At 71.8% G+C, this 49,806-nt stretch carries 42 protein-coding genes; 13 read left to right on the top strand and 29 right to left on the bottom strand.

Going from position 1 to position 49,806, the window contains the following annotated elements:
* Window positions 1-50: 50 nt before the first annotated feature.
* On the top strand, window positions 51-461 hold the full coding sequence (locus IE321_RS23115) for a ferritin family protein (protein WP_229916512.1): 411 nt from the start codon (window positions 51-53) through the stop codon (window positions 459-461).
* A gap of 40 nt (window positions 462-501) precedes the next feature.
* Here IE321_RS23115 and IE321_RS23120 read toward each other — a convergent pair whose 3' ends face one another.
* Window positions 502-2,001, bottom strand: coding sequence for a S1 RNA-binding domain-containing protein (locus IE321_RS23120; protein ID WP_190224372.1), 1,500 nt, complete (start codon window positions 1,999-2,001; stop codon window positions 502-504).
* Between the two features lie 220 nt (window positions 2,002-2,221).
* Complete coding sequence (locus IE321_RS23125; RefSeq protein ID WP_190224373.1) at window positions 2,222-3,286, bottom strand: hypothetical protein; 1,065 nt, start codon at window positions 3,284-3,286, stop codon at window positions 2,222-2,224.
* A gap of 492 nt (window positions 3,287-3,778) precedes the next feature.
* Between IE321_RS23125 and IE321_RS23130 the strand changes: the two genes are divergently transcribed.
* Together IE321_RS23130 and IE321_RS42180 are read left to right on the top strand one after the other, a co-directional pair.
* Window positions 3,779-4,213, top strand: a complete 435-nt coding sequence (locus IE321_RS23130; protein WP_190224374.1) for a DUF6892 domain-containing protein — start codon at window positions 3,779-3,781, stop codon at window positions 4,211-4,213.
* 39 nt (window positions 4,214-4,252) lie between these two features.
* Complete coding sequence (locus IE321_RS42180) at window positions 4,253-4,729, top strand: hypothetical protein (protein ID WP_229916510.1); 477 nt, start codon at window positions 4,253-4,255, stop codon at window positions 4,727-4,729.
* A gap of 275 nt (window positions 4,730-5,004) precedes the next feature.
* Here IE321_RS42180 and IE321_RS23140 read toward each other — a convergent pair whose 3' ends face one another.
* Together IE321_RS23140 and IE321_RS42885 are read right to left on the bottom strand one after the other, a co-directional pair.
* Window positions 5,005-5,610 carry a GOLPH3/VPS74 family protein gene (locus IE321_RS23140; RefSeq protein ID WP_190224375.1) on the bottom strand — a complete coding sequence of 202 codons (606 nt, stop codon included), beginning with the start codon at window positions 5,608-5,610 and terminating at the stop codon, window positions 5,005-5,007.
* 209 nt (window positions 5,611-5,819) lie between these two features.
* Entirely contained in the window at window positions 5,820-8,720 is a 2,901-nt protein-coding gene (locus IE321_RS42885; RefSeq protein ID WP_190224376.1) for an ATP-binding protein, read from the bottom strand.
* A 657-nt stretch (window positions 8,721-9,377) separates the two neighbouring features.
* On the opposite strand from IE321_RS42885, the gene IE321_RS23150 reads away from it, so the two are divergent.
* Window positions 9,378-10,988 carry a S8 family peptidase gene (locus tag IE321_RS23150; protein ID WP_190224377.1) on the top strand — a complete coding sequence of 537 codons (1,611 nt, stop codon included), beginning with the start codon at window positions 9,378-9,380 and terminating at the stop codon, window positions 10,986-10,988.
* A 147-nt stretch (window positions 10,989-11,135) separates the two neighbouring features.
* Here IE321_RS23150 and IE321_RS23155 read toward each other — a convergent pair whose 3' ends face one another.
* Complete coding sequence (locus IE321_RS23155; protein WP_190224378.1) at window positions 11,136-12,305, bottom strand: LolA family protein; 1,170 nt, start codon at window positions 12,303-12,305, stop codon at window positions 11,136-11,138.
* 177 nt (window positions 12,306-12,482) lie between these two features.
* Window positions 12,483-13,493 (bottom strand): polyprenyl synthetase family protein, encoded by a 1,011-nt coding sequence (locus tag IE321_RS23160; RefSeq protein ID WP_043227758.1) that lies wholly within the window; start codon window positions 13,491-13,493, stop codon window positions 12,483-12,485.
* Window positions 13,494-13,711: 218 nt separating this feature from the next.
* Here IE321_RS23160 and IE321_RS23165 point away from each other — a divergent pair, with 218 nt between their 5' ends.
* Window positions 13,712-15,217 carry a peptide MFS transporter gene (locus IE321_RS23165; protein ID WP_190224379.1) on the top strand — a complete coding sequence of 502 codons (1,506 nt, stop codon included), beginning with the start codon at window positions 13,712-13,714 and terminating at the stop codon, window positions 15,215-15,217.
* A 9-nt stretch (window positions 15,218-15,226) separates the two neighbouring features.
* Window positions 15,227-17,227, top strand: coding sequence for a CocE/NonD family hydrolase (locus tag IE321_RS23170; RefSeq protein ID WP_190224380.1), 2,001 nt, complete (start codon window positions 15,227-15,229; stop codon window positions 17,225-17,227).
* A gap of 31 nt (window positions 17,228-17,258) precedes the next feature.
* On the opposite strand, the gene IE321_RS23175 is transcribed toward IE321_RS23170, so the two are convergent.
* On the bottom strand, window positions 17,259-18,611 hold the full coding sequence (locus tag IE321_RS23175) for a COG1470 family protein (RefSeq protein WP_190224381.1): 1,353 nt from the start codon (window positions 18,609-18,611) through the stop codon (window positions 17,259-17,261).
* A gap of 288 nt (window positions 18,612-18,899) precedes the next feature.
* Between IE321_RS23175 and fahA the strand changes: the two genes are divergently transcribed.
* A complete protein-coding gene (gene fahA / locus IE321_RS23180) occupies window positions 18,900-20,126 on the top strand; it encodes a fumarylacetoacetase (protein WP_190224382.1) in 1,227 nt (408 codons plus the stop codon).
* Window positions 20,127-20,158: 32 nt separating this feature from the next.
* Here fahA and IE321_RS23185 read toward each other — a convergent pair whose 3' ends face one another.
* The 16 genes from IE321_RS23185 to IE321_RS23260 all read right to left on the bottom strand — a co-directional run bounded on the left by IE321_RS23185 (window position 20,159) and on the right by IE321_RS23260 (window position 38,339).
* Window positions 20,159-20,983: a dioxygenase family protein gene (locus tag IE321_RS23185; protein ID WP_043227765.1), complete on the bottom strand. Its 825-nt coding sequence runs from the start codon at window positions 20,981-20,983 to the stop codon at window positions 20,159-20,161.
* Between the two features lie 40 nt (window positions 20,984-21,023).
* On the bottom strand, window positions 21,024-21,941 hold the full coding sequence (locus IE321_RS23190) for a helix-turn-helix domain-containing protein (protein ID WP_043227831.1): 918 nt from the start codon (window positions 21,939-21,941) through the stop codon (window positions 21,024-21,026).
* A 636-nt stretch (window positions 21,942-22,577) separates the two neighbouring features.
* Window positions 22,578-24,227 (bottom strand): NADH-quinone oxidoreductase subunit NuoN, encoded by a 1,650-nt coding sequence (nuoN, locus tag IE321_RS23195; RefSeq protein ID WP_190224383.1) that lies wholly within the window; start codon window positions 24,225-24,227, stop codon window positions 22,578-22,580.
* Window positions 24,224-25,810: an NADH-quinone oxidoreductase subunit M gene (locus IE321_RS23200; protein WP_190224384.1), complete on the bottom strand. Its 1,587-nt coding sequence runs from the start codon at window positions 25,808-25,810 to the stop codon at window positions 24,224-24,226. The genes nuoN and IE321_RS23200 overlap by 4 nt, the downstream gene beginning before the upstream one ends.
* Window positions 25,811-25,814: 4 nt before the next feature.
* Window positions 25,815-27,707: an NADH-quinone oxidoreductase subunit L gene (gene nuoL / locus IE321_RS23205; protein WP_190224385.1), complete on the bottom strand. Its 1,893-nt coding sequence runs from the start codon at window positions 27,705-27,707 to the stop codon at window positions 25,815-25,817.
* An 11-nt stretch (window positions 27,708-27,718) separates the two neighbouring features.
* Window positions 27,719-28,018, bottom strand: a complete 300-nt coding sequence (nuoK, locus tag IE321_RS23210; RefSeq protein WP_043227770.1) for an NADH-quinone oxidoreductase subunit NuoK — start codon at window positions 28,016-28,018, stop codon at window positions 27,719-27,721.
* Window positions 28,015-28,839, bottom strand: coding sequence for an NADH-quinone oxidoreductase subunit J (locus IE321_RS23215; RefSeq protein ID WP_043227771.1), 825 nt, complete (start codon window positions 28,837-28,839; stop codon window positions 28,015-28,017). Before IE321_RS23215 ends, nuoK begins: the two co-directional genes overlap by 4 nt.
* Window positions 28,836-29,453, bottom strand: a complete 618-nt coding sequence (gene nuoI, locus IE321_RS23220) for an NADH-quinone oxidoreductase subunit NuoI (protein WP_267885954.1) — start codon at window positions 29,451-29,453, stop codon at window positions 28,836-28,838. The genes IE321_RS23215 and nuoI overlap by 4 nt, the downstream gene beginning before the upstream one ends.
* Entirely contained in the window at window positions 29,446-30,768 is a 1,323-nt protein-coding gene (nuoH, locus tag IE321_RS23225; RefSeq protein ID WP_226651465.1) for an NADH-quinone oxidoreductase subunit NuoH, read from the bottom strand. Before nuoH ends, nuoI begins: the two co-directional genes overlap by 8 nt.
* Before the next feature lie 29 nt (window positions 30,769-30,797).
* Window positions 30,798-33,281: an NADH-quinone oxidoreductase subunit G gene (locus tag IE321_RS23230; RefSeq protein ID WP_190224386.1), complete on the bottom strand. Its 2,484-nt coding sequence runs from the start codon at window positions 33,279-33,281 to the stop codon at window positions 30,798-30,800.
* Window positions 33,278-34,627, bottom strand: coding sequence for an NADH-quinone oxidoreductase subunit NuoF (gene nuoF, locus IE321_RS23235; protein WP_190224400.1), 1,350 nt, complete (start codon window positions 34,625-34,627; stop codon window positions 33,278-33,280). The genes IE321_RS23230 and nuoF overlap by 4 nt, the downstream gene beginning before the upstream one ends.
* Entirely contained in the window at window positions 34,627-35,367 is a 741-nt protein-coding gene (nuoE, locus tag IE321_RS23240) for an NADH-quinone oxidoreductase subunit NuoE (protein WP_190224387.1), read from the bottom strand. The genes nuoF and nuoE overlap by 1 nt, the downstream gene beginning before the upstream one ends.
* Window positions 35,364-36,683 (bottom strand): NADH-quinone oxidoreductase subunit D, encoded by a 1,320-nt coding sequence (locus IE321_RS23245; RefSeq protein WP_190224388.1) that lies wholly within the window; start codon window positions 36,681-36,683, stop codon window positions 35,364-35,366. Before IE321_RS23245 ends, nuoE begins: the two co-directional genes overlap by 4 nt.
* Entirely contained in the window at window positions 36,680-37,411 is a 732-nt protein-coding gene (locus IE321_RS23250; protein ID WP_190224389.1) for an NADH-quinone oxidoreductase subunit C, read from the bottom strand. Before IE321_RS23250 ends, IE321_RS23245 begins: the two co-directional genes overlap by 4 nt.
* Entirely contained in the window at window positions 37,408-37,962 is a 555-nt protein-coding gene (locus IE321_RS23255) for a NuoB/complex I 20 kDa subunit family protein (protein WP_043227783.1), read from the bottom strand. The genes IE321_RS23250 and IE321_RS23255 overlap by 4 nt, the downstream gene beginning before the upstream one ends.
* A 17-nt stretch (window positions 37,963-37,979) precedes the next feature.
* The gene (locus tag IE321_RS23260) at window positions 37,980-38,339 is read right to left on the bottom strand and encodes an NADH-quinone oxidoreductase subunit A (RefSeq protein ID WP_030494815.1); all 360 of its coding nucleotides are present in this window, start codon (window positions 38,337-38,339) and stop codon (window positions 37,980-37,982) included.
* A 690-nt stretch (window positions 38,340-39,029) separates the two neighbouring features.
* Between IE321_RS23260 and IE321_RS23265 the strand changes: the two genes are divergently transcribed.
* Complete coding sequence (locus tag IE321_RS23265; protein WP_190224390.1) at window positions 39,030-39,923, top strand: C40 family peptidase; 894 nt, start codon at window positions 39,030-39,032, stop codon at window positions 39,921-39,923.
* Window positions 39,924-40,001: 78 nt separating this feature from the next.
* Here the strand turns inward: IE321_RS23265 and IE321_RS23270 are convergent, their stop codons facing one another.
* Both IE321_RS23270 and IE321_RS23275 read right to left on the bottom strand, forming a co-directional pair.
* A complete protein-coding gene (locus IE321_RS23270) occupies window positions 40,002-41,288 on the bottom strand; it encodes a geranylgeranyl reductase family protein (RefSeq protein ID WP_190224391.1) in 1,287 nt (428 codons plus the stop codon).
* Between the two features lie 623 nt (window positions 41,289-41,911).
* A complete protein-coding gene (locus IE321_RS23275; RefSeq protein WP_190224392.1) occupies window positions 41,912-42,607 on the bottom strand; it encodes a demethylmenaquinone methyltransferase in 696 nt (231 codons plus the stop codon).
* 282 nt (window positions 42,608-42,889) lie between these two features.
* Here IE321_RS23275 and IE321_RS23280 point away from each other — a divergent pair, with 282 nt between their 5' ends.
* Both IE321_RS23280 and IE321_RS23285 read left to right on the top strand, forming a co-directional pair.
* A complete protein-coding gene (locus IE321_RS23280; RefSeq protein WP_190224393.1) occupies window positions 42,890-43,447 on the top strand; it encodes a SigE family RNA polymerase sigma factor in 558 nt (185 codons plus the stop codon).
* Window positions 43,448-43,455: 8 nt separating this feature from the next.
* Complete coding sequence (locus IE321_RS23285) at window positions 43,456-44,190, top strand: hypothetical protein (RefSeq protein WP_190224394.1); 735 nt, start codon at window positions 43,456-43,458, stop codon at window positions 44,188-44,190.
* Here the strand turns inward: IE321_RS23285 and IE321_RS23290 are convergent.
* The 3 genes from IE321_RS23290 to IE321_RS23300 all read right to left on the bottom strand — a co-directional run bounded on the left by IE321_RS23290 (window position 44,175) and on the right by IE321_RS23300 (window position 47,037).
* Window positions 44,175-44,765 (bottom strand): imidazolonepropionase-like domain-containing protein, encoded by a 591-nt coding sequence (locus tag IE321_RS23290; protein ID WP_043227788.1) that lies wholly within the window; start codon window positions 44,763-44,765, stop codon window positions 44,175-44,177. The two genes, IE321_RS23285 and IE321_RS23290, sit on opposite strands and share 16 nt — an antisense overlap.
* 8 nt (window positions 44,766-44,773) lie before the next feature.
* On the bottom strand, window positions 44,774-45,973 hold the full coding sequence (gene mqnC / locus IE321_RS23295) for a cyclic dehypoxanthinyl futalosine synthase (protein WP_043227790.1): 1,200 nt from the start codon (window positions 45,971-45,973) through the stop codon (window positions 44,774-44,776).
* A 197-nt stretch (window positions 45,974-46,170) separates the two neighbouring features.
* Window positions 46,171-47,037 carry a menaquinone biosynthetic enzyme MqnA/MqnD family protein gene (locus tag IE321_RS23300; protein WP_043227791.1) on the bottom strand — a complete coding sequence of 289 codons (867 nt, stop codon included), beginning with the start codon at window positions 47,035-47,037 and terminating at the stop codon, window positions 46,171-46,173.
* Between the two features lie 283 nt (window positions 47,038-47,320).
* Between IE321_RS23300 and IE321_RS23305 the strand changes: the two genes are divergently transcribed.
* The gene (locus IE321_RS23305) at window positions 47,321-47,524 is read left to right on the top strand and encodes a cold-shock protein (RefSeq protein ID WP_043227793.1); all 204 of its coding nucleotides are present in this window, start codon (window positions 47,321-47,323) and stop codon (window positions 47,522-47,524) included.
* 125 nt (window positions 47,525-47,649) lie between these two features.
* Here IE321_RS23305 and IE321_RS23310 read toward each other — a convergent pair whose 3' ends face one another.
* On the bottom strand, window positions 47,650-48,513 hold the full coding sequence (locus IE321_RS23310; RefSeq protein ID WP_190224395.1) for a M23 family metallopeptidase: 864 nt from the start codon (window positions 48,511-48,513) through the stop codon (window positions 47,650-47,652).
* A 127-nt stretch (window positions 48,514-48,640) separates the two neighbouring features.
* On the opposite strand from IE321_RS23310, the gene IE321_RS23315 reads away from it, so the two are divergent.
* Together IE321_RS23315 and IE321_RS23320 are read left to right on the top strand one after the other, a co-directional pair.
* On the top strand, window positions 48,641-49,054 hold the full coding sequence (locus tag IE321_RS23315; RefSeq protein WP_190224396.1) for a DnaJ family domain-containing protein: 414 nt from the start codon (window positions 48,641-48,643) through the stop codon (window positions 49,052-49,054).
* Window positions 49,051-49,563 carry a mycothiol transferase gene (locus IE321_RS23320; protein WP_190224397.1) on the top strand — a complete coding sequence of 171 codons (513 nt, stop codon included), beginning with the start codon at window positions 49,051-49,053 and terminating at the stop codon, window positions 49,561-49,563. The genes IE321_RS23315 and IE321_RS23320 overlap by 4 nt, the downstream gene beginning before the upstream one ends.
* Window positions 49,564-49,806 lie beyond the last annotated feature (243 nt).

Genomic DNA, 49,806 nt, shown 5'->3' on the forward strand with positions numbered 1-49,806 from the left:
GGGGAGGCACGCTCGAAGTAGCATCCTGCGAGGTTTTCCGGACGTGGCTGTTGCAGAACAATCTGGATCTTCCTGAGGAGGATGTCGACGACGACGTGGCATGCTGCGGCTTCGACGGGTTCCCGGATGAGGGAAGTTTCTTTCTGGGCGTCCGGGCGATGGAGAAGCTCTACGCGAACCGCTCCGTGCCCGGTGGATTCGACCCGCCGGACCAGCCGGACCATCCGTTCTGGCGCAATGAGTGGATCCCGTTCCTGTCGGACCAGGACGGCTGGAGTGGCAAGTTCATCGATGTGCGGGACGGGCGTGTCGGCCGCTGGTTCGTGGGTGAGGTCACGGTCACCGGCGAGTACGCGTCGATGGCCCGGTACTTCGACTCCGTGGCGGAGACGCTGACGAGGATCGCCGAGGGAAAGTCCCCGGTCTGTGAGGTCGCCGAAGGCCGGCTCGTCTGGTCGTGAGGCGGTTCCCCACCGCAGGGTCGTGCGGGACCCGGGCTGGTCAAGGCTCTTCGTGCCGCAGGGCCTGCAGGTGGGAGAGCGCGATGCGTCGTCGGCTGGGGTCGACGTCGAGGATCCTCACCAGGAGAGGGTCACCGACCCGGACCAGGGTTTCGGGGTGGTCGACGGTGTCCTCGCACAGTTCGGTGGTGGGCACGAGTCCCTCGAAGCCGTCCTCGCGGTCCTCGACGCGGACGAAGACGCCGATCGGTACGACTTTCGTGACGGTGCCGGTCACGACCTCGCCGACCCGGTGCGCGAGGGGGACCATGGGGTCCGCCTGCAACGCCTTCAACGACAGGGACACCCTCTCCCGCATCATGTCGACGTCGAGGACCTCGGTCAGGATCTCCTGTCCGACGGTGACGACATCGGAAGGGTGGTCGAAGTGGCGCCACGACAGCTCGGGAACGTTGATCATCGCGGTGAAGCCGCCGATGTCCACGAAGGTCACGCCGAAGGTGGCGATCTCCGTCACCGTGCCGGTGCGGATCTGCCCCCGGCGGAGAGTCTTCATGAAGGCCCAGTTCCGGTCACTCGGCGTCGGTTCGGTTCGCCACCGGGCACGCAGGACGCCGTCGCTGTCGGGCAGGACCGCGGTGAACAGCGGGTGGCGTTCGTCGGCGGCCAAGGACAGGGCCGCGGCGGCACGGGCCCCCGCCACCCGGGTGGCGAGTTCCCGGTACTCGGACTCGTGGACCAGCGCGCTGGAGATGGCCCCGTTCCGGTCCTCCCAAACGAACTCCACCGGCCCCTCGTCGGGAAGCGAGGCGAGGACCGCCCCGACGTCCGGGGACAGGTCGGGCCAGACGGTCAACTGCGCGCGTGGGGCGAGCCGGGCGCGTACGGCGTCGAGGGTGTCCTCGGTGAGGCGGTGCCGGCGGGAGACGTTGTGGAGGTATCCCTCCTCCAGTATCGCGGCGTCCCCCATGGCGACGGACCGATGAAGAAGGTCCCAGAAGTCCTCGTCGGCGGGCCGCTGCACGTCGGGCTCGTCGAAGCCCGCGTCGTACGGCGACGCGTCCAGCCGCTCCGGGAAGAGGCCGAGCGCCCGGGTGCGGGCGACGGCACCTTCGCAGGGCCTGTCGCTGCTGACATAGACGTACTGGTCCCAGCCGACCTGCACGACGAACGTGTCCTCCCTCGCCAGCCGGCACCAGGCGCCGTTGCCGCGGAGCATGATCCTGACCAGCTCCAGACCGACGGAGAGGGGCACCTCCGCCCCGTCGTGGAACCCGCTGAGATCGGGTGGGAACAGCCCGGCAAGGCCGTGGCCATCGACCTCCGGCTCTTGACCGAAGCACGCAAGGTCGGAGATTCCCGGCTCCCGAATGGCCAGATGACCGATGCCGCTGTCCTCGGCGAACGCGGCAATCGCCTGCAGATACGCAGCCTCGACCGGCCCGTGGTCGCTGGTCGTGTCCTCCTCGCCGATGTAGCTGCCGTGCTCGTCGCGCTCGGCAGGGTCGTACTTGGTGACCCGGTAAACGAAAAGCGACATGCTTCCCTCTGGTAGTGGATGAGGTGAACGCGACGAAAGACCGCTCCCCGTACGGACGCGGACTCGCCGCTCGCGCGGCGCCGCGGCACGGTGCGCGGCACGTGGTCGGTGGTGGCCGGCGGTCGGCCGCCGTGCTCGCCCTCGCGAGAGGAGGGTTCGCGCCCTTCCCGCGTGGACTCACGGATGCTCTCCCGCCCGCCACCCTGCGGGAGACGGCAGCTCAGCCGGCGCGCGCGGTCCACTCCGGCGGCGTCCACAGCCGGGCATGGGCGCCGCCGACCTCGATCAGCGTGCCGGTACGTCGATCCTGACGCGCCGGGCGGAAGCCGTCGATCGCGAACACCCGCTGTCCGCTGGTGATGTCGACGCCGTGCAGACCGGCCTCGTCGGCGATCAGCAGATGCTTTCCGTCGGTGAAGAAGCCGACAGGGCCGACGGGCCAGGGGAACGTCGCGACCGCCTCGATCGATCGGACGGCCGGCGAGCGCGGTTCGATCGAAGTGGGGTCGAGGACGTGGACGGTACCGCTGCCGGCCTCGTCCCGGTCGTACACCGCGATCCGCCCGTCGTCGATCCACACCGCCGGCCAGTTCCACTCCGACACCTCGGGATACACCGCGTAGCTGGGCCCGTCCTCGGACTCGTACGGGTTGTCGCGCAGCCAGGCGGTCAGGCTCCACACCGCCGGCATCCCCCACGGCTGCCACACCCAACCGCCGTCGTGGACACGGGTCCCGTCAGGGCTCAGGGACAGCGCGCCGTGGAAGTAGTCGAGGTAGTGCTCCGCGTCCTCCTTGTCTCCATCCGGGCTGTCCCGCGCCGTGAGCACCTTGCCGGACGCGAGGTCGGTGACGTCCAACCGGTTCCAGTCCGTGCGATGGATCACCACCGGCCGGCCACCGTGCTCGGCGAACGCCAACGCGAACGGGACGGTCTCACAGCAGTAGTCCCCGCCGTCCAACTTCAACGCCGTCGCACCGGTGCTGAGATCGACGACGGTGCCGTACCGACCGCGGTCCTGGACCACCGCCGCCCAACGGCCACATCGAGAGACATGAAGCCGCAGTCGAACGCCGCCACCGTACTCGGACGCCGGCCTCTCCTCCCGATACCGGGCCACGTCCCGCACCTCGCCGGTCGTCGGTGTCCACCGCGCGAGCCGCCCGTCCCCGGACAGCACCAGCCACGCCGACCCCGCGTCACCGAGACCCGTCGGCACGGCGGCCACATCGACGACCGGCCGCAGCGCGTCGGGTACTGCCACGTCCACCGTGATCGTCGCCATACTGATCCCCCTAGGTGCGCCCGTGTGACCTCCCGCGACAACGGGAACGGCAGGTGAAACGGCATCGGGTCGGCCACGTCGGTGAGTGCCGCGATGCCGGTCACGGCGGTGAGGTCAGCACGGATCTGGTCCATGTCGGGCTCATTCTCGCGCAGGTCCGCCGCGGTGTCGTCCAGCGAGAAGCCCCTCCGGTCGTCATGGCCGGACCTCGCCGGGCGGGTAAATCCCCCTCGTCATAGGTGAGTTCATGACGGCGTGTCACCCGGCCATGATCCACCACTCAAGGACGCGGTCACGGCATCCAGATGGGCGTCTGGCGGCGAAGCACCGGCAAGGCCCTGCCTTGCACAGGATCGTGCGGGAGGGGCGACGCGCTCGCTGCCCTGCGACCGGCCTCGGCCACTGGGTGCGCCGTCATGGTGGGCCGGCGCCTGAACGGCGGGCGCCGGTCGTGCCGTCGGCGGTGTCAGAGCCGCGTGATAGGTCTGCCGCATGGCCGCATTCAGGGACTTCAACCTCAAGCTTGTCGTGATCGACGTGCTCATGTACCGGCAGGATCTCCTCACGCCTGCCTTCGATCTCGATGCCCGCATGCGGGAGCGGGGCATCGACATACCCGCGGTGTACGTGCTGGAGAACGACATCGACGACGAGGTCCTGGACGAGTCGCGCACCTTCTTCGAGGAACTGGTGATCGGCGATGAGCTCCTGGCCGGGGTCGACACGCTCTGCTTCGACGCCGGCCAGGAGATCTACCGGCAGTGCGCCCCGGCGTGGGACGGCGAGGACGACCTCTTCGACATCCGCTCCCTGGACGACCTGGCGCTGTTGCCGAACCTGAAGCGCGTCACCGCCGTGGACGACGGCACGCTGGTCGCACCGGGCAAGTGGGAGACCTTCGCGGCCCGCGGTATCGAGGCGAGCTGAGGGGCGGGCGTGGGAGCGACCGAGGGGCGAGGAGAAGTCATGCGGTGTGCGTACTGCGGGCGCGAGGTCGTGTGCCGGCAGCCGGCGTTGGGCGGGCCGCCCTGCGTGGGGCAGATCCACGTGCACAGCAACGAGGAGGCGTGCTTCCCCGAGCAGGGAACGGCGAGTTCGCGCGCCTGGCCGCCCGGCGGGTGCGGCTGCAGGCCCCGGGACCTGAAGGCGCGCGTGACCGACCTGCCTCCTCCGCCCCCACCGCCGAGGGCCGGTACGGAACGACTGACCGAGGTCGGCAAGGCGTTCCTCGGCCTCGCACCGGGCGCGGGGGCGAAGGTCGTCGAGCTGGCGGACGGCGCGGGCGTGTGCGTCGTACAGACCGGGCGCGGCGGCGGCAAGGCGTACGTCGCACCCGACCGGACCGTCCTGTTCGTCTCCTCCGCCATGGACTTCGACACCGGACTCGTGGCCTTCCTCGCCGGTGCACGCACCCCCGCGGGGGGCTCGGCGGGCAGGTCCTGATGCTGTGACCGGAACGGTTCACCGGGTCCGATCGTGTGAGGGCAGGATCGGCTTGTGGATCTCGCGGAGCAGACTTCGTCTTCGAGATCACCCGGGGCGCGGAACCGCTCCTGGACGTGGTACGGCTTCCGGGCGGCTCCCATGGCTGTCCGGACCCGAGTCGCCGGACGACAACCTGACGAGTGACGAGTGCTCCCACCGGCGGACTCCGGCAAACTCCGGCGGGCTCCGGTGGACCGTCCGGTCGCGGGCCGGTGGGTGCGGATCGGCCTGGGTCACGGCCCGCGCCACAGGTTCGCGAAGGCCGCGTTCTCGATGGTCCGCCGCTGGCGGACGGCCTCCAGCTCCATGACCGCGTCGTGGACGGCGGCGACCACGGCCGTGGCCGCGTCGTCGTCGAGCCCCGGTTCCTCGTCGGACGGTTCGCCGCCGATGCCGACGACCGAGGCGAGGGCCGTCAGGACGGGTTCCCGCCGCTCCCAGCGGTCGACGGCCTCGTGACGGGCCGGAGTGTCGACCGCTTCCACGCGTCGCGCGCCGAACGACAGGCGGCCGGAGGACTTCGGAGTCAGCTCGCCGTCCTCCTCCAGCGCGGTCTGGTACGTGGCCGCGAGGTCCTTGCCCCTGCGCCACAGCCAGTCCTCGACGCGCTCGTACGGCGTCTGGCGGACGATCCGGGCGCCGGCCTCGCCGAGAAGCCGGTCGTCAGGGGCCGAGACCCCGCCCGGCACGAGGACATCGCCCTCCAGGGTGAGACCCCTGGCCCTGAGGAGGTCGATCAGCTCGGCACCCGCGAGCGCGAGCGACAGGTCCCCCTGTCCGACGGCCTGCTCCTGCCGAGAGTCCATCGCGATGATGAACAGGTCTTTCGCCGTGGTCATGAACGGCTCCCTCCGAGGCGTCGACGAAGGCACGCCCCGCCCGCTGCCCCGTTGTGGGGCCCTCGCGGATTCGGCACGCCGCCCTTGCCAGTATCGTCCCGTCCGATCGCCCCCGTCACGGACTCCGCCGCATCGCGATCGACGGACGGCCACCCGGACAAGGGGCGGCGCGGTCGCGCGGCTGCCCCGGTCCGGGGCAGTTACCTCCCTCACTGCAGGGAGATGTCGCCCCTCGACGCGGCGTGCTGTTTCCGCATGATGCGGGCCACGTGGTGCTCCACGGTGCGGGTGGACAGCACGAGGCTCTCGGCGATGTCCCGGTTGGCGCGGCCCTGGACGACGAGACGGGCCACCTCCTCCTCGCGCGGGGACAGCCGGTCGCCGTAACCCAGGCGGCCCCGGCGGTGGGTGGTGACGATGGCGTGGCGGCGCAGCAGTCGTTGGCAGCGGGCGACGTCCCAGCGGGCGCCCAGGTGCCGGTAGACCTCGACGACGTCCTGGACCCCCTGGGCCGCAGCCTCTCCGTGCAGGTCGAGCAGACACCGGCCACGGGCCTCCGCGGCGCGGGCGGCGTCGAGCGGGCGGTCGAGCAGGCGCCACTGCTCCTCCGTGGCCGTCAGCAGGGCGAGGGCGTCGTGGGTCCGGCCCGCGGCCTCCGCGAGCAGCGCCCTGCACGCGGTGAGCGCCGCGCGGGCGGCGGGGGCGTCGGCGTCCGCGGACCCCCCGGCGAAGTCGGCGACGAGCCGCCGGGCCCGCGCCGTGTGGCCGCTGCCGTGGAGGGCCTCCACCGCGACGGGCAGCAACTCGCTCGCCCACACCCAGCCCCGGGTCCGTTCGATCCGGCCCAGTACGCCCTCCACGGCCTCGCACGCCTGCCCGGGGCGCCCCGCCTCCAGGTGAACCCGGGCGGTGGCCGCGGCCGACGAGGTGAGGATGAAGCCCGTGTCGTAGCAGGCGGTGCGTGCGGCCTGCGCGAGGTCGTGGCGGGCCCGGGGGACGTCGCCGAGTACGTGGAGCGAGGCCAGTCCGCGTACGAGCATCGCCTCGGCGGTCAGGTCGGGTATCTCCTCGTAGAGCCGGGTGGTGCGGTCGGCGGCCGCGTGCAGACCGTCCCAGCGGCCGCCGTGCCAGGCGAGGACCAGTCGGGCGGTTTCGACGAGCCCTTCCAGGTACGGGCTGCTGCTGTCGGCGAGCCCGGCGACGGCCCGGTCGAGGTCGTCCCGCGCCCGCGTGCCGTGTCCGAGCGCGCTGGCCGCGTGCGCCAGGTTGGTCCAGCCCCGGGCGTGGTGCGCGGCCTCCATCGCGGATCCGGCCGGGCCGCGCAGCGCCTCCGCGGCGTGCCAGGCGCGCGGGTCGCCCACGAGCATCAGGGCGGTGGCCCGGTTCGCGGCGATGGCGGCCCGGGCGACCGGGTCGGTGACCTGCTCCGTGAGCCTCTCGCCGCGGTCCAGCCAGTGCCGGTGCCGGTCGACGGGCCAGCCCTGGATGGAGGGGATGGCGGCGACCGCCATGGCCCGTGCGGCGGTCTGCGGATCGGACGCCTCGAGGTCGGGAATGGCGCGGGCGACCTCTTCGAGGCTGTCCAGCGCCCCTCCGGTCTGGTTGCGCAGGACCACGCTGAGGTGCAGGCGGATCTCGCCGCGCAGGTGCGGCGGCGGGTCGTCCTCGTCGAGGACCGTGCGCACGGCGGCGACCACCTGCTCGCCGGCCCGCGCCAGTTGGGCGGTGCGGGCCAGTTTCGCGGCGGTGCGCACCCGTCCCTCCGCCCGGGGGTCCTCGACGACGGCCCGGGTGTACAGGCGGGTGGCGGTGGCGTAGTCGCCGGTGGCCGCCGCGCGGTCGGCGGCCACCACCAGGCACCGCAGGCCCTCGCGGACGTGTCCGGCGGCCGCGTACAGCCGGGCGAGGTCGACCAGCGGCACCGGACCGTCACCCGCGCGGTGCAGGATGCGGGCCGCACGCAGGCTGAGCCGCGCCGCCCGCGGTCCCGGCACCCGCGCCAGCGCGGCCCGCTGGTCCAGCGGGTGCCGGAAGGCCAGCGACGCCCCCTCGGCGCGCAGCACGGACCGCCGTACGCACGCGTCCACCGCCGCTTCGGCCGGCTCGGGGGGACACTCCGCCAGCTCGGCGAGGACGCTGACGGGAGCCGGCCGGTCGAGCACCGCCGCCGCCTCGACGATCCGCCACGCGTCCTCCGCGAGGTGCGCGCATCGTCGGGCGAAATCCCGAGCCACCCGCCGCGGCACCCCCGCGTCCCGTACGGCGGCGAGCGCCGCGTGCGCTCCCGTGCCGCCCTCCCCGTCGGCCGACAGCAGCTCCCCGGCGTCGTCGAGGAGAGCACCCGCGGCTCCGGGCAGTCCACCCGACAGCTCGTGCACGAGCGCCGCGAGCTCCGGCAGGTCCTCCGGTCGCACCCGCGGGCATCCCGCCGCCCACAGGCGGACGTACCGCTCCGTCTCCTCCGGCACCCAGGGCCGTACGCGGATCTCCTCGCACCGCGCCGCCGCCGGGGTGCGGAAGCCGAGGACCGGCGACCCGGTGGCGGCGTCCTCGGTGACGACCAGCCGCAGCCCGGCGGGCAGGGCGTCCGGCAGCCGGTCGAGCAGCCGGAGCGTCTCGGGGTCGGCGAGGTGGACCTCCTCCAGGACCAGCACGGTGTCGCCGAGCGAGGCGAGCAGCGCCCCGACCGCACGGGGCAGCAGCCCCCGACGTACCTCCGGGTCCGCGGCGGACGCGGGCGGGTCCGGCAGCCGGTCGGCCAGCTCGGGCACGACGAGCCCCACGACTCCGGTGACCGGCGGCATCCGGTCGGCCGGGCCGGGGCGGTGGGGGAGTTGGGCCAAGGCCGAGGTGACGGCTTCGAGGGGCAGCGGGTCCGCGCCGTCCGGGCACCTCCCGCGGAGCTGCGTCCACTCCGCGAACTCCGCCCCGCCGAGGACCTCGTCCACGAGCCGCGACGTCCCGGCCCCGGCCTCCCCGCGCACGACGACGACACAGGGCCCCGCGCGCAGAGCCGCCCGCAGCCGCCGCGCCTGCTCGCTGCGGCCGACGAACCCGGGGCCCTCGGGGCGCACTTCGCCGTGGGGCGCATCGAAGGGACGTCTCTCCACGGCTCCGCCTTTCTCGCCGGTCACGCGCCCGGGCGCTCCGCCGAACGTCGTGGAGGCCCCTGGGGACCGGACTCCACGCGTCGCGGGGCGGGCGTGGTCACGGCGTCCTTCGGGCAGCCGGGTCTACCCGCAGGTGGTCTACCGGCAGCGGGCCCGCCGTCGCAATAGGGGGCGACCACCCAGAGAATGCCGCCGGGCCGCCACGGTCTGCGCCGGACGGCGGGCGGTGACGCCCCGTCCCCACTCTTTGGGTAGCGCTACGCATTGCCGGCCTCCTCCCGGCTGATCGAAGCTCTGGGCGGTCCGGTCGCGCCGGCCCCGTCCACCACGGTCCCCAACCGCCGGCGGCACGGGGAGGCAGCACCCCACGCAGTCGTACGGCGTGACCGGATCCGTGCGTCGCGGAGCCCGCTCCGTACGCCGACGTCACCTCGTCCCGCCGTCCCCGGCGCCGCCACCAGAGGCGCCCGCACGACCGCCTTCGGCCCCCGGATCGTCACGGTCCCCACCCGGACCGCCGTCCCGGACGGCCTTCGGCAACCCTCCGGGCGCGCCCTCTCCCACCTGACGGAGCGCGCGCCCGGAGCCACCGGCGGGACGGATGCCGCCCTCCGGACATCGAGCCGGGTCCGGACACCTCCCACGAAGGAAGCAGTCATGGAGTTCGACGCTCGCGCCCTCCGGCGCCTGCTCGCCATCAGCACCAGTGCCGCCTTGCTCGCCGTGGCCTCAGCGACCGCCGCGGCCACGGCCGCGCCTTCACCGCCGAGCGGCGGGGAGAACCGCATCGTCGGCGCGGACCGACCCGGCGCGGTCGAAGGCTCCTACATCGTCACCTTCAAGGGCTCCGTCACCTCGGCCGACGTGCCCGCCGCCGCCCGCGCCGTGGCCGAGCGCCACGCGGGCAGCCTGCGCTACACCTACACCGCCGCCCTGCGCGGCTTCGCCGTCCGCATGACGGAGAGCAGGGCCCAGGAGCTGGCCGCCGAGCCCAGCGTGGCCCGCGTGGAGGCCGACGGCGTGGCGTACGCGGTCGACACCCAGCCCTCGCCGCCCTCCTGGGGCCTGGACCGCGTCGACCAGCGCAGCCTTCCCCTGGACAAGAGCTACACCTACGGGACCACCGCCTCCAACGTGAACGCGTACATCGTGGACACCGGCATCCGCATGAGCCACCGCGACTTCGGCAGCCGTGCCGTCAGCGGCTACGACTTCATCGACAACGACTCCAACGCCTCCGACTGCCAGGGACACGGCACCCACGTCGCGGGCACCGTCGGAGGCGGCTCCTACGGCGTCGCCAAGGGCGTCAAGCTCATCGGCGTCCGCGTCCTGAACTGCCAGGGCACCTCGGGCGACACCTGGGCCCCGGCCCTCGCGGGCATCGACTGGGTCACCAAGAACGCGGTCAAGCCCGCCGTGGCCAACATGAGCATCGGCGGCGGGAAGACCCAGTCCGTGAACGACGCGGTCGCGGCCTCCATAGCCTCCGGCGTCACCTGGGTCGTCGCGGCCGGCAACAACAACGCCGACTCCTGCTCCTACTCCCCGTCCTCCACCCCGTCGGCCATCACCGTCGGCGCCACCAACAGCCGCGACGCCCGAGCCAGCGGCTGGTCCAACGGACAGGGCTCCAACTACGGCACCTGCCTCGACATCTTCGCCCCCGGCGACAGCATCGTCTCCACCTCGAACTCCGGCGACACCGCCTCCCAGACGATGAGCGGCACCTCCATGGCCGCTCCGCACGTCGCGGGCGCGGCCGCCCTGCTGCTCGCCGCCAACCCGACCTGGACCCCGGCCCAGGTCCGCGACAAGCTGGTCGCCGACGCCACGCCCGACAAGGTCACCGACGCCCGCACCGGCTCCCCCAACAAGCTCCTCCACACCGGCACCGGCGGCACCACCCCGCCGCCCACCGGCAAGAAGTTCGAGAACACCGACGACTACCAGATCCGCGACAACGCCACCGCCGACTCCCCGCTCGCCGTCAGCGGCGTCACCGGCAACGCCCCCTCGGCCCTCGCCGCCACCGTCGACGTCCGCCACACCTACCGCGGCGACGTGAGGCTGGAGCTGGTCGCCCCCGACGGCACCGCCTTCCTCCTCAAGGACTACAACTCCAACGGCAGCGCCGACAACATCCAGCAGACCTTCACCGTGAACGCCTCCAGCGAGGTCGCCAACGGCGTCTGGAAGCTGCGCGCCCAGGACACCGCGTCCGCCGACACCGGCTACATCAACGGGTTCAAGCTCACGTTCCCGTAGGGGCTCCGCGGGCCTCGGGGCCCGCGCGCCCCCGGCGCCCCGAGGACCCTGCGGCCCGCACGGACCGCGCGGGCCGCTCGGGGCCCAAAAACCACCCGGGTGGGTCGGTGACCTGCTCCCGACCCACCCGGGCTACCAACTCTCCTGCTACTGGGCCGCGTTGGCCGCGTCCACCAGCGCCTGCGGCGTCACCGCGCCGACGTAGACCTTGCCGTCGTCCGTCATCAGCGCGTTGACGATCTTGGTCTTGAAGACGGTGCCGGAGCCGAACTTCCCGCTCACCTCGTCGCCGAGCGCGTCCAGGAAGCCGCGCGCCTCCTTCGGCGCGTCCTCCGTCTTCGGGGCGGCCGCGCCGGTGTCGAACGTCGCGATGGCCGTCCAGCCCTCCCCGACGACCTCCGGGCCGTTCTGCCCGGCGCCGCCGAGACCGAAGTCGCCGAGGGCCTTCTCCAGGTCCTCGGGGGCCTTGCCCGCGTGGTCCTTCTCCAGCTGGTCGCCCTCGGTGACCTCCGCGCCCTTCGGGACGGTGAAGTCGAACTCCGAGGCGGCCGGCCGGGCGAAGTCGACCTTGGTGAAGCCCGCGTCGACGACCGGCTTGCCGCCGCTCGTGGAGTCGAGGGTGAACTTCAGCGGGGTGCCGGTGGCCGCGTCGACCGCGATCGTGACCGCCTCGACCGTGGAGCCCTGCTGCTTCGGCGCGATCACCAGGCGGTACGCGTCGCGGCCCGCGACGTTCGCCGTGCCGCCGACCGTGATCGAGGTGGTGTCGCCGGCGGCCTTCAGGACCTCGTCGGCGAGCGCCTTCGGCGAGGCCGGGAGCTCCTTCTCGGGGGCCCGGCCGGCCTCCTCGGCGCCCTTCTCGTGGAAGACCTGGTTCGACGCGGAGTCGTACGCCCACACCTCGTCGCCGTTGTGGACCAGGCTGTACCGCTCGTCGCCGTCGAGCAGCGTCAGCTTCTGGCGCTCGGGGCCGTCGGCGGCGATCTTCAGCGTGTGGGTGCCGGAGACCAGCTTGGTGAGCTGGGCGGACGGGTCGGCGGACCCCTCGCCGGAGCCGTCCCCGGAACCGCCGCCGGCGAGCCCGCCGAGCAGGCCGTCGAAGGCCGGCAGACCGAGGTCGGTGGAGATCTTGAAGGTGCCGGACAGGGTCTGGGTGTCCGAGGCGGCGATCTTCTCGATGAGCTGCTGCGCGGTGATCTCGGGCAGGTCCGGGTCACCGGACGCGGCGAGCGCCGGGACCAGTCCGATGGTCGCGGCGGCGATGCCGGCCACCGCGATCGGGACGACGTACCGGCTCGTCTTTCGCTGTGCTGCCATGATCTGCGATCCCTCCGTGCCCTCCGCGGGCCGTGTGGGCCCCTGGTCGATGTACCCATCACACCAGGGCGCCGACCCGGAATCGTCAGCCCCCGGGCTCAACCTCGCGTACAACTCCGGGATGACCCACCCCTAGGGCCGTGCCCCGGAGGGGTCGGCCGGGCGGCCCCGTCGCGGTCAGCCCGCGCGGTGCACGACCGCGTCGCACAGCTCCTGGAGGGCCGACTTCGCGTAGCCCTCGGGCAGCGGCGCCAGCATGGCCCTGGCCTCCTCCGCGTACCGCACGGTGTCGCGGCGGGCCTGTTCCAGGGCGGGGTGGACGCGCAGCCGGCGGAGCACCTCGGCGTGCCGGGCGTCGTCGGTGAGGTCGCCGTCGACCAGGGCGACCAGCTCCAGGTCCTCGGCGCGGCCGTGGGCGGCCGCGGCGGCCCGCAGGCGCAGGACCGGGAGGGTGGGGACGCCCTCGCGGAGGTCGGTGCCGGGGGTCTTGCCGGACTCGTGGCCCTCGGAGGCGATGTCGAGGACGTCGTCGGCCAGCTGGAAGGCGACGCCGAGCCGCTCGCCGTACTGGGTGAGGATGTCGACGACGGACTCGTCGGCGCCGGACATCATCGCGCCGAAACGGCAGGAGACGGCGACCAGGGAGCCCGTCTTGCCGCCGAGCACGTCGAGGTAGTGGTCGACGGGGTCGCGGCCGTCCACGGGACCGGCGGTCTCCAGGATCTGGCCGGTGACGAGCCGCTCGAACGCCTCGGCCTGGATCCGAACGGCCTCGGGGCCGAGGTCCGCAAGGGTGTGCGAGGCGCGGGCGAAGAGGAAGTCACCCGTGAGGACGGCGAGCGAGTTGCCCCAGCGGCTGTTGGCGCTGGGCACGCCCCGGCGCACGGCCGCCTCGTCCATGACGTCGTCGTGGTAGAGCGTGGCCAGATGGGTGAGCTCGACCACGACGGCGGCGGGCACCACGCCCGGCGCGTAGGGGTCGCCGAACTGGGCGGCGAGCATCACGAGCAGCGGCCGGAACCGCTTGCCGCCGGCGAGCACCAGGTGCTGCGCGGCCTCGGTGATGAAGGGGACATCGCTCTTGGTGGCGTCGAGGAGGCCGGCCTCGACGGCCGCCAACCCGGTCTGGACATCGGCCTCAAGAGCCTGGTCCCGCACGCTAAGACCGAACGGCCCGACGACGGTCACGAGGGGGTCTCCTGTCTGCTGACGCCTGCTGACGATCACATGGTGACGATCACACGGTAGGGGCGGTGATCACACGGTGTTCGTGGTCACACGGATGGTCGATGTGTTGCCCGGATTCACTCAAGCCAGCGTATCCGGTCACGTTTCGATCACCGTGGGCGCCTTCCCGTCACCCCCGGTATGTTCGTGATCAGCTGATACGACATGGAGTGCGTCAATTGTCCCGAACAGCGATCGACACGGACCCGGAGGGGGAGCAGCCGCCCCCCGAGGACGACCGCGCCTTCCTGGGCCACCCGCGCGGCCTGCTCGCGCTCTCCGGCCTGGAGGTCTGGGAGCGGTTCTCGTTCCTCGGCATGCAGGCCATCCTCGTCCTGTACTTCGCCGCGAGCGTGTCGGACGGCGGGCTCGGCATGGCCTCCGGCACCGCCGCGTCCGTCTCCGCCGCCTACGGCACCCTCGTCTACCTGGTGTCGGTGGCCGGCGGCTGGCTCGCCGACCGCATCCTCGGCTCCTACCGGGCGGTCCTGTGGGGCGGCATCCTCATCGCCTGCGGCCACTACGCCATGGCGGTCCCCACCGCCGCCATGACCTGGGTCGGCCTCGGCCTGATCAGCGCCGGCACCGGCCTGCTCAAGCCGAACGTCGCCACCATGGTCGGCAAGCTCTACCGGACCGACGACGACCGCCGCGACGCCGGCTTCGCCCTCTACTACATGGCGATCAACATCGGCGCCTTCGCCGGACCGCTCGTCACCGGCTGGCTCGCCGACCACCAGGGCTACCACTGGGGCTTCTCCGCCGCCGCCATCGGCATGACCTTCGGCCTGATCCAGTACGTCGCGGGACGCCGTCACCTGGCCGGGCGCAGGCACTCCGCCGAGTTCGCGCTGGCCCCCGACGCGATGCGGCGGGCCGTCCGGCTGATGGTCCTCGGCGTGGTCGTCGTGGCGGCCGCCGCCACCGCCCTCGCGCTCGCCGGCTGGCTCACCATGGACCGCTTCGTGGACGTGCTGACCGTGATCTCGGTGATCGCCCCGGTCGTCTACTTCTGGGTGATGTTCACCAGCCCCCGGGTCACCCCGGAGGAGCGCGGCCGCCTCAAGCCATACGTCGTGCTGTTCCTGGCCTCGGTCGTGTTCAACTTCATCCTCTTCCAGGCGTACTCGACGATGATCCTGCTGGCCTCCACCAACGCCCGCACGACCATCCTCGGATTCGACTTCCCGGCCAGCTGGTACGCCTCCGCCCTCGGCGCCTTCGAGGTCGCCCTGGCCCCCGTGGTGGCCGCCGTCTGGGCCCGGATGGGCCACCGGCAGCCGCACGCCTCCAACAAGATCGCCCTCGGCGTGATCCTCGGCGGCCTCTCCTTCCTCCTCATGGTCCTGCCGACCTCGGGCCACGCCGACGACACCTACCAGATGGCCGCCTGGTGGATCGTCGGCTCCTACCTGCTGCTCGGCCTCGGCGACGTGCTCCTGGAGACCTCCGGCATGTCCGCCACCAGCAAGCTCGCCCCCAAGGCGTTCTCCAGCCAGACCATGTCGCTCTGGTTCCTCTCCCTCGCCCTCGCCAACGGCATCCAGGCACAGACCGTGAAGCTCTACGACGACGTCTCCAAGCCCGCCTACTTCGGCGTCAACGGCGCCATCGCCGTCGCCGCCGGCCTCGGCGTGATGGCCCTGGCCCCCTGGCTGCGCCGCACGATGCACCCCGTCCACTGAGGTGACCCGATGACGAAGATCCGTACCGAGTTCCCGTACGAGACCCGGCACGAGGACGTCCGCATCCCGATGCCGGACGGCACCCTCCTGTACGCGCGCGTGTGGCGGCCCCTCACCGAGGAGCCCGTCCCCGCCCTCCTGGAGTACCTCCCCTACCGGCTCACCGACTGGACGGCGCCCCGCGACTGGCAGCGCCACCCCTGGTACGCGGGCCACGGCTACGCCTCCGTACGGGTCGACGTCCGCGGCCACGGCAACAGCGAGGGCCTGCCCGGCGACGAGTACGACGCCACCGAGCTCGCCGACGGCGTCGCCGTCGTCCACTGGCTCGCCGAGCAGCCCTGGTGCACCGGCAAGGTCGGCATGTTCGGCATCTCCTGGGGCGGCTTCAACAGCCTCCAGATCGCCGCCCTCGCCCCCGAACCCCTCAAGGCGATCGTCACCGTCTGCTCCACCGACGACCGCTACGACAACGACGTCCACTACATGGGCGGCTCCGTCCTCGGCGTCGACATGCACGCCTGGGCCGCCACCATGCTCGCCTTCGTCTGCCGCCCGCCCGACCCCCGGTACGCGGGCGAGGAATGGCGCGAGCGGTGGCTGAGCCGCCTGGAGTCCGTCGAACCCTTCATCCACACCTGGCTCTCCCACCAGACCCGGGACGACTACTGGAAGCACGGCAGCGTCTGCGAGGACTACGCGGCCATCCGGTGCGCCGTCCTCGCCGTCGGCGGCTGGCACGACCCCTACCGCGACACCGTCCTGCGCCTCGCCGAACACCTCCCCCAGGACCGCTTCCGCGGCATCATCGGCCCCTGGTCCCACCAGTACCCCGACCGCGGCCTGCCGCCCGGCCCCGCCATCGGCTTCCTCCAGGAGACCCTCCGCTGGTGGGACCACCACCTCAAGGGCACCGCCGACGACGTCATGGGCGAGCCGCTGCTCCGCACCTGGATCAGCGAGTCGCACCCGCCGGCCACCGTCTACGAGGAGCTGCCCGGCCGCTGGGTCGCCGACCCGTCCTGGCCGTCCCCGCACGTCACCCCCGTCCGGTACGCCTTCCAGGGCGAGCACGTCGTCGTCGACTCACCGCAGCAGACCGGCATCGACGCGGGCCGCTTCTTCCCCTTCGGCAACGACGCCGACCTGCCCCCCGACCAGCGCGACGAGGACGCCCACTCGGCCTGCTTCGACTTCGCCGTCCCCCCGGACGGCGCCCCGATCGAGATCCTGGGCCGCCCCGGCATCCGCCTCCACCTGATGACGCCCGCGCCCACCGGCCAGATCGTCGCCCGGCTCTGCGACATCGCCCCCGACGGCTCCTCCACCCTGGTCACCCGCGGCGCGCTCAACCTCTCCGCCCGCTACGGCCGCGACCGGGCCGTCGACGCGCAGACCGGCGAGTGGGAGACGTACGACCTCGACCTGAACGGCATCGGGCACACCTTCCCGCCCGGCCACCGCGTCCGGCTCGCCGTCTCCTCCGCCTACTGGCCGTGGATCTGGCCGCAGCCCGACGCGGCCGGCTTCACCCTCGACCCGGCCGGCTCCTCCCTCACCCTTCCGGTCCGCGCCCACACGGACGACTCCGTGACCTTCGAAGCACCCGAACAGTCCCCGCCGCTCGGCGTGTCGTCCCCCGACACCCTGGAGGGGACCCGCCCCGAACGCCTCGTCCTGCGCGACGTCGCCAAGGGCGAGTGGACCCTCCAGGTCGACCCGAAGTACGGCGGCACCCGCGTGTACCCGGACGGCCTGGAGTTCACCGAGGACGCCGTCGAGACCTACACGATCGCCGAGGACGACCCGCTCTCCGCCCGCACCCGCTCCGAGTGGACCATCCGCCTCCACCGCCCGGCAATCGCCTGGGACGTCCGCGTCGAGACCCGCTCCGAGATCACCTGCGACGCGGACGCCTTCCACACCTCCGACGAGGTCGTCTGCCGGGAGGACGGCGAGGTCGTCTTCCACCGCACCTGGGAAAAGCGGATCCCCCGCACGGCGGGCTGAACCCGGGCCGTACGGGGGATCACGGTGACGGTCAGGCGTTCACCTTGCGGCGACGGGCGACGAACACCGCGCCCGCGCCGAGCACGAGGGCGGCACCGGCGGCGGCCGCCACCTGCGGCAGGACGTCGGAGGAACCGGTCGCGGCCAGCTCACCGCCGGTGGCCACCGGGATGTGCGAGGAACCGCCCTGCGGGGTGTGGCCCGAGGTCGCGGCGGGGGCCGGCGCGGAGGTCGACGGGGACGGGGACGGCGACGCGGTCTCCTCCGGCTCCGGCTCCGGCTCCGCGCCCGGCTCGACGATGTCGAACTCGACCTCCGCGTACTGCTCGCTGATGCCGCAGGAGCCGTCCTCGTTCTCGTACTCACCGGTGGTGAAGGCGATGCCCTCGCCCGCCGGCGCGTCCTCGTCCACCGTCAGGCGCAGGGTGACGTCGACCTTGCCGCCCTTGCCGATGGCGCCCAGCTCGATGGCGTCGTCCTGGAAGTCCAGCTCGGTCCACTTCGGGTTGGCCGCGGTCTTCCATTCGATGTCGAAGTACCGGTCGAGGTCCGGGTGCTCCTCGTCGATGTCCTCCCAGGACTCGGGCAGCTGCGCGGCGAAGAGGTAGGAGCGGACCGAGTCGAGGTCCCGGTCCGAGGTGTTCTTCACCGTGAGCGAGAAGTTCGCGCTGGAACCGATGGTGATGGTCTTGGGCCCGGTGAGCGTGGAACGGACGGCGCCGTCCTCGACGCACTCCTCGAAATCGCCCTTGTCCTCCCAGAACGCGTCCACCGCGGCCTCGGCGGCGGCGAGCTCCTGCTCGGCGGCCTTGATGTCCTCGGCGAGCAGGCTGCCCTTCTGGGCGAGCGCGACCCGGGCGTTGTTCCACGCCGTGGTCGCCCGGGCCAGGCGCTCATCGGCGGCGGTGGCGGCGGTGACGGCCTCCGCGACCTCCGCCTCCGCGGTGGTGACGGCTTCCGCGGCGGCGGTCTTCTGCTCCGGCGTGGCGGCGGCGTCGGCCTCGATCGCCGTCAGGGCTTCCTTGGCGGCGGTGAGCACGGCCTCGGCAGCGGTCCTGGCCGTCTTGGCGTCGGCGACGGCCTTCTCGGCGGCGGCCAGTTCCTCCACCACCTCCTTGCCGAGGTTGCCGGCAAGGAGGTCGTTCTTCACCTGCTCCCGCTCTGCCTTCAGGTCCTCGACCTTCTGCTCGGCGGCCGCGTAGGCGGCCTCCAGCCTCTCCAGCTCCTCGAAGTCGGGGCCGTCCAGGTCGTCCTGCTGGGCGGCGGCGCCCTTCGACGTGGCCGGCTTCGGGGTGTCCGCGAAGGCGGGCCCGGCGGAGAGGAGCACGACGGGCGTGGTGACGGCGGCGGCGACGGCGGTCGCCAGGATGCGGCGGATCTTCACGTGCGGGCCTTTTCCTGGTCAGGGAAGGGAAGAGAGAAAGGGGCGCGCGCCCGCGGAGTACTCACGCGGGGGCGACACCACCGTGATCGTAGGTCCCGCAGGGGCCCTGGGGCAGGGCCCGTTTCCGCAGCTCGGAGGCGGTACGGGCAGGCCCGGCGGCACAAACCGTCCGCACCCGGACAGTTGCTCTCTTCCCGGCGGGTTTCTCTGTGATCCATGTCATCCGTGCCCGACGGCCCGCCCCGTAACGTGTCCCTCACCGATCCTGCGAAAGCGAGGCACGTACCGATGTCCGAGCACAGCCCGCTCGACCTGGCCGAGGGCGACCCCTTCGGCCCGCACAACCTCCCGTACGGCGTCTTCTCCACGAGCGACGAGCCCGGCCGCCGTCGGCTCGGCGTCCGCATCGGCGGGTACGTACTGGACGCGGGGGCCGCGGCGCACGCGCTGGGCTCCCCGTACGCCTCCCTGCTCGCGCAGCCGAGCCTGAACCCGCTGCTCGCCGCCGGGCGGACCGCCTGGCGGGACGTCCGGCGCGCGCTGACGGCCTGGCTGACGGTCCCGGCCCACCGCGCCGACGTCGAGCCGCTGCTGCACCCGCTGGACGCGGTGACGCTGCACCTGCCGTACGAGGTCGCGGACTACGTCGACTTCTACGCCAGCGAGCACCACGCCACCAACGTGGGCCACATCTTCCGCCCCGACGGCGAGCCGCTCACGCCCAACTGGAAGCACCTGCCGATCGGTTACCACGGGCGCGCGGGCACGGTCGTCGTCTCCGGGACGGACGTGGTGCGCCCCTCGGGCCAGCGGAAGGCCCCCTCCGACGCGGCGCCGGTCTTCGGCCCGTCGGTGAAGCTGGACATCGAGGCGGAGGTCGGCTTCCTCGTCGGCACCCCCTCGGAGCTGGGCACCCCGGTGCCGCTCGGCTCCTTCCGCGACCACGTCTTCGGCCTGACGCTGCTGAACGACTGGTCGGCGCGGGACGTCCAGGCGTGGGAGTACGTGCCGCTGGGCCCGTTCCTCGGCAAGTCCTTCCAGACCTCGGTCTCCGCGTGGGTGACGCCCCTGGAGGCCCTGGACGCGGCCCGGACCGCGCCGCCGGCCCGGGACTTCCCCCTCCTGCCGTACCTGGACGACGCGGCGGAGGAGGAGCCCGGCGGCTTCGACGTGCGGATCACGGTCGAGATCAACGGCGAGACGGTGGCCGAGCCGCCGTTCTCCACCATGTACTGGACGGCCGCGCAGCAGCTCGCGCACATGACGGTGAACGGCGCCTCCCTGCGGACCGGCGACCTGTACGGCTCCGGCACGGTCTCCGGCCCCGAGGTGAACCAGCGCGGCTCGCTCCTGGAGCTGACCTGGAACGGCCGCGACGCCATCGACCTGGCCGGCGGCAAGCGGACGTTCCTGGAGGACGGCGACGAGGTCGTCCTCACCGCGTGGGCACCCGGCCCGGACGGCACCCGGGTCGGCCTGGGCGAGGTCCGGGGCCGGATCGCCCCCGCGGTCTAGGGCCGGACCCGACGGGAAGGGTCGGACAGGCCCTAGCCCACCCGCCAGAGCGCGGGGACGTTCGGCGGCTCCCAGCCCGTGATGGCGGTGTGGGCCTGGAGACAGACGTAGCCCACGCCGCCGTACGTGACCCGGTCGCCCGCCGCGTACGCCCGTCCGGCGGCCCAGGTGCCGCCGGGCGGGGTCGTGGTGGACGTGGCGGTGGGCGTCGGCCCCGGGTTCTGCGGCACGTCGATGACGAAGTCGAAGGCGGCCTCGCGGCCCCCGCCCGCGTCCCGCACGGTCATCAGGAGCCGCGGGTCGAAGATCGTGTCGGTGTTGTTCCGGGGCTCGTTCGGGAAGTACAGCTGGGTCGTGAGGATCGGCCGCCCCGGCGCCTGCACCTTCACGTGGAGGTGGCGGGTCCGGCCCGGGTAGAGCCCGGGGACGATGGTGGTGAGCTTGAACGACCCGTCCGCGCCGGTGAACTGGTGGCCGCGGAACTTGAAGCCGGTGTTGTCGTAGGCCCCGTTGTTGTCGGCCTGCCAGAAGTCGAGCAGCACCCCGGACACGGGCCGGCAGGCGCGCCCGAACACGTAGCCGCTGACGGTCAGCCGGGTTCCCGCGCCGTCCGGGAGGCTGCTGCGCAGCGGCGAGTTGGGCTTGAAGTAGGGGCCCTCCATCTGCGGCAGGGTCAGGTCGTCGCCGTCGTCGCACTCCGGCGTGAGGTCGAGCGGCGTGCCGCCGTCGGTGAGGGTGCGGGCGAGCGCGGGGACGCCCATGAGAACCGCGGGCGCGGCCATGCCGGCCGCGAGCGCGGCGCGCAGCACGGCCTTCCGTGAGACGTGCCCGGTACCGGTGTTGCTCTCGCTGTCCATGTGCCTGGCTCCTCAGGTGGGGTCTGGGATCGGCACGAACCTAGGTTCCCCCGGCGTCCGCTTCGATGGACGGAACGGGGCGGTCGTGGTGTTTTCGAAAGCCCCCCGGACTGGTCCCGACCTCCCGCCGGAAGAACCGGCAGAAATACGCCGGATCCTCGAACCCCACCCGCGCCGCGACCTGCCGCACGGACAGCGACGTGGCGATCAGCAGCCGCTGCGCCTCCCGCACCCGCGCCTCCCGCAGCAGCGCGGCGGGCGTCCGCCCGGTGCCGCCGCGCACCACCTCGTTCAGGTGCCCCGGGCTGACTCCGAGCCGCCCGGCGCACTCCCGCACGGACACCCCGCCGCTCCCGACCTCGGCCACGATCCGCAGGAACTCCCCGGCGACCCCCTGCGGCGGGGCCACGGGCCGCCCGCCCGGCACCCGGGCGGCCCGCACGAGCAGCACGTGCAGCAGCGACCGCAGCACCCCCGCGAAGCCGTCGTCGCCGCCCCGGTACTCCTCGGCGAGCTCCTCCATCAGCGAGGAGGTCCGCTCGTGCGCGGCCCCGTCGAGATCCACCCAGGGCCGCTCCCCGAGCCGCCGCAGCAGGTCCTCGTCGCCCACCCCTCCCACCAGGAACTCGGGGGTGAACAGCACGAGCGACCCCTCAAGGCCCCGCACCCCCTCCCACCGGTGCACCTGCCCCGGCAGGATCACCCCCAGCTGGGGCGGCCGCACGTCGTACCGCTCGGCGTCGATCACGTGCACCCCGCTCCCCTCCACGACGTGCACGATCTCGTAGAAGGTGTGCCGGTGCGGATAGTCGGCCCGCGACATGGGCCCCATGGCGTCGAACCCCCCGGCGGCGAAGGGCACTTGGTCCGGCAACCGCAACTCCAGCCGATGCACCGGCGGCTCCCCCTCCCGAGCCTCGCCACAAGGCACCCCGGGTAAGACGGTGGTCCCGCGCACGAGCATCCCCTCCCCAACAGGTACAGACCATTCGCCCGTCCACGATCCCACGCGGACCGGGGCCTGTCAGGGGGCCGCTCACCGCCCGTGTCCACTCCCCCGGTCCAGTTCCGGGTGCGCCGAGGACGCGGGCGTTCGACGCTCCTCACGGTGGGCCCGGGGAGAGGCCGCCGTCGTCACAGGTGCAGGTGCGGTGCCTTCCCCTGCCGGAGGAGCACCTCCGTGACGTCCGCACGTCCCCGCGCCCTCAGGGACTCGTTCGCTCTCGTCGCCTCCGTCGCGCCGGCCCTGAGGGCCGCCGCGCCGGCCGCCTCCGCGGGGCCGGTCGCCCCGGTCGCCGGCGGGGACCACGGGTTCCCGCGTCCGGACCTGTACCGGACGTACGAGGCGACGAAGAAGTACCGCTCCGAGGAGAAGGCGATCGCCGACGGGTTCGAGCGGGACTTCGACGGGCCGGAGCCGGTCCCGGGCCTCGGGGAGGTCTACTCGCCGCACGCCTGGATCTACGAGGAGAACCCGTCCGGGGTCTTCGCCCCGTACGACCCGCGGGTGCGCTGCGGGCCCTGCCCGGAGCAGGGCGCCCGGCACGCGGAAGGGCCCGGCTCGCCCCCGAGCCGGGCCCCACTCCTCGACGGGTCAGCGGACGAAGACGCTCGCCTGGCTCGCCAGGTCCAGGAAGTACTGCGGCGCGAGGCCGAGGACCAGGGTGACGACCACGCCCGCCGTGATGGTGAGGGTGGTCAGCACCGACGGCACGGCGACCGTGGGGCCGTCCGCCTTCGGCTCGCTGAAGAACATCAGCACAATCACCCGGATGTAGAAGAAGGCCGCCACCGCGGAGGCGAGGACGCCGACCACGACCAGCGCGCCCGCGCCGCCCTCCGCCGCCGCCTTGAAGACCGCGAACTTCCCGGAGAAGCCGGAGGTCAGCGGGATGCCGGCGAAGGCGAGGAGGAAGACCGCGAAGACCGCCGCGACCAGCGGCGAACGGCGGCCGAGTCCGGCCCACTTGGAGAGGTGGGTGGCCTCTCCGCCCGCGTCCCGCACCAGGGTGACGACCGCGAAGGCACCGATCGTCACGAAGGAGTAGGCGCCCAGGTAGAAGAGGACGGACGAGATGCCGCTGGGCGTCGCGGCGATGACGCCCGCGAGCAGGAAGCCCGCGTGCGCGATCGACGAGTACGCCAGCAGCCGCTTGATGTCCGTCTGGGTGATCGCGACGACCGCGCCGCCCAGCATCGTGACGATCGCGACGCCCCACATGACCGGGCGCCAGTCCCACGTGAGGCCGGGCAGCACCACGTACAGCAGGCGGAGCAGCGCGCCGAAGGCGGCGACCTTGGTGGCGGCGGCCATGAAGCCGGTCACCGGGGTCGGGGCGCCCTGGTAGACGTCCGGGGTCCACATGTGGAACGGGACGGCGCCGACCTTGAAGAGCAGGCCCATCAGCAGGAGGGCGAAGCCGATCAGGAGGAGGACGTCGTTGCCCATCGTGTCGGCGAGCGCCGGGTTGACCGTGCCGACCGAGCCGTCGACCACGCCCGCGATCGTGGCGTACGAGACGGAGCCCGCGTAGCCGTAGAGCAGGGCGATCCCGAAGAGCAGGAAGGCCGAGGAGAAGGCGCCGAGCAGGAAGTACTTGACGGCCGCCTCCTGCGACATCAGCCGCTTGCGGCGGGCGAGGGCGCAGAGCAGGTACAGCGGGAGGGAGAAGACCTCCAGGGCGATGAACAGGGTCAGGAGGTCGTTGGCGGCCGGGAAGACCAGCATGCCGGCGATCGCGAAGAGCGCGAGCGGGAAGACCTCGGTGGTGGTGAAGCCCGCCTTGACGGCGGCCTTCTCGTGGTCGCCGCCGGGGACGGCGGCCGCCTCGGCGGCGAAGGAGTCGACCTTGTGGCCGTGGTCGGCCGGGTCGAGCCTGCGCTCGGCGAAGGTGAAGACGGCGACGATCGAGGCGAGCAGGATCGTGCCCTGGAGGAACAGCGCGGGGCCGTCGACGGCGATGGCGCCCATGGCCGCGATGCCGGCCTTGGTGGTGCCGTAGCCGCCGGCCGCGAGGCCGACGACGGCGGCGAACGCGGCGGCGAGGGCCAGGACCGACAGGAAGACCTGGCTGAGGTAGCGGCCCCTGCGGGGCACGAAGGCCTCGACGAGGACGCCGACCACCGCCGCGCCGAGCACGATGAGCACCGGTGCGAGCTGGGTGTACTCGATCTTGGGTGCCGGGATCTTGTTCAGCGGCTCGGCGGCCGTCGTCCACAGGCTGTGGACAGCGAGGGCGTTCACTTGGCCGCCTCCACGTTCTGGACGGGAACTTCGGGCTGGGGGTCGGTCCGCTGGACGTCCGACATCGTGTGCTGGACGGCCGGGTTGACCACGTCGGTCAGCGGCTTCGGGAAGACGCCGAGGAAGAGCAGGACGGCGATGAGCGGGGCGACCACGGCCAGCTCGCGCGGTCGCAGGTCGGGCATCGACCGCACCTCCTCCTTCACCGGGCCCGTCATCGTCCGCTGGTAGAGGACGAGGACGTACAGCGCGGCGAGGACGATGCCGGTGGTGGCGACGATCCCGGCCACCGGATAGCGGGCGAAGGTGCCGACCAGGACCAGGAACTCGCTGACGAACGGCGCGAGTCCGGGCAGCGACAGCGTCGCCAGACCACCGACGAGGAAGGTGCCGGCGAGGACCGGCGCGACCTTCTGCACGCCGCCGTAGTCGCCCATGAGCCGCGAGCCGCGCCGGGAGATCAGGAAGCCGGCGACCAGCATCAGGGCGGCGGTGGAGATGCCGTGGTTGACCATGTAGAGCGTGGCGCCCGACTGGCCCTGGCTGGTCATCGCGAAGATGCCCAGGATGATGAAGCCGAAGTGGGAGATCGACGCGTAGGCGACCAGCCGCTTCATGTCCCGCTGGCCGACGGCGACCAGCGCGCCGTACACGATGCTGACGAGCGCGAGGACGACGATCGCCGGGGTGGCCCACTTCGACGCCTCCGGGAAGAGCCCGAGGCAGTAGCGGAGCATCGCGAAGGTGCCGACCTTGTCGACCACCGCGGTGATGAGGACGGCGACCGGGGCGGTCGCCTCCCCCATCGCGTTCGGCAGCCAGGTGTGCAGCGGCCACAGCGGCGCCTTCACCGCGAAGGCGAAGAAGAAGCCGAGGAACAGCCACTTCTCGGTGGAGGCCGCCATCTCCAGCGAGCCGTTGGCCCGGGCCTCGGCGATCTCGGTGAGCGAGAAGTTCCCCGCGACCGTGTAGAGCCCGATGACGGCAGCCAGCATGATGAGGCCGCCGACCAGGTTGTAGAGCAGGAACTTGACCGCCGCGTACGACCGCTGGGCCGCCGCGTTCTCGTCGGAGCCGCTGTGCGCGCGGTCGCCGAAGCCGCCGATGAGGAAGTACATCGGGATGAGCATGGCTTCGAAGAGGATGTAGAAGAGGAAGACGTCGGTGGCCTCGAAGGAGAGGATCACCATCGCCTCGACCATGAGGATCAGGGCGAAGAAGCCCTGGGTCGGACGCCAGCGCTTCGACTGCGTCTCCAGGGGGTCGGCGTCGTGCCAGCCGGCCAGCACGATGAACGGGATCAGCAGCGCGGTCAGCGCGATCAGCGCCACCCCGATGCCGTCGACGCCGAGCTCGTACCGGACGCCGAAGTCCCGGATCCAGGAGTGGGACTCGACCAGCTGGTAGCGGTCGCCGCCCGGCTCGAAGCGGGCGAAGACGACCCCGGCGAGCACCAGGGTGGCCAGGGAGACGACCAGCGCCAGCCACTTGGCGGTGGTGCGGCGGGCCGCGGGCACGGCGGCGGTGAGGATCGCACCGACCGCCGGCACCGCTGCCGTCGCCGTAAGGAGCGGGAAGGACATCGGGTTACACCGCCCTCATCAGCAGGGTCGCGGCGATGAGGACCGCCGTACCGCCGAACATGGAGACCGCGTACGAGCGGACGTAGCCGTTCTGCAGCTTGCGCAGCCGGCCGGAGAGCCCGCCGACGCCGGCCGCGGTGCCGTTGACCACGCCGTCCACCAGGGAGTGGTCGACGTAGACCAGCGAGCGGGTCAGGTGGGTGCCGCCGGTGACGAAGACGGCGTGGTTGAAGTCGTCCTGGAGCAGGTCGCGGCGGGCGGCCCGGGTGAGCAGCGAGCCGCGCGGGGCGACCACCGGCACCGGGCGGCGCCCGTACTGGAGGTACGCGAGCCCGACGCCGATCACCATGACGGCGACGGTGGCGGCGGTGACGGCGGCGGCGCTGATCGGCGGGTGGCCGTGGGCGTAGCCGGTGACCGGCTCCAGCCACTCGACGAAGCCGCTGAGCTCGAAGACGGCGCCTCCGGCGACCGAGCCGACGGCGAGCAGCACCATCGGGATCACCATGGACTTCGGGGACTCGTGCGGGTGCGGCGGGTTGCCGTCGGCGTCGTCCTGCCAGCGCTTCTCGCCGAAGAAGGTCATCAGCATCACGCGCGTCATGTAGTACGCGGTGATGGCGGCGCCCAGCAGGGTGACCGCGCCGAGGATCCAGCCCTCGGTGCCGCCCTTGGCGAAGGCCGCCTCGATGATCTTGTCCTTGGAGAAGAAGCCGGACAGGCCCGGGAAGCCGATGATCGCGAGGTAGCCGAGGCCGAAGGTGACGAAGGTGACCGGCATGTACTTCCGCAGGCCGCCGTACTTCCGCATGTCGACCTCGTCGTTCATGCCGTGCATGACCGAACCGGCGCCGAGGAACAGCCCGGCCTTGAAGAAGCCGTGCGTCACCAGGTGCATGATCGCGAAGACGTAGCCGATCGGGCCGAGGCCGGCCGCCAGGATCATGTAGCCGATCTGCGACATCGTCGACCCGGCGAGGGCCTTCTTGATGTCGTCCTTCGCGCAACCGACGATCGCACCGAAGAGCAGCGTGACCGCGCCGACGATGGTGACGACGAGCTGCGCGTCCGGCGCCGCGTTGAAGATGTCGGCCGAGCGGACGATCAGGTACACACCGGCGGTGACCATGGTGGCGGCGTGGATGAGGGCCGAGACCGGGGTCGGGCCCTCCATCGCGTCACCGAGCCAGGACTGCAGCGGCACCTGGGCCGACTTGCCGCAGGCCGCGAGGAGCAGCATCAGGCCGATCGCCGTCAGCTTGCCCTCCGAGGTCTCCCCCGCCGAGGCGAGGACCGGCCCGAAGGCGAAGGTGCCGAAGGTGGTGAACATCAGCATGATCGCGATCGACAGGCCGATGTCGCCGACCCGGTTGACCAGGAACGCCTTCTTCGCGGCGGTGGCCGCGCTGGGCTTGTGCTGCCAGAAGCCGATCAGGAGGTACGAGGCGAGGCCGACGCCCTCCCAGCCGAAGTACAGCAGCAGGTAGTTGTCCGCCAGGACGAGCAGCAGCATCGCCGCGACGAACAGGTTCAGGTAGCCGAAGAAGCGGCGGCGCCGCTCGTCGTGCTCCATGTACCCGATCGAGTACACGTGGATGAGCGTGCCCACCCCGCTGATCAGCAGCACGAAGGTCATCGACAGCTGGTCGAGCTGGAAGGCGACGTCCGCCTGGAAGCCCTCGACGGGGATCCAGGTGAACAGGTGCTGGTGCATCGCCCGGTCGTCGGCGCTCCTGCCCAGCATGTCGGCGAAGAGGGCGAGACCGATGACGAAGGAGACGGCCGCGAGGAGCGTGCCGAGCCAGTGCCCGGTCTTGTCGAGCCGGCGGCCGCCGCACAGCAGGACGGCCGCTCCGAGCAGGGGCGCCGCGATGAGCAGCGCAATCAGGTTGTCCACGGTTCAGCCCCTCACAGCTTCATCAGGCTGGCGTCGTCGACCGAGGCCGAGTGGCGGGATCGGAAGACGGACACGATGATCGCGAGCCCGACGACGACCTCCGCGGCGGCCACGACCATCGTGAAGAAGGCGATGATCTGGCCGTCGAGGTTGCCGTGCATACGGGAGAAGGTGACGAACGCGAGGTTGCAGGCGTTCAGCATCAGCTCCACGCACATGAAGACCACGATCGCGTTCCGCCGGATCAGCACCCCGACCGCTCCGATGGTGAACAACAGGGCGGCGAGATACAGGTAGTTGACGGGGTTCACCGGTTGGCCTCCTCTTCGTCCCGGTCACGGCCCAGCCGCTCCGAGGAGCGCTGCTCCAGGGCCTTGAGGTCGGCGAGCGCCTCGCCCGACACGTCCCGCACCTGGCCCCGCTTGCGCAGGGTCGAGATGACGGTGAGCTCGGACGGGGTGCCGTCGGGCAGCAGGCCCGGCACGTCCACGGCGTTGTGCCGGGCGTAGACGCCGGGGGCGGGCAGCGGCGGCAGGTGCTTGCCGTCGCGCACGCGCTGCTCGGCCAGCTCGCGCTGGGTCCTGGCCCGCTCGGTGCGCTCCCGGTGGGTGAGGAGCATCGCGCCGACGGACGCGGTGATCAGCAGGGCGCCGGTGATCTCGAAGGCGAAGACGTACTTGGTGAAGATGAGGGCCGCCAGGCCCTCCACGTTCCCCCCGTGGGCCGCGTTGGCCGCGCCGAGGCCGGCGAACTCGGTCAGCGCCGCGTTCCCGATCCCGGCGAAGAGCAGCACGCCGAAGCCGAGGCCGCAGGCGGCGGCCCACCAGCGCTGGCCCTTGATGGTCTCCTTCAGCGAGTCCGCGGCCGTGACGCCGACCAGCATGACGACGAAGAGGAAGAGCATCATGATCGCGCCGGTGTAGACGACGATCTGGACGATGCCGAGGAAGTACGCGCCGTTGGCCAGGTAGAAGACCGCGAGGACGATCATCGTGCCGGCCAGGCACAGGGCGCTGTGCACGGCCTTCCTCATGAGGATGGTGCACAGCGCGCCGACGACGGCGACGGTGCCGAGCACCCAGAACTGGAACGCCTCACCGGTGGAGGTGGCGTAGGCGGCGAGCGCGCTCATCGGCCGGTCACCTTCCCCGACGCGGGCTCGTTCTCGCCGGAGGTCGAGGCGGCCTCCTGCGGCTCCTCGCCCTTGGAGACGGCGACCTGGCGCTCGGTCCCGGGCGCCACCTCGGTGACCAGCCCCCGGTAGTAGTCCTGCTCGGTCATGCCGGGGAAGATCGCGTGCGGGGTGTCGACCATGCGGTCGTCGAGGCCCGCGAGCAGCTGCTCCTTGGTGTAGATCAGGTTCTCGCGGGAGGAGTCGGCCAGCTCGAACTCGTTCGTCATCGTGAGCGCGCGGGTGGGGCACGCCTCGATGCACAGCCCGCACAGGATGCAGCGGGCGTAGTTGATCTGGTAGACGCGGCCGTACCGCTCGCCGGGCGAGTAGCGCTCCTCGTCGGTGTTGTCCGCGCCCTCCACGTAGATGGCGTCGGCGGGACAGGCCCAGGCGCACAGCTCGCAGCCGACGCACTTCTCCAGGCCGTCCGGGTGGCGGTTGAGCTGGTGCCGGCCGTGGAAGCGGGGTGCCGTCGTCTTCTTCTGCTCCGGGTACTGCTCGGTCAGCCGCTTCTTGAACATGGCCTTGAAGGTCACGCCGAAGCCGGCCACCGGATTCTGGAAGTCAGACACGATCCGTCCCCCTCTCATCACTCTCAGTAGCAGTATCGGGGCCACCACTGACAACGAGGTCCCGCTGGTGTCGGGGCCTGCGCCGGGGCACGGGCGGCAGGGACTGTCCGGGCTTGGGCGGTACGGGGAAGCCGCCGGCCATCGGGTCGAAGGCCCGCTCGGCCTCGGCGGCCGGCTCCTCCTTCTTCCGGTCGCGGTAGAAGTCGGCGAGGAAGGAGAGCAGCAGCACCACCAGGACGGCACCGGCCACGTACAGCACGATGTTGGTGAAGGCGATGTTCTCGTTGCGCAGCGCCCGGACGGTGGCGACCAGCATCAGCCAGACCACGGAGACCGGGATGAGCACCTTCCAGCCGAGCTTCATCAGCTGGTCGTAGCGGACCCGGGGCAGGGTGCCGCGGAGCCAGATGAAGAAGAAGAGCAGCAGCTGCACCTTGAGGACGAACCACAGCATCGGCCACCAGCCGTGGTTGGCGCCCTCCCAGAAGGTGGAGACCGGGTACGGGGCCCGCCAGCCGCCCAGGAAGAGGGTCACCGACACGGCGGAGACCGTCACCATGTTCACGTACTCGGCGAGCATGAACATCGCGAACTTGATGGAGGAGTACTCGGTGTTGAAGCCGCCGACGAGGTCGCCCTCGGACTCCGGCATGTCGAAGGGGGCGCGGTTGGTCTCGCCCACCATCGTGATGATGTAGATGAGGAAGGAGACCGGCAGCAGGACGATGAACCAGCGGTCCTGCTGGGCCTCGACGATCGCCGAGGTCGACATCGAGCCGGAGTAGAGGAAGACCGAGGCGAAGGCCGCGCCCATGGCGATCTCGTACGAGATCATCTGGGCGCAGGAGCGCAGTCCGCCGAGGAGCGGGTACGTCGAGCCGGACGACCAGCCGGCGAGCACGATGCCGTAGATGCCGACGGAGGCGACCGCGAGGATGTAGAGCATCGCGATCGGCAGGTCGGTGAGCTGCATCGTGGTGCGCTGGCCGAAGATCGACACCTCGTTGCCGGCCGGCCCGAAGGGGATCACGGCGATCGCCATGAAGGCGGGGATGGCGGCGACGATCGGGGCCAGGACGTAGACGACCTTGTCGGCCCGCTTGACGATCACGTCCTCCTTGAGCATCAGCTTGATGCCGTCCGCGAGGGACTGGAGGAGGCCCCAGGGGCCGTGCCGGTTGGGGCCGATGCGCAGCTGCATCCAGGCGACGACCTTGCGCTCCCACACGATGGAGAAGAGCACGGTGACCATCAGGAACGCGAAGCAGAAGACCGCCTTGATCGCGACGAGCCACCAGGGGTCCGTCCCGAACATGGAGAGGTCCTCGGCGGCGAGGAGGGTGTTCACGCCTGCACCTCCGTCGAAGGGGTGGCCGGGCCGATCCGGACGACGTCGCCCGGGCGGGCGCCGGTGTCGGCGAGGACGCCGCGGCCGGCCGAGTTCAGGGGGAGCCAGACGACCCGGTCGGGCATCTCGGTGACCTGGAGGGGGAAGGCGACCGCGCCGGCGGGGCCGGTGACCTCGACGAGGTCGCCGTCCTTGACGCCGGTGTCGGCGGCGGTGCCGGCGGAGAGCCGGGCGACCGCCGCGTGACGGGTGCCGGCCAGGGCGGTGTCGCCCTCCTGGAGCCGGCCGAGGTCGAGCAGCAGCCGGTGGCCGGCGAGGACGGCCTCGCCTTCGCCGGGCCGGGGGGCCGGAACCGCGTGGGCGGTGGGCTCGGAGGCCCGCTCCTCGGTCCAGCGGCCGAGCCGGTCCAGCTCGCGCCGGGCCGCCTTGAGGTCGGGCAGGGCGAGGTGGGCGTCCATGGCGTCGGCGAGCATGTGGAGCACGCGCGCGTCGGTCGGGGCGAGCGGGCGGGTCATCTGCTCGGGCTTGAGCGCGGCCTCGAACATCCGGACGCGGCCCTCCCAGTTGAGGAAGGTGCCGGACTTCTCGGCGACGGCGGCGACCGGCAGGACGACGTCGGCGCGCTCGGTGACCGCGCCGGGGCGCAGTTCCAGGGAGACGACGAAGGCCGCGTCGAGGGCTTCGCGGGCGCGCGCCGGGTCCGGGAGGTCGTCGACGCCGACGCCTCCGACGAGGAGCCCGGCGAGTTCGCCGGAGGCGGCGGCCTCGACGATCTGTCCGGTGTCGCGGCCGTAGCCGTGCGGGAGCTCGCGGACGCCCCAGGCGGCGGCGACCTCCTCGCCCGCCCGGGGGTCGGTCGCGGGGCGGCCGCCGGGCAGCAGGCTCGGCAGCGCGCCGGCCTCGATCGCGCCGCGCTCACCGGCCCGGCGGGGGATCCAGACGAGCCGCGCGCCGGTGGCGGCGGAGGCGCGCAGGGCGGCGGTGAGCGCGCCGGGCACGGCGGCGAGCCGCTCGCCGACGGCGATGACGGCGCCCTCCTCGCGGAGTCCCTCGGAGGCGGTCCAGCCGGTGGAGTCGAGGCCGACGCGGGAGGTGAGGGCGTCGAGCCACTCGGTCTCGGTGCCGGGGGCGGCGGGCAGCAGGGTGCCGCCCGCCTTCTCCAGGCCGCGGGTGGCGTGGGTGGCGACCGCGTACGTCTTCTGCCCGTGCTTGCGCCAGGCCTTGCGGAGCCGCAGGAAGACGCCGGGGGCCTCCTCCTCGGACTCCAGGCCGACGAGCAGCACCGTCGGCGCGGCTTCGAGGGTCGTGTACGTGACCCCGCAGCCGTCCAGGTCGCGGCCGCGTCCGGCGACGGCGGAGGCGAGGAAGTCGGCCTCCTCGCCGGAGTGGACCCGGGCCCGGAAGTCGACGTCGTTGGTGTCGAGGGCGACGCGGGCGAACTTGGCGTAGGCGTAGGCGTCCTCGACGGTGAGCCGGCCGCCGGCCAGGACGCCGGCGCGGCCGCGGCCGAGGCCGCGGGCGGCCGCCTCCAGGGCCTCGGGCCAGGAGGCGGGTTCGAGGACGCCGTCGGCGTTGCGCACCAGGGGGGTCGTCAGCCGGTCGCGCTGCTGCGCGTACCGGAAGCCGAACCGGCCCTTGTCGCAGATCCACTCCTCGTTGACCTCGGGGTCGTTCTGCGCGAGGCGGCGCATGACCTTGCCGCGCCGGTGGTCGGTGCGGGTGGCGCAGCCGCCGGCGCAGTGCTCGCACACCGAGGGCGTCGACACGAGGTCGAAGGGGCGGGAGCGGAAGCGGTAGGCGGCCGAGGTGAGGGCGCCGACCGGGCAGATCTGGATGGTGTTGCCGGAGAAGTACGACTCGAAGGGGTCGCCCTCGCCGGTGCCGACCTGCTGGAGGGCGCCGCGCTCGACGAGTTCGATCATCGGGTCGCCGGCGACCTGGTTGGAGAAGCGGGTGCAGCGGGCGCAGAGCACGCACCGCTCGCGGTCGAGCAGCACCTGGGTGGAGATCGGCACCGGCTTCTCGTAGGTCCGCTTGACGCCCTCGAAGCGGGAGTCGGCCTGCCCGTGGGACATGGCCTGGTTCTGCAGGGGGCACTCGCCGCCCTTGTCGCAGACCGGGCAGTCCAGCGGGTGGTTGATGAGCAGCAGCTCCATCACGCCGTGCTGGGCCTTCTCGGCGACCGGCGACGTCAGCTGCGACTTGACGACCATGCCGTCGGTGCAGGTGATGGTGCAGGAGGCCATCGGCTTGCGCTGGCCCTCGACCTCGACGATGCACTGGCGGCAGGCGCCCGCGGGGTCGAGGAGGGGGTGGTCGCAGAAGCGGGGGATCTCGATGCCGAGCTGTTCGGCGGCGCGGATGACCAGGGTCCCCTTGGGGACGGAGATCTCGGCGCCGTCGATGGTCAGCGTGACCAGGTCCTCCGGGGGTACCGCCGGGCTTCCGCCGCCGGACGGGCCGGCCGTGGTGACCGTCATGCCGTCACCTCCTTGTGGTTGTCCGCCCAGGCGGTCGACTTGGCCGGGTCGAAGGGGCAGCCCTTGCCCGTGATGTGCTGCTCGTACTCCTCGCGGAAGTACTTCAGCGAGGAGAAGATCGGCGAGGCGGCGCCGTCGCCGAGGGCGCAGAACGACTTGCCGTTGATGTTGTCGGCGATGTCGTTGAGCTTGTCGAGGTCGGCCATCTCGCCCCGGCCCGCCTCGATGTCGCGCAGCAGCTGGACGAGCCAGTAGGTGCCCTCGCGGCAGGGGGTGCACTTGCCGCAGGACTCGTGGGCGTAGAACTCGGTCCAGCGGGTGACGGCGCGGACCACGCAGGTGGTCTCGTCGAAGCACTGGAGGGCCTTGGTGCCGAGCATGGAGCCGGCGGCGCCGACGCCCTCGTAGTCGAGCGGCACGTCCAGGTGCTCGTCGGTGAACATCGGGGTGGAGGAGCCGCCGGGGGTCCAGAACTTGAGCCGGTGCCCGGGCCGCATCCCGCCGCTCATGTCGAGGAGCTGGCGCAGGGTGATGCCGAGCGGGGCCTCGTACTGGCCGGGCGAGACGACGTGCCCGGAGAGCGAGTAGAGCGTGAAGCCCGGGGACTTCTCGCTGCCCATCGAGGTGAACCATTCCTTGCCGCGGTTCAGGATCGCGGGAACGGAGGCGATGGACTCGACGTTGTTCACCACGGTGGGGCAGGCGTACAGACCGGCGACCGCGGGGAAGGGGGGCCGCAGCCGGGGCTGGCCGCGGCGTCCTTCGAGGGAGTCGAGGAGGGCGGTCTCCTCGCCGCAGATGTACGCGCCGGCGCCGGCGTGCACGGTGAGTTCGAGGTTCAGCCCGCTGCCGAGGATGTTCCGGCCGAGGTAGCCGGCGGCGTACGCCTCGCGCACCGCCTCGTGCAGGCGGCGCAGGACGGGCACGACCTCGCCGCGCAGGTAGATGAACGCGTGCTCGGAGCGGATCGCGTAGCAGGCGATGATCATTCCCTCGATGAGGGAGTGCGGGTTGGCGAAGAGGAGGGGGATGTCCTTGCAGGTGCCGGGCTCGGACTCGTCGGCGTTGACGACGAGGTAGTGCGGCTTGCCGTCGCCCTGCGGGATGAACTGCCACTTCATGCCGGTGGGGAAGCCGGCGCCGCCGCGTCCGCGGAGGCCGGAGTCCTTCACGTAGGCGATGAGGTCGTCGGGGCTCATGGCGAGCGCGCGCCTGAGGCCCTGATAGCCCTCGTGCCGTTCGTACGTCTCCAGGGTCCAGGAGTCGGGCTGGTCCCAGAAGGCGGAGAGGACCGGGGAGAGCAGCTTCTCGGGGCTGCTGGAATTGATCTCGGCCGCCAACGTCATCACGCTCCCTCCTGACCGGCTGCCTCGCCGCGCGGGTGGACGATTCGGGTCTGCGGGGTCTCGCCCTTGGCCAGGCGGAGGCCGACGAGGGAGGCGGGGCCGGCGCCGCCGGTGGCCTCGACGGCGCCGGGGCGCTCGTCGGGGAAGCCGGCGAGGATCCGGGCGGTCTCCTTGAAGGTGCAGAGGGGGGCGCCGCGGGTGGGTTCGACGGTGCGGCCCTCGCGGAGGTCGTCGACCATCTTCTTGGCCGACTCGGGGGTCTGGTTGTCGAAGAACTCCCAGTTGACCATCACCACGGGGGCGTAGTCGCAGGCCGCGTTGCACTCGATGTGCTCAAGGGTGATCTTGCCGTCGTCGGTGGTGCCGTTGTTGCCGACGCCGAGGTGCTCCTGGAGCTCCTCGAAGATGGCGTCGCCGCCCATGACCGCGCAGAGCGTGTTCGTACAGACGCCGACCTGGTAGTCGCCCGAGGGCTTCCGGCGGTACATGGTGTAGAAGGTCGCGACGGCGGTGACCTCGGCGGTGGTCAGGCCGAGCAGGTCGGCGCAGAACTGCATGCCGGTACGGGTCACGTGGCCCTCCTCCGACTGCACCAGGTGCAGCATCGGCAGGAGCGCGGAGCGGGAGCCGGGGTAGCGGTCGATGATCGCCCTGGCGTCCTCCTCCAACCGGGCCCGGACGTCGTCCGGGTAGGCGGGGGCGGGAAGCTGGGGCATCCCGAGGCTGACGTTCTCCGTCATCGGTCGACGCCTCCCATCACGGGGTCGATGGAGGCGACGGCGACGATGACGTCGGCGACCTGGCCGCCCTCGCACATCGCGGCCATGGCCTGGAGGTTGGTGAAGGACGGGTCGCGGAAGTGGACCCGGAAGGGGCGGGTGCCGCCGTCGGAGACCACGTGCACGCCGAGTTCGCCCTTGGGGGACTCGACGGCCGCGTACGCCTGGCCGGCCGGGACCCGGAAGCCCTCGGTGACCAGCTTGAAGTGGTGGATCAGGGCCTCCATGGAGGTGCCCATGATCTTCTTGATGTGGTCGAGGGAGTTGCCGAGGCCGTCGGGACCGAGGGCGAGCTGCGCGGGCCAGGCGATCTTCTTGTCGCCGACCATGACCGGGCCGGGCTCCAGCCGGTCGAGGCACTGCTCGACGATCCGCAGCGACTGGCGCATCTCCTCCAGGCGGATGAGGAAGCGGCCGTAGGCGTCGCAGCTGTCGGCGGTGGGGACCTCGAAGTCGTAGTTCTCGTAGCCGCAGTACGGGTCGGTCTTCCGCAGGTCGTGCGGGAGGCCCGCCGACCGGAGGATCGGTCCGGTGGCGCCGAGGGCCATGCAGCCGGTGAGGTCGAGGTGGCCGACGTCCTGCATGCGGGCCTTGAAGATGGGGTTGCCGGTGGCGAGCTTGTCGTACTCCGGCAGGTTCTTCTTCATGGTCTTCACGAACTCGCGCACGGCGTCGACGCCGCCGGGCGGGAGGTCCTGGGCGAGGCCGCCGGGCCGGATGTAGGCGTGGTTCATGCGCAGGCCGGTGATCAGCTCGTACAGGTCCAGGATCATCTCGCGGTCCCGGAAGCCGTAGATCATGATCGTGGTGGCGCCGAGCTCCATGCCGCCGGTGGCGATGCACACCAGGTGCGAGGAGAGCCGGTTGAGCTCCATGAGGAGGACCCGGATGACGCTCGCCCGGTCGGGGACGTCGTCGGTGATGCCGAGCAGCTTCTCCACGCCGAGGCAGTACGCCGTCTCGTTGTAGAACGAGGTGAGGTAGTCCATGCGCGTGACGAAGGTGGTGCCCTGCGTCCAGGTCCGGTACTCGAGGTTCTTCTCGATGCCGGTGTGGAGGTAGCCGATGCCGCAGCGGGCCTCGGTGACGGTCTCGCCGTCGATCTCCAGGATGAGCCGGAGCACGCCGTGGGTGGACGGGTGCTGGGGGCCCATGTTGACGACGATCCGCTCGTCGTCGGCCTTGGCCGCCGACTGGACGACCTCGTCCCAGTCGCCGCCGGTGACCGTGTAGACGGACCCCTCGGTGGTCTCGCGGGGGCTTGATGCGGTGTTCACGAGTACGACCTCCGCTGGTCCGGAGCCGGGATCTGGGCGCCCTTGTACTCGACGGCGATGCCGCCGAGCGGATAGTCCTTGCGCTGCGGGTGGCCCTGCCAGTCGTCCGGCATCATGATCCGGGTGAGGGCCTGGTGGCCTTCGAAGACGATTCCGAAGAAGTCGTAGGTCTCGCGCTCGTGCCAGTCGTTCGTCGGATAGACGTCCGTCAGCGACGGGATCCGCGGGTCGTGGTCGGGGGCCGAGACCTCCAGGCGGATCAGCCGGCCGTGGGTGAGCGAGCGCAGGTGGTAGACGGCGTGCAGCTCGCGGCCCTTGTCGCCCGGGTAGTGGACGCCGGAGACGCCGGTGCAGAGCTCGAAGCGGAGCGCCGGGTCGTCGCGCAGGGTGCGGGCGACGCGGACGAGGTGCTCGCGCTCGATGTGGAAGGTGAGCTCGCCCCGGTCGACGACCGTCTTCTCGATGGCGTTGCCGGGGAGGAGCCCCTGCTCCTCCAGGGCGCCTTCGAGCTCGTCGGCGACCTCGTCGAACCAGCCGCCGTAGGGGCGGGCGGCGGGGCCGGGGAGGCGGATCGAGCGGACGAGGCCGCCGTAGCCGGAGGTGTCGCCGCCGTTGTTCGCGCCGAACATGCCGCGCTGGAGCCGGACCTCCTCCCCGTGCTCGCCGCGCTGACCGGGCAGGTTCTGCTCGCTCAGCTCCTTCTCGGGGTTCGGGGTTTCGTCGCTCAACGGAGCAGACCCTTCATCTCGATGGTCGGCAGCGCCTTGAGCGCGGCCTCCTCCGCCTCGCGGGCCGCCTCCTCGGCGTTCACGCCGAGCTTGGAGGTCTGGATCTTCTGGTGGAGCTTGAGGATCGCGTCCACCAGCATCTCCGGGCGCGGCGGGCAGCCGGGCAGGTAGATGTCGACCGGCACGATGTGGTCGACGCCCTGCACGATCGCGTAGTTGTTGAACATCCCGCCCGAGGAGGCGCAGACGCCCATGGAGATGACCCACTTGGGGTTGGGCATCTGGTCGTAGACCTGCCGCAGGACGGGCGCCATCTTCTGGCTGACCCGGCCGGCGACGATCATCAGGTCGGCCTGCCGCGGGGAGCCGCGGAAGACCTCCATGCCGAAGCGGGCGAGGTCGTAGCGGCCGGCGCCGGTCGTCATCATCTCGATGGCGCAGCAGGCGAGGCCGAAGGTCGCGGGGAAGACGGATGCCTTCCGGACCCAGCCCGCGGCCTGCTCGACGGTGGTCAGCAGGAAACCGCTGGGCAGCTTCTCTTCGAGTCCCATGGGTGCTCCTCAGCCCCTCAGTCCCATTCCAGGCCGCCGCGACGCCACACATACGCGTAGGCGACGAAGACGGTGAGCACGAAGAGCAGCATCTCCACGAGCCCGAAAAGCCCCAGGGCGTCGAAGGTGACCGCCCAGGGGTAGAGGAAGACGATCTCGATGTCGAAGACGATGAAGAGCATCGCCGTCAGGTAGTACTTGATGGGGAAGCGGCCGCCACCGGCGGGAGTGGGCGTCGGCTCGATGCCGCACTCGTACGCCTCAAGTTTTGCCCTGTTGTACCGCTTTGGCCCGATTAGCGTGGCCATGACCACGGAGAAGATCGCAAACCCCGCACCCAGGGCACCGAGCACGAGGATGGGCGCGTACGCATTCACGCTCCTCGCTCCTTCCAGTCGTCCTTGACCGTTGGACCGCACTGCCGGCTCGCGGAACCCCGGGACGAGCCCAGGAAGATCGCCCCCATGTGAGGCAGTTCACAAGCCTGACGTCCGCGTATCTTAAGCCCGCCCCTCTGTGATCTGCGACACGGGGGTCACCAACGGATTTGTGATCTCCACCACCTGACGAAGGATCATGAAGTCGGATGAGCGGTGATCTTGTCGCGTGAAGCGCCCAGGTGATCACCAGGTGTGACATTCGGACCGGAAATCACTGGTCGGAGCGGGTGGCGCTCTATCAAGACATGGCCCATGCAAGCAAATTGGCAGTGGACGCGACCGGGTGATATAGGCATCTCCGTCGCCCGTCCGAGGGGCCGGCGGGACGGAAGTGGACGCCCCGACTCCGTGTGCACGCGTTCACGAGACAGGGGTGTGACCTGCGTCACGCCTTCGGAGTCCGAAAAGAGCGGGGCTTGGCCATCGGTGTGAAGAGGTGGTAAGCGAAGGGCAATTCGGGCATCTCATTGAAAACCCATGATCAAGGGCGCAATGAGTCGAGTCCGTTTTGCCCGTTACGGCGTCAATAAGGGCGGCGGAGAAGCGGATTGGACGGTTCCGGTCGTAACTGTGGCGCAACCCACGTTTCTTGAAGGGAACCGTGAAGCCCTGATAGCGGTTGTACCCATGTCCCACACCGCTCACATACCCAGCCACCGGAAACCCCGCCGCAGCGCCTCCAAGCTCGCGCTCCGCGCCGGAGTTGCCGGTGGCGTCCTCAGCACCATCGCGGTGGCCGGTGCCGCCGGCCCGGCGAGCGCCGAGCCGGTGACCGAGACCATCGAGATGCCCACGCTGGGCTCGCTCGGCACTGACCTCTCCAGCGCCGTGGCCGCCTCCGCCGAGGCGTCCCAGCAGGAGGCCCTCGACCAGAGCCTGGAGGCCCAGGAGGCCGCCGCCCTGCAGACGGCCGCCAAGGAGGCCAAGAAGGCGAAGGCCGAGGCCGACCGCAAGGCCGAGGCCGAGCGCGCCGAGAAGGCCCGCCAGGAGGCCGAGGCGAAGGCCGAGCGCGAGCGCGCCGAGGCCGAGGCCCGCGCCTCCCGCGACAGCGCCCGCACCCAGCTGTCCACCACGTCGGCGTCCTCCGACTCGGGCTCCGGCTCCGGTTCGTCGAACGACAGCGGCTCCTCGGCCGGCTCCTCCTCCGAGTCGACCCAGGTCTCCTCCGGCACCGCCGCCTCCATCGTGGCCTTCGCCCGCGCCCAGGTCGGCGACGCGTACGTCACCGGCGGCACCGGCCCCAACTCGTGGGACTGCTCCGGCCTCGTCCAGGCCGCCTACGCCGCCGCGGGCATCGACCTGCCGCGCATCTCGTACCAGCAGTCGAGCATGGGCACCTCGGTCTCCCTGAGCAACCTCCAGCCGGGCGACGTCCTCTACTGGGGCAGCCGCAGCGGCTCGTACCACGTCGCCATCTACGTCGGCGGCGGCAAGTACGTCGGCGCGCAGAACTCCTCGACCGGCGTCGTCGAGCGCTCGCTCGACTGGGACCCGCCGTCGGGCGCCGTCCGCCTCCTCTGATCCCCGCGATCGGAGCCGCACGAAAGGGCCGTCACTCCTCGGGGGAGCGACGGCCCTTCGTCATGCCGTGCGGCGGGGTCAGGCCTTCGGCGCGACCTTCGACAGGCCGTTGATGATCCGGTCCATCGCGTCCCCGCCCGTCGGGTCCGTGAGGTTCGCCAGCATCTTGAGGGTGAACTTCATCAGGACCGGGTGGGTGAGACCGCGCTGGGTCGCGATCTTCATGACCTTCGGGTTGCCGATCAGCTTCACGAAGGCGCGGCCCAGCGTGTAGTAGCCGCCGTAGGTGTCCTTCAGGATCTTCGGGTAGTGGTGCAGGGCCAGTTCGCGCTGGGCCGGGGTCGCCCGGGCGTGCGCCTGCACGATGACGTCGGCCGCGATCTGGCCCGACTCCATCGCGTAGGCGATGCCCTCGCCGTTGAACGGGTTGACCAGACCGCCCGCGTCACCGACCAGCAGCAGACCCTTGGTGTAGTGCGGCTGCCGGTTGAACGCCATCGGGAGGGCGGCGCCGCGGATCGGCGTCGTCATGTTGTCCGGAGTGAAGCCCCAGTCCTCCGGCATCGAGGCGCACCACGCCTTCAGCACCTCGCGCCAGTCCAGCTCGCGGAAGGCGGACGAGGAGTTGAGGATGCCCAGGCCCACGTTGGACGTGCCGTCGCCCATGCCGAAGATCCAGCCGTAGCCCGGCAGCAGACGGTCCTCCGCGCCCCGCTTGTCCCACAGCTCCAGCCACGACTCCAGGTAGTCGTCGTCGTGCCGCGGGGTCGTGAAGTACGTGCGGACCGCGACGCCCATCGGCCGGTCCTCGCGGCGGTGCAGGCCCATCGCCAGCGACAGCCGGGTCGAGTTGCCGTCGGCGGCGACGACCAGCGGGGCGTGGAAGGTGACCTCGGTCTTCTCCTCCCCCAGCTTCGCGTGGACGCCGGTGATGCGGCCCGTGCGGTCGTCGACGATCGGGGCGCCGACGTTGCAGCGCTCGTACAGCCGGGCGCCCGCCTTCTGCGCCTGCCGCGCCAGCATCTCGTCGAAGTCGTCGCGCTTGCGGACCAGTCCGTAGTCCGGGTACGAGGCGAGATCCGGCCAGTCCAGCTGGAGGCGGACGCCGCCGCCGATGATCCGCAGGCCCTTGTTGCGCAGCCAGCCGGCCTCTTCGGAGATGTCGATGCCCATCGAGACGAGCTGCTTGGTCGCGCGCGGGGTCAGGCCGTCGCCGCAGACCTTCTCGCGCGGGAACGCGGTCTTCTCCAGGAGCAGTACGTCCAGGCCGGCCTTGGCCAGGTAGTACGCGGTGGTGGAGCCCGCCGGGCCCGCCCCGACGACGATCACATCAGCGCTGTGCTCGGAGAGGGGGGTCTCGGTCACGGCGAATCTCCCGAAAGGTCGGCGAAGAGGGTCGTAGCGAAGTCTAGGACGGGCGACGCGGCCCGGACCGGAGGGGCGCCGTCCCCGCACCCGAGCCCCCTGCTGCGGGCCGCACTCCCGCCGTCCCCTGCTGCGGGCCGCGCTCCCGTCGGCCCTGCGGGCTGCGCCTCTTGCTGCGGGCCGCACCCGCATCGGTCCTGCGGGCCGTGCCCGCGTGCCCTGGTGCGGGCTGCGCCCACGCCACCCCTCCCTGTGGGCAGGCGTCCCGCAGGGCGGGACGGGTGGGCACAGGGACGGCGCCCCCTGCCGGGCCAAGGCTTTCCGCGCCTGAACCCGCACGCCGTGCGACGACGCCGTACCGGTGCGGGTTCAGGCACGGAAGCGGAAGCACCCGCAAAAGGGTGCCGTTCCGTTGTGCCCACCCGTTCCGCCCCAGCGGAACGACTGCCCACAACGGAACGGCGGAGCCGGAGCCCCGGCTGGGCGCAGCCCACAACGGGGCGGCGGGCGCCGGAGCCCCAGACGGGCGCAGCCCGCGACGCAGCGGCGGCGGTACGTCCCGGTCGGGCGTAGCCCGTGGCGGGGCGGTGGTGGGGTCCAGACGGGCGCGGCCCGTGGGGGCGTCAGGGGGTTTTGAAGCCTCGGTGGAGGGCTACGATGCCGCCCGTCAGGTTGCGCCAGGCGACCTTGGACCAGCCGGCCTTCTGGAGGAGCGCCGCGAGGGCGGGCTGGTCGGGCCAGGACTGGATGGACTCGGCGAGGTAGACGTACGCGTCGGGGTTGGAGGACACCGCCCGGGCCACCGGCGGCAGGGCCCGCATCAGGTACTCCTCGTACACCGTGCGGAACGGCGCCCACGTGGGGTGGGAGAACTCCGAGATCACGACCCGGCCGCCGGGCTTCGTCACGCGGTACAGCTCGCGCAGCGCCTGCTCGGTGTCCTGGATGTTGCGCAGGCCGAAGGAGATCGTGACCGCGTCGAAGACGTCGTCCCGGAAGGGCAGCTTCGTGCCGTCGCCCGCGGTGAACGGCATCCACGGGTGGCGCTGCTTGCCGACCCGCAGCATGCCGAGGGAGAAGTCGCACGGCACGACGTAGGCGCCGGCCCGGGCGAACGGCTGCGAGGAGGTCGCGGTGCCGGCGGCGAGGTCGAGGATCTTCTGCGCGGGCCGGGCGTCGACCGCCTTGGCGACCTCCTTGCGCCATCTGCGGTCCTGGCCGAGCGACAGCACGTCGTTGGTGAGGTCGTAGTTGGCCGCCACGCCGTCGAACATGGAGGCGACTTCGTGCGGCTGCTTGTCCAGGGATGCTCGGGTCACTGGCGTTCGGCCTCGCAAGATCGGGTGCGGACGGATCCACCCATTCTGGCAGGCGGGGCCCGGGGCACTGCCGGGGGCGTGCCCGTTTCCGCCGGGTGGGGCCTTTCCCGGTTCCCGGAGGGTCCTTCCCGGACTTCCTTTCAACCTTTCGGGGCCGGGGGCGCTCAAGGACGGTCGAGCACGCGCCACGACGGCGGGAAGAAGGAAGTGGGGACGATGACAGTGTCGACCGGGGCGAGAGCCGCGGAGCCGGATGTCGGGACGGACGCGAGGGGGGACGCGGTGGACCCCGCCGAGGGTCTCGACCGCGGCCCGGGGGCGGGGCGCGGGACGGATCCCGGTGGCCTCGTCGGGTTCGAGGAGTTCGCCCGGAGCGCCCAGCAGCGGCTGTACCGCACGGCGTACCTGCTCTGCGGGGACGCCGAGACCGCGCGGGACCTGACCCAGACGACGCTGGCCAAGCTGTACCAGCACTGGCGACGGGCGGGGACCGCCGACCACCCGCACGCGTACGCCAAGACGGTCCTGACCCGGACCTTCCTGGCCGAGCGACGGCGCCGGCTGCGCGACCTGCTCGCGCTGACCCGGACCGGGGGGACGGTGCCGGAGGCCCCGGCCGACCACGCGGACCTGCGGGTCACGCTGATCGCGGCGCTCGCCGAACTGCCGCCCCGGGCACGGGCGATGGTCGTGCTGCGCTACTGGGACGACCAGAGCGTGGCCTCCGTGGCGGCGCTGCTGCGGTGCAGCGAGGCCACCGTCAAGAGCCAGTGCTCCCGTTCGCTCGCCCGACTCCGTACGCGCCTGGCCGACGCCGGGTTCCCGCGCGCAGAAAGCTGAGGTCCACCGTGGAAGACAACGACACCGCCGTTCTGCTGCGCGACGCCATGGACCGGACCGCGGACGGTCTGCCGCCGCTGCCCGACCTCGTGCCGCTCGCGGTGCGCGAGGGGCGCAGGCGGCGGAGCCGCTCCCGGCTCGCGGCCGGCGCGGCCGCCTTCGCCGTGGTCACGGCGGGGGCGATCGGGCTCACGCTGCTGCCGGGGTCCGGGCCCGGGGGGCCCGTGCCCGCCGCCTCGTCGACCGTCGGCGAGAAGCCGGCCGAGCGCGAGCGCCGGGAGGAGTACCGGCGGAGGATGGCGGCGCTGCTGGACGAACGGCTGCCGGAGAGGATCACCGGCGTCCGGCCGGAGGGCGACCGGGTGAGCGAGTACCGGATCGAGGCGGGCGGCGAGACCTTCCGCATGGTCGTGTCGGTGCGACGGGCCGCGGTCGGCGGGCCCGGGGCGGGCCCGTCCGCCGGGGGGGACGGGGCGGAGCTGAGGCTCGGGCCGGTCAGCGAGTTGGGCGACCGGGTGCACGTGGGCTACACGTACCGCCGGAGCGACGTCACCTTCCTCGTGTACGCCGGGAGGGCGGCGGCGCCGGTGTCGGCGTCCGATCTGTTCCCGGTCGCCGGGGATCCGCGCTTCCTGGAGCTGGTGGAGGAGGCGGACGCGCGTCCGATGGAGACGGACGACCCGCCGCTCGACTTCGGCATCGACCTCCCGGCGGAGCCCGGCGGCGCTCAGCGGGCGCGGTAGACCAGCCGCCCGTCGATGACCGTGGCCACGCAGGTCGACGCGCCCCGGCGCACCAGCGTCGCCGTGTCGGGGACGTCGAAGACGGCGAAGCGGGCGGGGGCGCCGACGGCCGGGCGCGGGAGCAGGATCAGCGGTGCCGGGGAGAGTGACGGGGGGCCGGGGAGGACGTCGGGGCGGCGGCCCACGGCGAGGCCGGCGCGGCGGACCGCGTCGAGGGCGCCCCGGGCGCGCAGCTCTCCCGCGACGGCGACCGTGCCGTGGGCGAGCATCCGCTGGACGCCGCGCCGGGCGCTGGCGCCGAGGCGGGTGGCCAGGAGCTCCCGGGCGCGCTCGCCGGTGACCGGCTCGGTGCCGTACTCGTCGGCCTCGCGCGGGTCGGGGTGGTAGGTCCGCTCCAGCAGCTCGGGGGCGTACGGGTTGAGCAGGCCGGGCAGCAGGATGCCCGGCCAGCGGCGCAGCCGGGCGTCCTGGTGCTCCGCCGCCAGTTCCTCGTACGGGCCGATGGCGGCGATCCGCGCGCCGTCGACGAGGACGGCGGTCTCCGGCGACCCGTCGGCGGCGTGCAGGGTGGGCATCGGGGGCCTCAGTTCGCGTCGAGGAGCTTCAGTTCGGGGTGGGCCGTGCCGCCCTCGATGGCGACGGACGAGATGTGCGAGGCGACGCGGTCGTCGACCGGGTCGTTCGCCGGGTCGTCGTGGACGGCCAGGTGCTCGTAGGTGGTGGAGCGCTGGGCGGGGACGCGGCCGGCCTTGCGGATGAGGTCGATGATCTCCAGGCGGTTGGAGCGGTGCCTGGCACCGGCGGAGGAGACGACGTTCTCCTCCAGCATGATCGAGCCGAGGTCGTCGGCGCCGTAGTGCAGGGAGAGCTGGCCGACCTCCTTGCCGGTGGTCAGCCAGGAGCCCTGGATGTGGGCGACGTTGTCGAGGAAGATCCGGGCGATCGCGATCATCCGCAGGTACTCGAAGAGGGTGGCCTGCGTGCGGCCCTTGAGGTGGTTGTTCTCGGGCTGGTACGTGTACGGGATGAAGGCGCGGAAGCCGCCGGTCCGGTCCTGGACGTCGCGGATCATGCGCAGGTGCTCGATCCGCTCGGCGTTGGTCTCGCCGGTGCCCATGAGCATGGTGGAGGTCGACTCGACGCCCAGCTTGTGGGCGATCTCCATGATCTCCAGCCAGCGCTCGCCGGACTCCTTGAGGGGCGCGATGGCCTTGCGGGGGCGCTCGGGGAGCAGCTCGGCGCCGGCGCCGGCGAAGGAGTCGAGGCCGGCGGCGTGGATGCGGGTGATGGCCTCCTCGACGGAGACGCCGGAGATGCGCGCCATGTGCTCGACCTCGGAGGCGCCGAGGGAGTGGATGACGAGCTGCGGGAAGTCCTTCTTGATGGCGGCGAAGTGCTTCTCGTAGTACTCGACGCCGTAGTCCGGGTGGTGCCCGCCCTGGAACATGATCTGGGTGCCGCCGAGCTCGACGGTCTCCGCGCAGCGGCGCAGGATGTCGTCGAGGTCGCGGGTCCAGCCCTTCTTGGTGTCCTTCGGGGCGGCGTAGAAGGCGCAGAACTTGCACGCCGTCACGCAGACGTTGGTGTAGTTGATGTTCCGCTCGATGATGTACGTCGCGATGTGCTCGGTGCCGGCGTAGCGGCGGCGGCGCACGGCGTCGGCGGCGGCGCCGAGCGCGTGCAGGGGCGCCGAGCGGTACAGGTCGAGCGCCTCCTCGGGGGTGATCCGACCGCCCGCGGCGGCACGGTCGAGAACAGACTGGAGGTCGGCCTTCTCGGTCACCGTTTCGTCCCTTTCGGAGGCTTGTTGACAGACCGAACCAGCGTACGCCAGCGGCGGTGCGGGGCCGGTCCGGGGTCCGCGTCGGCATGAATTTCCGATGAACGTTCCCCGGCACGATTCCCGTGGCGGGAATGGAAGTGCGGCGCGGGTCCCGGGGCGGGAAATGCGGAGGCGAATTGCGCGGAGTGGCGGCGGGCCTATTCCGGCGGCAGCAGATCGACGGCGACGTCCGCCGGGAATCCGGTCGTCGGTCCGGTGCGGCGGGCGAACTCGCGCACTCCGGCGAGTTGCTCGGGACCGAAGCGGAAGTCGAGCGTGCGGAAGTAGCGCTCCAGCAGTTCGGCGTCGAATGCCTCCCAGCGGGCGGCCTGTTCGGCCACCTTGGTGACCTCGTCGAGGGAGAGGTCCCGGGAGGCGAGGAAGGCCCGGTGGACGTCGTGGACGGTCTCCGGTTCGCGCGCCAGGTAGTCCTTGCGGGCCGCCCAGACGGCGAAGACGAAGGGGAGCCCCGTCCACTCCTTCCACATCAGTCCGAGGTCGTGGACCTGGAGCCCGAGCCGGGGCGCGTCGTGCAGCGAGGCGCGCAGGGCGGCGTCGCCGATGAGGACCGCCGCCTCGGCCTCCTGCATCATCAGGCCCAGGTCGGGCGGGCAGGTGTAGTAGGCGGGCTGGACGCCGTACCGCTCCGCGAGCAGCAGCTGGGCGAGGCGGACCGAGGTCCGGGAGGTGGAGCCGAGGGCGACGCGGGCGCCGTCCAGCTCCTCCAGGGGCCGCTGGGAGACGATCACGCAGGACATGACGGGGCCGTCGCAGCCGACCGCGATGTCGGGCAGGGCGACGAGCTCGTCGGCGTTGCGGAGGTACTCGACGAGGGTGATGGGGCCGATGTCGAGGTCGCCCCGGACGAGCCGCTCGCTCAGCTTCTCGGGGGTGTCCTTGGTCAGCTCCAGATCGAGGAGCGTTCCGGTCCTGGCGAGGCCCCAGTAGAGGGGCAGGCAGTTCAGGAACTGGATGTGCCCGACCCGGGGCCGGCTGCGCTGGTGCTCGTCGTTCGCATTGTCCACAACGCGAGGCTAGACCCGTCTCGTACGGTGGACATCGCCGGGGGACATCCGGGGCAGATCGGCGCGGCGCGTCAGCATGCCGGGAAGCCGATCAAACATGCGGGTGACGTGATCTTTCCCTCTATCGCCACGAGCACGCTGCGTGCTACGCTCGACGCAAGTTGCAGTTTGGTTTCCCTTGCAGTACAGAGCCTGCGGAGCATGTGACCCGCAGGCTTTTGTAGTTTTCAGACTTGTTTGCAGGTTCTGGAGCAGGGCGACCCTTTGGCCCATAGGAGGGCTCATGGCTACCGGAACCGTCAAGTGGTTCAACGCTGAAAAGGGCTTTGGCTTCATCGCCCAGGAAGGCGGCGGCCCGGATGTCTTCGTCCACTACTCCGCGATCAACGCGAACGGCTTCCGTTCGCTTGAGGAGAACCAGCAGGTGAGCTTCGACGTCACGCAGGGCCCGAAGGGTCCGCAGGCGGAGAACGTCACCACGATCTGAACGCCGTAGTGGCGATCTCGATCTTCTAGAGCAGTACCCAAGGAGCCCCGCTCCGTGCCGCAGGTGCGGCACGAGCGGGGCTCCTGCCCGTTTCCGGGCCCCTTCGGGGGGCCTCTCGGGGGGGCTCAGCAGTTCGGGATCACGGTCCCGTTGTTGTCGCGGGCCTCGTCGTTGCCCCAGCGGGAGAGGTAGTACGCCGGGACGTAGGCGCCGTAGCCGTTCTTGCCGGAGTAGACGGTGTCCAGGTCGGTGCGGAGCCACCAGTGGTTGAAGTTGCCGGAGGCGTCGCGGACCTCCTGGCCCCAGACCTTGCAGTAGACGTAGTTCGTGCCGGCGTTCAGCACGCCCTGGGCGTCGTTCGTGTTGGCGCCCGCGTAGCCGGTGGCGTTCGCGAAGGTGTCCACCCAGTACTTCCCGCCGCCCCCGCCCGAGCAGCCGTTGTCGCTGGTCAGGTGCTTGGAGCCGTACGAGCCCGGGTAGGGCGCGAGGGAGGCGCCGTTGATCACGATGGACTGGCCCACGCCGTTGTAGAGCTGCTCGTAGTGGATGTGGGCGCCGGAGCTGTTGCCGGTGGAGCCGGTGGTGCCGATCTGCTGGCCCTGGGAGACGGCGGCGCCGTTCGCCACCGAGTAGGCGTTCAGGTGGAAGTAGTACGTCTTCCAGCCGCCGCCGTGGTCGACCACGATGTAGTTCCCGGCACCGGAGGGCTGGGAGTAGCGGTACGCGGTGCCGGAGGCCGAGGCCAGGACGGGGGCGCCTGCGGTGGCGCCGCCGTCGGAGCGGACGAAGTCGAGGGCCTGGCGGACCTCGGCGGAGTGGTGGCTGTAGGTCCACTTCTGGCCGCACGGGAACGGCGCCTTGAACAGCGGCGCCGCGTGGGCGGTGCCGGCCGTGCCGAGGACCGTGAGCAGCCCCGCGAGCAGGGCGAACAGGGCGCCGAGGGCGGGGATCCGGGTGGTGGGCCGTGCCGTGCGCAGGGGGAGACGCATGGGTCCTCCGGGGCGTCGGTGACAGGGGTATACGCGCGTTGACCGACCACAGGGTGCCGGAAGTCCGGCCGTCGCAGTAGACGGCCTTTCCCACATGCCGGAGGGCTCCGGTACGTACGCTGGACACATGACCGAACGGAAACCGCCCGGCGTCAGCTTCGAGTCCTTCGTCGACAAGCAGATCCGGGAGGCTGCCGAGCGCGGCGACTTCAGCAGACTCGCCGGCTTCGGCAAGCCCCTTCCCGACGAGGCGGCCCCCTACGACGAGCTGTGGTGGGTCAAGCAGAAGATGCACCGCGAGGGCATGGCGGTGCTGCCGCCCGCCCTCCAGCTGCGCAAGGAGGCCGAGGACGCGGCGGAGGCCGTCGCGGCCGCCGTCTCGGAGAGCCAGGTCCGCCGGATCCTCGGCGAGATCAACACCAAGATCGCGGAAGCCCTGCGCCGCCCGCCGGCCGGTCCCCCGCTGCACCTGACGCCCTTCGACGTCGAGGCGGAGCTGACCCGGTGGCGGGAGGCGCGCGACCCCAAGGGGGCCCGATGAACAGCGCCGGTCTGCTGCTCGACGCCTTCGGCCGGATCCGGGAGGCCGTCCACGCGGCGGTGGAGGGCCTCGACGAGGAGGAGCTGGCCGCCAGGACCGACCCCGACGCCAACTCGATCGCCTGGCTCGTCTGGCACCTCACCCGGATCCAGGACGACCACCTGGCGGGCGCCTTCGGCACGGAGCAGCTGTGGCGGTCGGACGGCTGGCGGGACCGCTTCGGGCTGCCCTTCCCGCCCGCCGCGACCGGCTACGGCCACACGTCCGCGCAGGTCGGATCCGTACGGGCGGGCGCCGCGCTGCTGCTCGGCTACCACGACGCCGTGCACGACCGGACGGCCTCGCTGCTGGCCCCGGTCACGGACGCGGACCTGGACCGGGTCGTCGACACCGCCTGGGACCCGCCGGTGACGCTGGGCGTCCGGCTGGTGTCGGTGATCGCGGACGACCTCCAGCACGCGGGCCAGGCGGGGTACGTGCGGGGGCTCGTGGAGCGGCGGGACGGCTGAGGGCGACGGGAGGGACCGGGCCGGGGCCGTACAACCGTTCACGCTCACCGGGAGTCCCCCCTGTGTCCCGCCTCGCGTACGGGACGGCACGCCCGTGCCCGGCCCGTCCCCAGGGGGGAACACCTTGCAGCACCGCACCGCCGGAACCACCCTCCTCACGGCCGCCGTCGCGGCCGTCCTGGCGCTGACCGCCGGCGTCCCGGTCGCCACGGCGGCGCCCGCGCCGGCGGCGGCGAGCGAGCG

It is taken from the genome of Streptomyces hydrogenans, from assembly GCF_014656075.1.
Lineage (GTDB): Bacteria > Actinomycetota > Actinomycetes > Streptomycetales > Streptomycetaceae > Streptomyces > Streptomyces hydrogenans.

Coding starts and splice junctions, on each gene's coding strand:
- IE321_RS23120 (WP_190224372.1), bottom strand. CDS start 2,001: ATGTCGCTTTTCGTTTACCGGGTCACCAAGTACGACCCTGCCGAGCGC.
- IE321_RS23125 (WP_190224373.1), bottom strand. CDS start 3,286: ATGGCGACGATCACGGTGGACGTGGCAGTACCCGACGCGCTGCGGCCG.
- IE321_RS23130 (WP_190224374.1), top strand. CDS start 3,779: ATGGCCGCATTCAGGGACTTCAACCTCAAGCTTGTCGTGATCGACGTG.
- IE321_RS42180 (WP_229916510.1), top strand. CDS start 4,253: ATGCGGTGTGCGTACTGCGGGCGCGAGGTCGTGTGCCGGCAGCCGGCG.
- IE321_RS23140 (WP_190224375.1), bottom strand. CDS start 5,610: ATGACCACGGCGAAAGACCTGTTCATCATCGCGATGGACTCTCGGCAG.
- IE321_RS23150 (WP_190224377.1), top strand. CDS start 9,378: ATGGAGTTCGACGCTCGCGCCCTCCGGCGCCTGCTCGCCATCAGCACC.
- IE321_RS23155 (WP_190224378.1), bottom strand. CDS start 12,305: ATGGCAGCACAGCGAAAGACGAGCCGGTACGTCGTCCCGATCGCGGTG.
- IE321_RS23170 (WP_190224380.1), top strand. CDS start 15,227: ATGACGAAGATCCGTACCGAGTTCCCGTACGAGACCCGGCACGAGGAC.
- fahA (WP_190224382.1), top strand. CDS start 18,900: ATGTCCGAGCACAGCCCGCTCGACCTGGCCGAGGGCGACCCCTTCGGC.
- IE321_RS23185 (WP_043227765.1), bottom strand. CDS start 20,983: ATGGACAGCGAGAGCAACACCGGTACCGGGCACGTCTCACGGAAGGCC.
- IE321_RS23200 (WP_190224384.1), bottom strand. CDS start 25,810: ATGTCCTTCCCGCTCCTTACGGCGACGGCAGCGGTGCCGGCGGTCGGT.
- IE321_RS23215 (WP_043227771.1), bottom strand. CDS start 28,839: ATGAGCGCGCTCGCCGCCTACGCCACCTCCACCGGTGAGGCGTTCCAG.
- nuoH (WP_226651465.1), bottom strand. CDS start 30,768: ATGTTCGGGACGGACCCCTGGTGGCTCGTCGCGATCAAGGCGGTCTTC.
- IE321_RS23230 (WP_190224386.1), bottom strand. CDS start 33,281: ATGACGGTCACCACGGCCGGCCCGTCCGGCGGCGGAAGCCCGGCGGTA.
- nuoF (WP_190224400.1), bottom strand. CDS start 34,627: ATGACGTTGGCGGCCGAGATCAATTCCAGCAGCCCCGAGAAGCTGCTC.
- nuoE (WP_190224387.1), bottom strand. CDS start 35,367: ATGACGGAGAACGTCAGCCTCGGGATGCCCCAGCTTCCCGCCCCCGCC.
- IE321_RS23255 (WP_043227783.1), bottom strand. CDS start 37,962: ATGGGACTCGAAGAGAAGCTGCCCAGCGGTTTCCTGCTGACCACCGTC.
- IE321_RS23265 (WP_190224390.1), top strand. CDS start 39,030: ATGTCCCACACCGCTCACATACCCAGCCACCGGAAACCCCGCCGCAGC.
- IE321_RS23290 (WP_043227788.1), bottom strand. CDS start 44,765: ATGCCCACCCTGCACGCCGCCGACGGGTCGCCGGAGACCGCCGTCCTC.
- IE321_RS23305 (WP_043227793.1), top strand. CDS start 47,321: ATGGCTACCGGAACCGTCAAGTGGTTCAACGCTGAAAAGGGCTTTGGC.
- IE321_RS23310 (WP_190224395.1), bottom strand. CDS start 48,513: ATGCGTCTCCCCCTGCGCACGGCACGGCCCACCACCCGGATCCCCGCC.
- IE321_RS23315 (WP_190224396.1), top strand. CDS start 48,641: ATGACCGAACGGAAACCGCCCGGCGTCAGCTTCGAGTCCTTCGTCGAC.
- IE321_RS23320 (WP_190224397.1), top strand. CDS start 49,051: ATGAACAGCGCCGGTCTGCTGCTCGACGCCTTCGGCCGGATCCGGGAG.